Consider the following 56,644-nt stretch of genomic DNA (forward strand, 5'->3'; position numbering starts at 1 on the left):
CGCCGAGGTCGGCGCCAAGCTCGCCGTCATCGGCGCCCCGGGTGCCGCCCCGGCCGCCGCTCCGGCCCCGGCCGCCCCGGCCCCCGCCGCCGCTGCCCCGGCCGCTCCGGCCCCGGCTCCGGCCGCCCCCGCGGCTCCGGCGCCCGCCCCGGCGCCCGCGCCCGCCGCTCCGGCTCCGGCGCCCGCCCCGGTCGCCGCCGCCCCGGCCCCGGTGGCCCCGGCCGCCCCGGCCCCGGTCACCCCGGCCCCCGCCGCTCCCGCTCCGGCCGCCGCCCAGGCGACGGACGAGGGCGCGTACGTCACCCCGCTGGTGCGCAAGCTCGCCGCCGAGAACGGCGTCGACCTGGGTGCCGTCAAGGGCACCGGCGTCGGCGGCCGTATCCGCAAGCAGGACGTCATCGCCGCCGCCGAGGCCGCGAAGGCCGCCGCCGCTGCTCCGGCCCCCGTGGCCGCCGCTGTGACTGCCGGAGGCCATGCCGCCAGGAAGGCCCCGGCGCTGGAGGTCTCCCCCCTGCGCGGCCAGACCGTCAAGATGCCCCGCATCCGCAAGGTCATCGGCGACAACATGGTCAAGGCGCTGCACGAGCAGGCCCAGCTGTCCTCGGTCGTCGAGGTCGACGTGACCCGCCTGATGCGCCTGCGCGCCCAGGCCAAGGACTCGTTCGCGGCCCGTGAGGGCGTCAAGCTCTCCCCGATGCCGTTCTTCGTCAAGGCCGCCGCCCAGGCGCTGAAGGCCCACCCGGTCATCAACGCCCGGATCAACGAGGCCGAGGGCACCATCACCTACTTCGACACCGAGAACATCGGTATCGCGGTGGACTCCGAGAAGGGCCTGATGACCCCGGTCATCAAGGGCGCCGGTGACCTCAACATCGCCGGTATCTCCAAGGCCACGGCCGACCTGGCCGGCAAGGTGCGCGCCAACAAGATCACCCCGGACGAGCTGTCCGGCGCGACCTTCACCATCTCCAACACCGGCTCGCGCGGCGCGCTGTTCGACACGATCATCGTGCCGCCGAACCAGGTCGCGATCCTCGGCATCGGTGCCACGGTCAAGCGTCCGGCCGTCATCGAGACCGAGGAGGGCACGGTCATCGGCGTCCGCGACATGACCTACCTGACCCTCTCCTACGACCACCGTCTGGTCGACGGCGCCGACGCGGCCCGTTACCTGACGGCCGTCAAGGCGATCCTGGAGGCGGGCGAGTTCGAGGTCGAGCTGGGCCTCTGATCTCCCTGATCAGGCCGTACGACAGAGCCCCCGCCCGGAGTTCCTCTCCGGGCGGGGGCTCTGCTCGTGCCCGGAGGCCGCCGCTGTGAGGGGCCACCGCCACGAGAGGCGTGCCGCCACCAGCGCGGGGCGGGTGCGCCAGGTGTGCCGCGGAGACACGGCGCGGGACGCGCTCGGCTTCTCCTCGGTGTCGTCGGCGGGACGGCCGAGGCAGACGCGCAGGATCGGGTCCGGGGTCAGCGCCACGGTCGGAGCACTGTCTGCGCAGGTAGACGGACGGGGAAGCCGGCGTGCACGGGATCTCGTCGGCGAGCCCGTCCTCGGCCGCCAGCTCCTTCTTCCGGCCCGGCGCGTCTCCCCCCGGCTCCGTTCGGCCTCGGCCGACCGCCGCGTCCTTTCGGTCTCGGCCCGATCGAAGACCGATCCGAGAGGGGCAGCGTTCACCGATCGGCCACGCGCCCCAACTCCCCCGACACACAACGGCGTTGGCATTCCGCCCGGGAGCACCGCGCGGACGAGGCGGAATGCTTCCGTGCCGGTCGGGCATCACTCTGTAACAGGTATCACCTGTGGCGGAAGCGGCCGTGCCCCTTCTGTCCGGGGCCACGGTCGTATTGTCTAAGAGTCCCGCCGACCCGCCGGGTCCGCACCGCCGAGGAGCCTCCATGACCGCGCCCGTCGTCCACTCGCTGCGCGAACAGATCCGCGAGCACATCGTGGAGGGAATCGTGAGCGGGCGCTGGCAGCCGGGCGAGCGCATCGTGGAGCGCCGTATCGCCACCGAGCTGGAGGTCAGCCAGACCCCGGTCCGCGAGGCCCTGCGCGAGCTGGAATCGCTGCGACTGATCGAGTCGGCGCCGAACAAGGGCGTCCGGGTCCGCAATCTGACCGCGGCCGACCTGGAGGAGAGCTACCCGGTCCGGGCCGGGCTGGAGGCCATCGCGGCGGAGCTGGCGGCCGACCGCCTCGCCGAGGACTGCTCGGCCCTGGAGCCGCACGTCCTGGCCCTGTACGAGGCCGACCGCGACGCCGACGGCACCGCCCAGGTCCGCCACACGGTCGGCTTCCACCGCGAGCTGGTCCGCGCGGCGGACAACTCGGTGCTGCTGCACACCTGGGAGGGCCTCGGCATCGAGGTCTTCACGGCGCTGTCCATCCGCTGGCTGGGCACGGTCCAGCAGTCGTACGCCGAGGAGCACGAGGAGCTGGTGCAGGCCTTCAAGCGCCGGGATCCGCGGATCGCGGAGCTGGTGAAGGCCCACGTCCTCGGCTGCGCCCCGCGCCCCTGAGGGTGTCGTGACGACACTCCCGACCCACCATGGCACCGGCGAGCAGAGCCCCGCTCAAACGTAGCGCCACCTGCGAGAACATGGCTCAGAACCGACACTCGGTGCCCTGATCGAAGGCACCGCGTGCCGACTTTCTCGCAATCGAGAAGTTTTGCCCCTCAACCCTTTGATCGATCATCGATCAGGGAGTTACAGTCGCCGACGGACTTCCACCGAAGTCCTCGCCCTGTCCTGCCAAAGACCAAGGGCACCCCCGAACCCTTTACCGATGAGGGAACCCCCTTCGACTGAGGAAGGCGGCGACATGACCGACCCCAACGCCATCCAGCCGAGCGCGCTCGACCAGCTCCCCGACCGCGATCCGGAGGAGACCGCCGAATGGCAGGCCTCCCTGGACGCCGTCGCCCAGCAGGCCGGGCCGCACCGCGCCGCGTACCTGATGCGCCGGACGCTGGAGCGTGCCGAGGCGGGCGGCGTCGCGCTGCCGAAGCTCCTCGAGACGGACTACGTCAACACCATCCCCACCTCCGCGGAGCCGGGCCTGCCCGGTGACCCGGAGCTGGAGGCCCGCATCACCGCCTGGAACCGCTGGAACGCGGCCGCCATGGTGACCCGCGGCTCGAAGCACGGTGTGGGCGGCCACATCGCCACCTTCGCGTCGGCCGCGTGGCTGTACGAGACCGGCTTCAACCACTTCTTCAAGGGCAAGGAGGGCGACGGCTCCGGCGACCAGCTGTACATTCAGGGCCACGCCTCCCCCGGCATCTACGCCCGCGCCTTCCTCGACGGCCGCCTGACCGAGGCGCACCTCGACAATTTCCGCCAGGAGGCCGGCGGCAACGGCCTGCCGTCGTACCCGCACCCGCGCCGGCTGCCCTGGCTGTGGGAGTTCCCGACGGTGTCGATGGGCCTCGGCCCGCTCTCCGCGATCTACCAGGCGCGCTTCAACCGCTACCTGACCAACCGCGGCATCAAGGACGTCTCCGCCTCGCACGTGTGGGCGTTCCTCGGCGACGGCGAGATGGACGAGCCGGAGTCGACGGCCGCACTCGCGCTCGCCTCCCGCGAGGGCCTGGACAACCTGACCTTCGTCATCAACTGCAACCTGCAGCGCCTCGACGGCCCGGTCCGCGCCAACTTCAAGATCGTGCAGGAGCTTGAGGCCCAGTTCCGTGGCGCCGGCTGGAACGTCGTCAAGACGCTGTGGGGCTCCGCCTGGGACGAGCTGTTCGCCCTCGACACGACGGGCGCGCTGGTACGCCGCCTGCGTGAGGTGCCGGACGCGCAGGTCCAGACGTACCAGACCCGCGACGCCGCCTACATCCGCGCCGACTTCTTCGGCAAGGACCCGGCCCTCGCCGAGATGGCGAAGCTGCTGAGCGACGACAAGATCCTTGAGTGTTTCCACCTCTCCCGTGGTGGTCACGAGGCCCGCAAGGTCTACGCCGCGTACAAGGCCGCCGTCGAGCACAAGGGCGCGCCGACCGTGATCCTGGCCCAGACGGTCAAGGGCCACACCCTGGGCGACGGCTTCGCGTCGAAGAACGCCAACCACCAGATGAAGAAGCTGACGGTGGACGAGTTCAAGACGATGCGCGACCTTCTTGAACTGCCCATCTCGGACAGCCAGTTCGTCGACGGCGCGGTCCCCTACGGCCACCCGGGCGCCGACTCCCCCGAGGTCCGCTACCTCCAGGAGCGCCGCGCGGCCCTCGGCGGCCCGGCCCCGGCCCGCCGTACGCACGCCCTCGCCCCGCTGCCCGCCCCCGCCGAGAAGGCCTTCGCCTCCTTCGACAAGGGCTCCGGCTCGCAGAACGTGGCCACCACGATGGCCTTCGTCCGCCTGGTCAAGGACCTGGTCCGCGACAAGGAGACGGGCCGGCGCTGGGTGCCGATCGTCCCCGACGAGGCGCGCACCTTCGGCATGGAGTCGCTCTTCCCCTCCCTCGGGATCTACTCCCCCAAGGGCCAGACGTACGAGCCGGTCGACCGCGACCAGCTGATGTACTACAAGGAGGCCACGAACGGCCAGATCCTCAACGAGGGGATCACCGAGGCCGGTTCGATGGCCGACTTCATCGCCGCTTCGTCGTCGTACGCGACGCACGGCGAGGCGATGATCCCCTTCTACATCTTCTACTCGATGTTCGGCTGGCAGCGCACGGCCGACCAGATGTGGCAGCTCGGCGACCAGCTCGGCCGCGGCTTCCTCGTGGGCGCCACGGCGGGCCGTACGACCCTGACGGGCGAGGGCCTGCAGCACGCCGACGGCCACTCCCCGGTGATCGCGGCGACGAACCCCGCCGCCCTCTCCTACGACCCGGCGTTCGCCTACGAGATCGCGGTGATCGTCCGCGAGGGTCTGCGCCGGATGTACGGCGAGGCCAAGCCGGGCGAGGACCAGAACGTCTTCTACTACCTGACGGTCTACAACGAGCCGCTGCCGCAGCCCGCGAAGCCGCAGGGTCTCGGCATCGACGAGGGCATCGTCAAGGGTCTGTACCGCTTCAGCACGGCGGAGTCCGCGGGTCTGTCCCCGGCCGCCAACGCCGCGCGCATCCAGCTGCTGGGCTCGGGCACGGCGATCCACTGGGCCGTCGAGGCGCAGAAGCTGCTCGCCGAGGAGTGGGGTGTCGCGGCCGACGTCTGGTCGGCGACCTCCTGGACGGAGCTGCGCCGGGACGCCATGGAGGCCGACGCGGCCCTCCTGCGCGGCGAGGAGCGCGTGCCCTACGTCCGCCAGGCGCTGCAGGGCGCCGAGGGCCCGGTGCTGGCCGTCTCCGACTACATGCGCCAGGTCCCGGACCAGATCGCGCAGTGGGTGGAGCAGGACTACTCCTCGCTGGGCGCCGACGGCTTCGGCCTGTCGGACACCCGCGACGCGGCCCGCCGCCACTTCGGCGTCGACGCCCAGTCGATCGTCGTCGCGGCCCTGGCCCAGCTCGCCCGCCGCGGCGAGGTCAAGGCCACGGCGGTCAAGGAGGCCCGGGAGAAGTACGGCCTCTGAGCGGACCTGAGGTCCTGAGAAGGGGTACGGCGTCCTGCCGTACCCCTTCTCTTGTCAGTGCCTCCCGGCATGATGAGGAGATGCGCGCCGCCCGGCTCATCAAGATGGTGCTCCTCCTCCAGTCCCGGCCCGTCATGACCGCGGCCGAGCTGGCGCAGGAGCTGGAGGTGTCGGAGCGGACGGTCACGCGGGACGCGCAGGCCCTGTCGGAGGCGGGAGTGCCGGTGTACGCCGACCGGGGGCGGGCCGGCGGCTATCGGCTGGTCGGCGGGTACCGCACGCGGCTGACGGGGCTGGCCCGGAGCGAGGCCGAGGCGCTGTTCCTGAGCGGGGTACCGGGGGCGCTGCGGGAGATGGGCCTCGAGGACGCCGCCTCCGCCGCCCGGTTGAAGGTCTCGGCCGCCCTGCTGCCCTCGCTGCGGGACGCCCCGGACAGCGCGGCCCGGCGCTTCCACCTGGACGCGCCGGCCTGGTTCCGCGAGCCGGAGACACCCGCACTGCTGCCGGTGGTGGCCGAGGCGGTGTGGGCCGACCGCCGGGTCCACGCGCTCTACCGGCGCGGCGAGAACACGGTCGAGCGCCACCTGGACCCGTACGGCCTCGTGCTGAAGGCCGGGGTCTGGTACCTGTGCGCGCGGATCGCCGACGGCACGGGGGCCTTCCGGACGTACCGGCTCGACCGGTTCGACGCCGTGGAGGCCCTGGACGAGGGATTCGAGCGGGACTCCGGTTTCGATCTGCCCGGGTACTGGGCCGGGCAGGCCGAGCGGTTCGCGCGGTCGATCCTGCGTGCCGAGGTCGTCGTACGGCTGTCCCCGGAGGGGGTGCGGCGGCTGCGGTACGCCGTCGATCCGGCGGCCGCGCGTGAGGCGCTCGGCGGCGGGGGCGAGCCGGACGGCGAGGGCTGGGTGACGGTGACCGTCCCGGTGGAGTCCGAGGAGGTGGCGTACGCGCAGCTGACGGCGCTCGGCGCGGAGGCCGAGGTGGTGGCGCCGGCGCCCCTGCGGGAGCGGTTCGCGGCGGACGCGGCCCGGCTCGCCGCACGGTACGGCCGCGGCGGTGCCGGATAACGATCCGCGTACTCCGGCGCACTCCGCGTGCGTCGCACGGGCCGAGGCCCGATGCTGGTGCCGTGATGGACGAGACGGAGTTCTGGGAGCTGATCGACACCAGCCGCGAGGGCGCCGGGGGCGACGCCGAGGAGCAGGCCGACCTGCTCGTGGACCGGCTGCTCCAGCTGGAGCCGGACCTGGTGCTGGACTTCGCCCGTCACTTCGAGGCCCGCTACAACCGCGCCTACCGCTGGGACCTGTGGGGCGCCGCGTGGGTGCTGCTGGGCGGGGCCAGCGACGACGCTTTCGACTTCTTCCGGTGCTGGCTGATCGGCCAGGGCCGGGAGGTCTTCGAGGGCGGGCTGCACGACCCGGACGCGCTGGCCGACCTGCTGGGCGAGTTCGACGAGGAGATCGACGGCGACGGCGAGGAGCTGGGCTACGCCGCGGACGAGGCGTACGAGCAGCTGACCGGCACGGTCGCGCCCGAGCTGGGCATCGCCCCGGCGCCCGCCGAGCCCGAGGGCACGTCGATCGACTTCGAGAACGAAGCTGTCCTGGCGGAGCGCTACCCCAAACTCTGGGATCGTTTCAAGGGCTGATTCGTGCCCTGAATTCGACCGAAAACATTCCATCCTGGCCCGTAGAAGATCTCCACGGCCCCACGATCCCCCCTGACCTGGGGCTTCAGCCGTTCCTTCCTTATCTTGCGCCCCACAGGACACACCGTCAGAAAGCGCGCGCACGGGGCGTGTTCCGCGTTCGGTGTGCGCCGGAGGTAGGCTGAGCGCATTCCACAGGGCAGCCAGGTAGCAGGCCGCCCGGAAGCAGGTTGCCACCTGGCAGATCGCCACCTGGCAGACACTCTCCGGGCCTTCTGCCGGTGGCGGCTCGAAGTCACCCTCGACAAAGAATCGGGACCGCGAGGAGATGACATCGATAGATCCGGCTCTGGAGCGCCGCAGGGTGCGGTTCGCCCTGCGCGCCTTCCGCAATGACGCGCGCATGAGCCAGCCCGAGGTGGCCGAGCACCTCGACTGGTCGCCCTCCAAGGTCATCCGGATCGAGGGCGGCTCCGTCGGGGTGTCCGTGACCGACCTGCGCGCCCTCCTCGATCTCTACGGCGTCACGGACGCCACGATCCGCCGTGACCTGGAGCAGGCCACCCGGGAGAGCCGGCGCCCGCCGTGGTGGCACCGGTTCCGGGACGTGGTGAGCCCGCCGTTCGCGGTGTTCCTCGGACTGGAGGGCGCGGCGAGCGAACTGTCCGCCTTCGACCCGACGCTCGTCCCCGGCCTCCTCCAGACCGAGGCGTACACCCGCGCGCTGCTGAGCAAGCTGCCGCCCGAGCGGACCGACGCGATCGTACGGCTGCGGGCCGAGCGGCAGCGCCGGCTGCTGCGCGAGACGGCGGCCGAACCCCGGCTGCGGTTCCTGCTCGACGAGGCGGCACTGCGCCGCGCGGTCGGCGGGGCGGCCACGATGCGCGAGCAGCTGGGGCGCCTGAAGTCCGACGCCGCGCTGGCGCACGTGGAGCTGAGCGTCGTGCCCTTCGCCCGGGGCGCGTACCCGGTGCTGCGCGAGGGTTCGATCGCGCTGACCTTCCAGAGCGGCGACGACGTGCTGTTCGTGGAGGGCCCGAACGGCGCGCTGACCACGCGTGACGACCAGACCGCGGTCGACGAGTTCCTGACGAAGTTCGAGGCGTCCCGCAAGGAGGCGGTCTCCGGGGACGAGGCGATCGCGTTCATCGACGAGGTGCTGGGCCAGTACCCGTCCTAGCAGTTCCGACCGGACTGGAGACAGTCGGGCAGAGATCGGAGAGGGCCCGTGGCGGGTGTGCTCACCTGGATACGGCAGTGGCGGGCGGGCAACGGCGCCCCCCGCCCCGGCACCCGTGTGCCGGATCCCGCTTCGCCCCCGGCCGGGCAGCCGCAGCCGGGGACCACCGGGCAGCCGGCGCCCCGGGCCGACGAGGCCGGCGGCCGGGCACAGGCCTCGGATCCGGGCGCCGCGGAGCCCGAACCGCCCTCGGCGGACCCGGAGCCGACCGACCCGCCGGCGCCGATCGTGCCGACCGCGGTCATCACCGCGGGCGCGGCCGCCGGCGGTGCCCCGGCCGGCCCCCGGCGTGGCATCGACATCCCCACGCCCCGGGAGGTCCTGCCGGACCGGCCGCCCACGCCCGGCGACCTGGTGATGTTTCTGCAGACCGCGGTCCTCGGCTCCAACGCCGCGCTGCTGAGGTTCCTCTGCGCCCTGCTGGGCCTCGGCTTGGTGTTCCTGCTGGTGTACGGCGGCTCGCTGCTGGTCGCCGTCGTCATCCAGGCACTGGTGCACTCGTTCGCGCCGCACGCCACTCCGTCGCTGGGCACGCTGGAGCGCAGCGGGTGGATCCTCGGCGGGACCGGCACGGCCGTCTTCGGCGGTCTGCGAATACGCCGGTGGTTCAGGAACCGGCCGCAGGACCCCGTCAGCCGCCCGGCCGGAACCACTCCGTCAGCTGCGGAAAGCGACGAGTCGCGGCCGTAGTCCCGCGGTCGAGCAGCACCCCGGCGACGACCGCCGTCAACGCGCCGGACAGGGCCCACACCCAGGGGCGCAGCGTCCCTGTCACCGCGAGCGAGAGCAGGACGCCGATCAGCGTGGCCGCGCCGCCGGAGATCACGAAGACGACGGCGATCAGCGGGAGCAGCGGCAGGAGCGCTCTGCCACGGGGCCGGGTCGCGCGCACGACCGCGAGCGGCGTCTCAGCGGATTCCCCCATCTCGCCCCCACGTAACTGATCATGCGGCTGATCACGTAGCTGAAATGGACTCTGGCCGTGCTGCGGATGTCGTCTCAGCGCTGGGCCCAATCGAACCACAGCCACCCCCCGTCGCCGCTCTCCACCCCGCCCCATGGCCGGAAGTCGCTTGTCATCGAAGCTCCTTCGGCGCCGTCGGCACCGTCGACTCCGTCGGCGCCATCCGGGTTCTACCGCATAACGCGCCCAGGAATGCCCGCCAGGCCGGCCCCGCGAAGGCGACGCCGTGCGTGTCGGGGCGATGGGACTCACGTACGCGAACTCCCCCGCCCGTCACGGCGACCTCCACACACTCGTACGGGTCGCAGGCACTGCTCCGGTGCCAGTCGAGCCCGAGCAGATCCCCCTCGCCCACCGCTGACTACCCCTCACCATGCGGTCGGAAAAGACCGGTCGGTGCAAGGCCGCCCATGCCTGGAAACCCCCGTATTTCCCGCTTTCGCCGGTCCGCACGCACCGTATCGCACACGTGCGGACGCCCGCAGGAGGACGGCGGGAGTGGCCAGTGCACGGCACGAACCGAACCGCCGGTCACACACTCCTGCCCCACTTTTGCCCTGAAAGGGTAGGCTCCCCAGCCCTGTTGCGCCAAGTTGCAATCAAGCCCGATCCGGGCCCTACTTCCTTGTCGCGCAAGGGACTTGGGGATCTCGCGGGCCGGGCCGGGCCGTGCCGGGCGGCGCGGCGTCGGCCCCGTCCTGCTGTCGTGGCCGACCGCAGGACGCGGGGCTCGGAGGAAGCCTGCGCGGCGCCTAGGGGGTCCTTGTGGCCGGCGTCCGGGACGCGGCGGGTGCGTGAGCCGGGGCGGGCGTGCGGGACGCGGCGGGTGTGTGAGGTGCGGCCGGCCGGTGGGCCGCGGCGGGGACGTCCACCGGGATCGAGGTGCGGGGCGGGATCGGCGGGGCGACGGGGCGGCCCTGGAGGCGGGCGGCCTGCCGGCGGATCTCGGGGAGGCGGGCGCTGAGCTCGGCGCCGGGGCAGCTGGTCATGTAGCCGGCGTCGTGGCCGGCGAGGACGGGCAGGGTGGCGGTGGTGCCGGCCCGGTAGCGGCTGTGACTGCTGCTGGAGAGCAGCCGGATGGTGGCGCGCGGGTCGATCCCGGCGAGGCCGAGCTTCCAGGCGGCCAGGGCGGCGATGGCGTCGGTCATGGCGCGGGGCACCGGGGCGCCGGCGGTGAAGGTGCCGAGGGCGGCGATGCCGGCGGTGCGGTGGTTGAAGCCCAGGGTGTGCGCGCCGGTGACGGGCCGGTCGACGCCTCCGGCGCGGCCCTCGTAGATGGTGCCGCAGCGGTCGACGACGAAGTTGTAGCCGAGGTCGTCCCACTTGCGGTCGCCGCGCTGGCCGGCGTACAGGTGCCGGATGATGGCGGGCGCGTCCGCGCAGTCGTAGTTGCTCGGCGAGTCGGTGTGGTGCAGGAAGACGGCGACCACCTTGTCGTCGTAGCGCGGGGGCGGCTGCGGGCCGGCGTCGGGACCCAGCCAGGCGGACCGCGGCACGATGGCCGGCCGGGCGGCGCGGTAGGCGGTCATGGCCGGTCCCGCCCCGTGCCGCTCGGCGCGCACGGTGGCGGGCCCTTCCACGCCGCGGACGAACAGCACGAGCGCCAGCAGGGCGCAGACGCCGGGCAGACATCCGATCAGCACCAGCACCGGCCCGGAGACCCGCGCCCCAGGTCCCCGCCGCCGTACCCCGTCCGGCTCAACGGGCCCGGTCGGCCGGCCCGGCGGTTCCGGCGGCCCGTACCCCCCCTGCGCCTGCGGTGTTCCGGGTCGTGTCGGCGAGCTTCTGAACAATCTCGCCGGCGGCCTTGTCGGCAACCATCTCGACGATCTTCGCAGCGACCGGCTCAGCGGTCTTCGGACTACGCGCATGGTCCCACTCTCACGGGGACACGCCACGCCCGCGATGTGCGCTGTGCCACCCGGTGGAACCATCGTCCTGGTCCGGGACGTTTCTGGGGGTACACACATACGTGGCCGGTTCGCCGCGCGGCGGCCGTCCAGGTGTGGGTGACTGATCACCGGGCCCGTCCCGTCCGTACTGAGGGGTCCGAGAGAAAGGCGGCTCCGTGGACCTGCTCGACCTGGTGCTTGTGCTCGTGATCTTCGTCTACGCGGTGTCCGGCTACCGCCGCGGGCTGGTGGCCGGCTGCGTCTCGCTGGCGGGGTTCGTCGGCGGCGCCGTCCTCGGCGTGTGGGTGCTGCCATGGGTCGCGGGCCTGGTGGCGCGCGGTACGGCGGAGGCGACGGTCCTCGCGGTGATGACGGTGCTGGTGCCGGCGGTGGTGGGGCACGAGCTGGCGGGCCGGCTGGCGCTGCGGCTGCGCGGGGAGCTGGACCGCGGCCCGCTGCGGGTGGCGGACGGGATAGGCGGTGCGGCGGCCAACTCGGTCGCGGTGCTGATCGTGGCCTGGGTGGCGGCGAGCGTGCTGGGCGCGGCCCCGTCACAGGCGCTGACGACGGCGATACGGAACTCGACGCTGCTCGGCGCGGTGCAGCAGGCGATGCCGCAGACGACGCCCATGTGGTTCTCGCGGGCGACCTCGGCGCTGACCGAGGCGGGTTTCCCGCAGGTCTTCAACCCGTTCGAGAACGAGTCGACGGCCCAGGTGGCCCGGCCCTCCGGCGACAGCGTGACCCCGGCCGCGACCAGCGCGGCGAGGCTGAGCACCGTGAAGATCGAGGGCGTCTCGGGCAACGAGGGCCGGGAGGGCAGCGGCTTCGTCTTCGCCGCAGAGCATGTGATGACCAACGCGCACGTGGTGGCGGGCATCGACCACCCGAGCGTGCGGATCGGCGGGGTCGGGCGGTCGTACGACGCGAGAGTGGTGCTCTTCGACCCCGACCGGGACGTGGCCGTGCTGTACGTGCCGGGCCTGCGCGCGCCGGTACTGCGCTTCGACACGAACGCGGCGCGCGGGGACTCGGCGGTGGTCGCGGGCTATCCGCAGGACGGCAGCCTGAACCTCCAGGCGGCGACGGTGGCGAGCCGGGTGAACGCGACCGGGCAGAACATCTACAACGACCGCACGGTCACCCGGGACATCTACTCGATCCGCTCCACGGTCCGCCCGGGCAACTCCGGCGGCCCGCTGCTGACCACGGACGGCAGGGTGTTCGGCGTGGTCTTCGCCCGCTCCACCTCGGACGCCGAGACGGGGTACGCGCTGACGGCGGCCGAGGTGGCGGACGCCGCCCGGCGCGCGGCCACGGCGACGATCCCGGTGGGCACGGGCCAGCTGGTCAGCTCCTAGGGGTGTCCGTCACAGCGTGCGGCCCATGAGCACGTCGTCGACGTAGGCGCCGTCGAGGAGGAACTCCTGCGGCTGCACGCCCTCGACGGCGAACCCCTCGGACGCGTAGAGCGCGCGGGCCGGGGCGTTGTGCCCGAGCACGCGCAGGCTCAGCCGGCGCGCCCCGCGGCGGCGTGCCTCCGCGACGGCGGCCCGGACCAGCGCCCGCCCGAGGCCCTGCCCGCGCGCCTCGTCGGCGACGGCGAGGCCCTGGATCTGCAGGACGTGCGCGTTGGAGGCGAGCGGCGTCGGGCGGGCCAGGCGGATGTAGCCGACGATCCGCCCGTCGGCCTCGGCGACCAGGTAGTCCCGCGGGAGGTGGCGCTCGTCGAAGAACGGCGGCTGCGGCGGGGGCGAGACGGCGTGCAGGGTGGACCAGGTGGCGCGGTCGAGGAGGGCGAGGCCCTCCTCGTCACCGGCCACGGCGATGCGTATGTTCGGCTGCTTGTGCGGCTCCGGCATGGCGATCACCCTACGGCGGGCGCCCGGAAGCGCCCCAGGGGGTTTTCCCGCGGGCATGCTGGGGTCCATGGAGGCACAGGAACGTATGCGGATCGCGGTGGCGGGCGCGTCCGGGCTCATCGGCAGTGCGCTGGCCCGGTCCCTGACGGCGGACGGGCACGAGGTCGTCCGGCTGGTGCGCCGGGCGGCCGCGGGGCCGGACGAGGTCTGCTGGGACCCCGAGGGGCGGTCCGTCGAAACGACCGCCGCGGGACTGACGGGCTGTACGGCCGTGGTCAATCTGGCGGGGGCCGGGATCGGCGACCGGCGCTGGACGCCGCAGTACAAGCGGCTGCTGCGGGACAGCCGGGTGCTGGGCACGGCCACGCTGGCGGAGGCGGTGGCGGCGCTGCCCGAGCCGCCGCGGGTCTTCGTCAGCGGCAGCGCGATCGGCATCTACGGCGACACCGGCGACCGGGTGGTGGACGAGGAGGCGCCGCCGGGTGACGGGTTCCTGCCCGGACTGTGCGTGGAGTGGGAGGAGGCGGCGGCGCCCGCGCAGGAGGCGGGGGTGCGGACGGTGTTCGCGCGGACGGGCCTGGTGGTGGCGCGCGGCGGCGGGGCCTGGGGGCGGCTGTTCCCGCTGTTCCGGGCGGGGCTCGGCGGGCGGCTGGGCGACGGGCGGCAGTACTGGTCGTACATCGCGCTGCACGACGAGGTCGCGGCGATCCGGCATCTCATCGACCACGAGGGTCTGTCCGGGCCCTTCAACCTGACCGCGCCGCGGCCACTGACGAACCGTGAGATCACGGCCGCGATGTCCCGTGTGCTGCGCCGCCCCGCCCCGTTCGCGGTTCCGGCGCCGGTGCTGCGGGCGGTGCTGGGCGAGCTGGCCGGGGATGTGCTGGGCAGCCAACGGGTGGTGCCGAAGCGGTTGTTGGCGTCGGGGTTCACGTTCGCGTTCCCCGGGGTCGAGGAGGCGATCCGCGCGGCGGAGTGAACCGGCCATGGGAGACCGGCGAACGCATGTGACCGTATGCGACCTCCATGCGACCGTGCCCTGTTCATGCGCGACTGTTTACGACCGATCACGGCCCTAACCTCGACCCGAACTCGGGTATCCCCGGAGCCTGTTGGGGGCATGACGTCTCCACCGGCCGCGCAACCACAGGAGGGGCCTCGTGCTTGAGCCCGCGTACCAGGTGGACGTCGTCATCGTGGGAGCCGGTATCGCCGGTCTCTCGGCGGCTCATCGGCTCACCAGCGCAGGAGTAACGACCGCAGTCCTGGAGGCCGCCCCTTACGTGGGCGGCCGTATGTCGACCGAGAAGGTCGACGGCTTCCGGCTCGACCGCATCGGACAGCTGCTCTCCACGTCCTATCCCGAACTCCGCATGACCCCGGGCCTGGACTCCCTGGTCCTGCGCACCTTCGCGCCCGGCGTCCTGCTGCACCGCGACGGCCGCACCCAGCGCGCGGGCGCGCCAGCGGCCGGAGGGAGCGCAAGGGGCGCACTCCATGCCGTACGCGCCCTCGCAAGCGCCCCCAGGGGTGCGGCGGCCGCCCCGGGCCGGACCGGCGCGCCGGTGGGTGGCGCGGTGGACCAGGCCCGGCTGGGCGTCGCCCTCGGCCGGATCGCCACCACCCCCGTCGAGCGCATCCTGGCCCGCCCCGAGATGCCCGCCGCCCAGGCCCTCGCCCGGCGCGGGGTCCCGGCGCGCACCGTCGAGGGCTTCCTGCGGCCCCTGCTGGCGACGCTCCTGTGCGACCCCGGGCTGACCACCTCCAGCCGGTGCGCCGACCTCGCGCTGCGCGCCTTCGCGAGCGGGCGGCTGTGTGTGCCGGAGGGCGGCGCGGACGTGCTGCCGGAGCTGCTGGCACGCGCGCTGCCGCCGGGCACCGTGCACACCGGGGTGCGGGTGACCTCGGTGTGCACCACCTCGGTGACCACGGCCGAGCACGGGGAGATCCGCTGCCGTGCGGTGCTGCTGGCGACGGACGCGCGGGCCGCCGCGGAGTTGCTGCCGGGCCTGCGGGTGCCGGACTTCCATCCGGTCACCGTCGTCCACCACACCACCGACGACGCGGTGGCCGGCTTCGCCACCGGCACCTCGCTGCTGCTGGACGCCGACCGGGGCGGGCCGGTGGCGCACACGGCGGTGCTCAGCAACGTGGACCCGAGCCGGGCACCGGTCGGCCGCGCCCTGATCTCCTCGACGGTCCTCGGCCGCCCGCCGGAGAGCGTGGACACCGCCGTCCGCATCCACCTCTCCCGGCTCTACGGCACCTCGACGCGCCGCTGGGAGACGCTGGCCGTGCACCACACGCCGGAGGCCGTCCCGGCGATGCGCCCACCCCACGACCTGCGCCGCCCGGTACGCCTCCTGGCGGGCCTGTACGTCTGCGGCGACCACCGCGACACCAGCACGGTCCAGGGCGCGCTGCACTCGGCCCACCGGGCGGCGGGAGCGATCCTCGCGGACCTGGGCGCGGCGGGCTCGATCCACAGCGCGGACCCGGCGCCGACGTTGCCGAAGGCGGCGTAGCCGGGAAGCACTCAGCTCAGTGCGGCCACCTTCTCCCGGTACCCCCTCGCCGGCGCCGCGTCCCGGTACGGCTCCAGCCGCCGCTCGAAGTCCCGCACGTACTCGATCGCGCGAGCGGACCTCATCTCGGCGGCCGCGCCGGCCGCTTCGGCGGCCAGCGCGCACGCCTGGTCGAGTTCGCCGAGGCCCAGGCGGGCCGTGGCGAGCACGATGCGGCAGAACAGCCGGCTGCGGGCGAAGGAGGGCGCGCGCAGCTGGAGGGAGCGTTCGGCGTGCTGGGCGGCGGCCCGGAACTGCTGAAGGTCCCGGTGGCAGTGCCCGAACTCGTCCGCGAGCTGGGCCTCGTCGAAGAACGTGGCCCAGTACGGCACGTCGTCCCCGGGCCGGGCCGCCTCCAGGGCGCGTTCGGCCCGGACCAGCGCCGCGGTGCACGCCCGCACCTCGCCCAGCACGCCGTGCGCCCGCGCCTCGGAGGCGTGCAGCAGCGCCTGCACGACCGGCGGTGCGCCGGTGCCGACCCCCTGCTGGGCCACCCGGGCCAGCTGCACGGCCTCCCTGCCGTGCCCGAGGTAGACGGCCTGGCGGCTCATGGTGACCAGGACGTAGGAGCCGTACGACCGGTCGCCGGCCGCCTGCGCGAGCCGCAGCGCCTGCACGAAGTAGCGCTGGGCGAGGCCGTGCGCCGCGATGTCGTACGACGTCCAGCCCGCGAGGCGGGTCAGGTCGGCGGCGGCGCCGAACAGCCGGCGGCCGGTCTGCTCGTCGTAGGTGCCGCGGAGCATCGGCTCGCACTCGTGCTCCAGATAGCGCACGAGGGCCTGGCGGGCGTGGCCGCCGCCGAAGCGGTCGTCGAGGGTGCGGAACAGCTCGCCCACCGAGCGGAGCGCGGCGATGTCGCCGCTGCTGACCTTGTGCCCGGGGACGCGCTCGGCGTGCCCGCGGGAGCGGGGCGGGGCGAGCGGCTGGGGCTTGGCGAGGCCCGCCCGGGCCTGCGCGGGCACCCGGGGCGCGGGTTCCCGGGCCACCTTGTCGTCGGCCTTGCCGATCAGCCAGTCCCGGCTGGGCACGACGAGCCCGGCCGGGGTGAAGGCGATCTTGCGCAGCTCGGCATGGCTGCCGGAGTCCTTGCGCCACAGCCCGCTGACGATGTCGACGGCCTCCTCCGGGGTGGCCGCGAACTCCAGCCCGGCGTACACCGGGGCGCACGCGTCCAGGCCGAGGTCCTGGGCCGTGAGCCGGCGTCCGAGCCGACGGGTGAACACCTCGGCGATCAGAGCGGGGGTGGTACCCCTGGGCTGCTGTCCGCGCAGCCAGCGGGTGACCGAGGTCTTGTCGTATCTGAGGTCCAGCCCGTGCTCCAGGCCGAGCTGGTCGACGCGACGGGCCAGACCCGCGTTGGAGAACCCCGCTTCTGCGATGAGCGCGGCGAGTTGGCGGTTGGGGGTGCGCTGCGCGGGTCGGTCCGTCATCTGCGGTGCGGTCTCCTGCCTTCCGGGCTGACGCAGTGCCCGGATTGCCGTTGAGCAGCCCTTATGGCCTCGTGAACGGCGCGAATGTAGCGGAGAGTGAGGGTGCGATCACACCTTCCGCCATCCATTCATCCGATCGTGTGAGAAACGCCCGTAGGGCTGACGTACTCCGGTCGGACGTACAGTGGCGTGGGCGCGATACGCGCCTGACACCGGTTGCCCGGTCGATTGCCCGGTCGCTGAGGGAGGCGCTTGCCGTGAGTGAGTTGGGGTTCGTCCGCATGGGGTTCGGCGCGGACGCCGTCGAGTACCAGGAGGCCTGGGACGAGCAGCGCCGGGTGCACGCGGCCCGGTTCGCCGACGAGGTCCCGGACACCGTTCTGCTCCTCGAACATCCTCCCGTCTACACGGCGGGCCGCCGCACCGCGCCCGAGGAGCGCCCGCTGGACGGCACCCCCGTGGTCGACGTGGACCGCGGCGGCAAGATCACCTGGCACGGACCGGGCCAGCTCGTCGGCTACCCGATCCAGAAGCTGCCCCGCCCGGTGGACGTGGTCGCGCATCTGCGCCGCCTCGAGGACGCGATGATCGCGGTGTGCGCCGAGTTCGGCGTCGAGACCTCCCGGGTCGAGGGCCGCGCCGGTGTCTGGGTGCTCGGCGACCCGGTGGAGCGGCGCCCGGCGCTCGGCGGGCTCACGCTCGACTTCGACCCGCGCGCGAACGACCCCGAGTTCGACCCCCGGCTCAACGGCCCCGAGTACGCGCCCTCGAACGCGGGCCAGCGTCGTGAGGACCGCAAGATCTGCGCCATGGGCATCCGCGTCGCCAAGGGCGTCACGATGCACGGCTTCGCCCTGAACGTGAACCCGGACACCTCGAACTTCGACAAGATCATCCCGTGCGGCATCCGCGACGCGGGCGTGACCTCCCTCTCGTACGAGCTCGGCCGCGAGGTGACCATCGACGAGGTGCTGCCGGTCGCCGAGAGGCATCTGCAGGACGTCCTCGGGAACGCGGACCTGAGGCCCCGGGTGATCGAGAAGGCCTCCGCCTGACTCTGGGAATGCGCCCTGCGGCAGCGGGGTTGGCTCCAGCGGCAGGGCGCATTTTGTACGGGCGTACCCTGGTGTGCGCCGAGGAATCAAAGCTTAGGGAGCCGGTCGTGTCCGCAGTCGCACCCGACGGACGCAAGATGCTGCGCCTGGAGGTCCGCAACAGCCAGACCCCCATCGAGCGCAAGCCCGAGTGGATCAAGACCCGGGCGAAAATGGGTCCCGAGTACACGAAGATGCAGAACCTCGTGAAGAGCGAGGGCCTGCACACGGTCTGCCAGGAAGCCGGCTGCCCGAACATCTACGAGTGCTGGGAGGACCGCGAGGCGACCTTCCTCATCGGCGGCGACCAGTGCACCCGGCGCTGCGACTTCTGCCAGATCGACACCGGCAAGCCGGAGGCGCTCGACCGCGACGAGCCGCGCCGCGTCGGCGAGTCCGTGGTCACGATGGATCTGAACTACGCCACCATCACCGGCGTCGCCCGCGACGACCTGGAGGACGGCGGCGCCTGGCTGTACGCCGAGACCGTGCGCCAGATCCACCGGCAGACGGCGGACCGCGAGGCCGGCCGCACGAAGGTCGAGCTGCTGGCCCCCGACTTCAACGCGGTCCCGGAGCAGCTGGCCGAGGTCTTCGAGTCCCGCCCCGAGGTGTTCGCGCACAACGTCGAGACGGTGCCGCGGATCTTCAAGCGGATCCGCCCCGGCTTCCGCTACGAGCGCTCCCTGAAGGTCATCACCGACGCCCGCGACGTCGGCCTGGTCACCAAGTCGAACCTGATCCTCGGCATGGGCGAGACCCGCGAGGAGATCAGCGAGGCGCTGCGGCAGCTGCACGACGCCGGTTGCGAGCTGGTCACCATTACCCAGTACCTGCGCCCCTCCGTCCGGCACCACCCCGTCGAGCGCTGGGTCAAGCCGCAGGAGTTCGTGGAGCTGAAGGAGGAGGCCGAGCAGATCGGCTTCTCCGGTGTGATGTCGGGTCCGCTGGTGCGCTCCTCGTACCGGGCCGGGCGGCTGTACCAGATGGCCGTCGAGAAGCGTGGGAGTTACATCGCCTCCCAGGCTGTGTGAATTCACGCACAAGCAATTACCGGCCAGTAATGGCCGAGTCGACGCGGCCCTGACCGTCCTCGCTGATGAGGGCGTTCATCAGGGCCGCGTCAGCTTTTGGGGGTACCGCATCAAGGTTTCATTGGCGTTTGACCGGTCGGTCACGCCCTGGTAACACCAAACAGTGACTCTGGTATCACGCCCCGTACACCACCCGCCGCTCCGAGGGGGGACCTCGAACATGCAGGCCGCGCCCGTCCGCGCCACCGCCATCCCGTCCTTCACCGATGCTCTCCGCGCCGTCGAGCACCTGCTCATGAGCGGCGGTCAGCGCACCGCCCGCCGCAATGCCTGGACCTCCGTGCTGGAGGACCGCCGCCGCGCCAAGGACCGCGTCGAGGCGCAGCGCGTCCTGGAGCAGGCCGCCGGCCGCCCCTGACCGCCCCTCCCCCGGGCACTGCCGTCGTCGGCACTCCCCGGGCCACGTAGACTTCGTGCCATGGCGAGGAAGGAAACCGCGGCGGACGCCGCGAACGCAGGGCGACTGAAGCAGATCGCTCTCACATACAAGATGACCCGTAAGGCCGACAAGAAGATCGGTCTTGTGCTCGGGGCTGTCGGAATCGGCATTCTCGCCGTCTTCCTCGCGATCGGCTTCCTGCTCGGCCATCCCGTCTACCTGGGCATCTTCGGCCTGCTGATCGCTCTGCTGGCGACCGCGATCGTGTTCGGCCGCCGGGCCGAGCGTGCCGCCTTCGGCCAGATGGAGGGCCAGCCGGGCGCCGCGGCCGCCGTGCTGGACAACATCGGCCGGGGCTGGACGACGACCCCGGCGGTGGCGATGAACCGCAGCCAGGACGTGGTGCACCGCGCGGTCGGCAAGGCCGGCATCGTGCTGGTCGCCGAGGGCAACCCGAACCGGGTGAAGAGCCTGCTGGCCGCCGAGAAGAAGAAGATGAACCGCATCGTGGCGGACGTGCCGGTGCACGACGTCATCGTCGGCAACGGCGAGGGCCTGGTCGAGCTGAAGAAGCTGCGGACGACCATGCTGAAGTTCCCGCGCGTGCTGACCGGCCCCCAGGTGACGGCCACCACCGACCGGCTGCGCGCCATGGGCGACCTGATGAGCAACATGCCGGTGCCGAAGGGCCCCATGCCCAAGGGCATGCGCATGCCGAAGGGCCGCTGAGCCTCGTAGCAGCTAGTTCAGCGAGCGGAACTCCCGCTCGCAGTACACCATCGGCGACCCCTCGCCCAGCCGCACTCCCGTTACCCGGCCGATCAGGATCGTGTGATCCCCGGCCGGGTAACGCGCGTATGCGGCACAGTCCAGCTGTACGGGCGCCTGGTACACCGTCGGCAGCCCGGTGGGACTCGGCTTGAGCACCGGGTCGGCGAACTTGTCCGCCCCCTTGGTGGCGAAGCGCAGCGCCAGATGCTGGTGTTCCGGGGCCAGCACGCTCACCGCGAAGTGCTCGCAGCGCGCGAAGACCAGCGCCGAGTCGGCCGTGTCCGACAGGCACACCAGCACCAGCGGGGGTTCCAGGGAGACCGAGCAGAAGGAACTGGCCGTGAAACCGCGGGGGGTGCCGTCCTCGCAGTGGGCGGTCACCACCACCACGCCCGACGGAAAGCGTGCCATGGCGTCCCGGAAGTCCTCGGGGGTCACCTCGGCCGCCATCACATCCTGGCTATCGGTCATTGCGTGCACCACCTGTCCCGCGACGTCGGTCCGACGACCGTCCGTGTCCGGGCGGTCACGACCACGGTCACGACTATGCCGCCGGGCAGGGGGTGGGGCAACCGGACCACGGCCGGGCGCGGGCGGTGCGCCCGGCGCCGCTCAGACGCGTACTTCGACCGTCTTCGCCAGCCGGTCGTGCAGACCGCGGCCGTCGCGGTCCCAGACCAGGGCCGGGATCGCGAGGCACAGCAGGATCGTGCGGAGCAGGGCGCGGGCCGGGCTGACCGTGCCGGTCTCCAGGGCCACGACGCGGAGGCCGAACAGGCGCTTGCCCGGGGTGAAGCCGATCGTGCCGACGGTCAGGGCGCTCAGGACGAAGAAGACACCGAGGGCCCAGTTGCTGGTCGCCTGGCTGTAGCCGTTGGTGATCAGGCCGTATGCGATCAGGACGCTCATCGCCCAGTCCACGGCGAGGGCGCCGAGGCGCCGCCCGGGCCGGGCGATCGAGTTCGGCCCGTCCTGCGGGAGACCGAGCTGTTCACCCCGGTAGCCGAAGTCCGCGCCGGCTTCTTCCATGGCCTCGCGGGGCCCGGAGAGCCATGATCCGATTGCCTGCCTGTTGTCCACCCGTCAACGGTACTGCGCCCGGCTGCGAGCCCTGTGCCGAGGGGTGTGTCGGGGCTACGGTGGACAGGTGGCCGGTTAACTTCTGCGAAACAAACGGGTCACGCCCGAGAAATCACCCGTCCCTAGGGTCGAGACCAGCGTGTGCCACCGCACTGGCCGCACGAACGATCTACCACCCCGGCGAGGACGGTCGGGAGTAGGAGGAGCTGGATGTTCCAGAACGCCGACGAGGCCAAGAAGTTCATCGCGGACGAGGACGTCAAGTTCGTCGACGTCCGCTTCTGCGACCTGCCGGGCGTCATGCAGCACTTCACGGTGCCCGTCGAGGCGTTCGACCCCGACGAGGAGCTGGCCTTCGACGGATCGTCGATCCGTGGCTTCCAGGCCATCCACGAGTCCGACATGGCGCTGCGCGCCGACCTGTCCACGGCCCGGATCGACCCGTTCCGCCGGGACAAGACCCTCAACGTCAACTTCTTCATCCACGACCCGATCACGGGCGAGCAGTACTCCCGTGACCCGCGCAACGTGGCGAAGAAGGCCGAGGCGTACCTCGCGTCGACCGGCATCGCGGACACCGCGTACTTCGGCCCCGAGGCCGAGTTCTACGTCTTCGACAGCGTGCGCTTCGCCACCTCGGCGAACGAGTCGTTCTACCACATCGACTCCGAGGCGGGCGCCTGGAACACCGGCGCCGTCGAGAACAACCGTGGCTACAAGGTCCGCTACAAGGGCGGCTACTTCCCGGTCCCGCCGGTCGACCACTTCGCCGACCTGCGCGCCGAGATCTCCCTGGAGCTGGACCGGCAGGGTCTGAAGGTCGAGCGCCAGCACCACGAGGTGGGCACCGCCGGCCAGGCCGAGATCAACTACAAGTTCAACACGCTGCTCGCCGCCGCCGACGACCTCCAGCTCTTCAAGTACATCGTGAAGAACGTCGCCTGGCGCAACGGCAAGACCGCGACCTTCATGCCGAAGCCGATCTTCGGCGACAACGGCTCGGGCATGCACGTGCACCAGTCGCTGTGGAGCAACGGCGACCCGCTGTTCTACGACGAGGCCGGTTACGCGGGCCTGTCGGACACCGCCCGCTACTACATCGGCGGCATCCTCAAGCACGCCCCGTCGCTGCTGGCCTTCACCAACCCGACGGTGAACTCGTACCACCGTCTGGTGCCGGGCTTCGAGGCGCCGATCAACCTGGTGTACTCGCAGCGCAACCGCTCCGCGGCCATGCGCATCCCGATCACGGGTTCCAACCCGAAGGCCAAGCGCGTCGAGTTCCGCGCGCCCGACTCCTCCGGCAACCCGTACCTGGCCTTCTCCGCCCTGCTCCTCGCGGGCCTGGACGGCATCAAGAACAAGATCGAGCCGGCCGAGCCGATCGACAAGGACCTGTACGAGCTGGCTCCCGAGGAGCACGCGAACGTCGCCCAGGTCCCGACCTCCCTCCCGGCCGTCCTCGACTCGCTGGAGGCCGACCACGAGTTCCTCCTCCAGGGCGACGTGTTCACGCCGGACCTGATCGAGACGTGGATCGACCTCAAGCGCACCAACGAGATCGCGCCGCTCCAGCTGCGTCCGCACCCGCACGAGTTCGAGCTGTACTTCGACGTGTGACAGACGGATCCCCCGGGATCAGCAGGCCCCTCGGCTCGTGCCGGGGGGCCTCGCTCATGTCCGGCCCGGGGTCGTACCGCCGGCCGCGTCGCTGACCTGAGCGCAACCTTTTCCGCTTCCCAGGCTTCCTGCTTTCGGGGGATCATCCCTCCTGACCCTTGACGGACGAGAGAGGTTGAACGGGGATGTCGCAACAGGACGACGACTGGGAGCGGGAGTTCGATCACCGGTGGGCGGAGTCCGCCGAGCACAAGGAGCCCTCGGCCCGGGCGCGGATGCTCGCCGCCCGCTGGAAGGAGAACCCGCCGGACCCGGCGCCCTTCCGCGCCGACCCGGACCCGGTGCCGCGCCGGGCGTCATGGGCGTCGACGGCCGTGGTGGTCGGCTGTGTGGTCGCGGTGATGGCGCTGATCGCGCTCGTGCAGTTCAGCTCCTCCTCCTAGGGGACGGGCTCACTCCGCGTACCGGGAGGGGTGCTCACAGGCAGCTTTTTGCTGCGTCTGGGGTCGTTCGGAACCACTTCATGGCATGCGACAGGTGCACACTGGACAGCGGGACGAGTGCGTGACTGCGGGGTGATGCAAGATGCAGAGCCGGTTCCGGAGCGACCGACGGCTGGCCGTGCGCATGGGACTCACGATGTTCCTGCTCGGGCTGCTGTACGTGGGCTTCGTCGCGGCATTGATCGTGCTGCTGAGGTCCTGGGTGCTGGTCGTCGTCGTGGTCGGGGCGATGTTCGTGGCCCAGTTCTGGTTCTCCGACAAGATCGCCATGTTCGCGATGCACGGTCGGGTCGTGGAGCGCGAGGAGTATCCCGAGTTGCACGCGGTCGTGGACCGGCTGTGTGCGATCGCGGACATGCCCAAGCCGGTCGTCGCCGTGTCCGAGATGGACATGCCGAACGCGTTCGCGACCGGGCGGAACCCCGATCACGCGGTGGTCTGCGTGACGACGGGCCTGCTGCGGCGGCTGGAGCCCGCCGAGCTGGAGGGCGTGCTGGCGCACGAGCTGTCGCACGTCGCGCACAAGGACGTCGCCGTGATCACGATCGCGTCCTTCCTCGGGGTGCTGGCCGGCCTGATCGTCCGGTTCGCCCTCTATTCGGGCCTCTTCGGGGGCCGCCGGGACCAGAACACGGCGGCCGTCATGGCCGGCGTGCTGGCCGTGTCGGCGGCGGTGTACGCGATCAGCTTCCTGTTGATCCGGGCGCTGTCGCGGTACCGGGAGCTGGCGGCGGACCGTGCCGCCGCGCATCTCACCGGCCGCCCCTCGGCCCTCGCCTCGGCGCTCACCAAGGTCTCGGGGGACATCGCCCGGATCCCGACCAAGGATCTGCGCACGGCGCAGGCGTTCAACGCGTTCTACTTCACCCCGGCGAAGGGCAAGGAGCCGGGCCTGGAGCGGCTCTTCTCCACCCACCCGACCCTGGAGCAGCGCCTGGACCAGCTGGGCCGGATCTCGGCGGAGCTGGGCGAGGCCGCCACTCCCGGGAAGGCGGGCTGAGCATTGGGGCTGCTGGACATCCTGCTGGGCCGTACGAAACCGGTCGCGCCCGATCTGGATCAGCTCTTCGCGCTGCCGTCGGCGGCCGTGACCCTTGAGGCCGCGGCCGGTTTCACACCCACCGGGGGCGGGGCGGTGTGCTTCGCCACGGTGGAGGGGGCGGCCTTCGAGCAGACCCACCGGGAGGTGCAGGCGCTGCTGGACGCGGATACCGACCGCACGGGGCCGCCGGTGAAGCTGGAACGGGACACCTACGGCTACTCGTGGCTGGTGTCCGAGCGGACCCCGGAGCAGCTGGTACAGCTGGTCAACGATCTGCACGCGGTGAACAGCGCGATGGAGGTCAACGGCTTCGGCCCACAGCTGCTGTGCTCGCTGGCCGCGTTCCGGGACGGCGCCGGCCGCAGGCTGGCGCTGGTCTACCTCTACAAACGGGGCACGTTCTACCCCTTCGCTCCCGTCTCCGGCGGCGGGGAGCGGCGGGACAGCGCGCTGGAACTCCAGGTGAAGGCGGCCCTCGCGAACGACCTGCGCATCGAGCAGGATCTGAGCCGCTGGTTCCCGGTGTGGGGCGCCCCCGGTCTGTGACCGGGGACGCCGTCGCTCACCTGCTCTTCTGCTGCTCCTGCCGGCGGGTCTCGAACGGCCGCTCCCGGCGGTAGCGCCGCTCCCACCTGGCCTGCCGGTCCCGGCGGTCGCGGTAGGCGCGGTAGCTGTCGGGCGGGGGCGGGGTGCCCGCCCCGGCGGGCGGTGGCGGGCCGGGCGCTCCGCGTCCGTGTCTCGCGAGCGTCGCGTACAGGTAGAGCAGCGCGACGGCGGCCAGCCACCAGAGATGGTCTCCGAATCCGAGGATCACCAGGACGAGGGTCCCGGTCGCGATGATGCCACGCATGACGGACCTCCGTGGGGTGAGTGTGGCGGGGGTGGGGTGTGTCGGCTTCGCGCCGTTTGTTCAGGGTAGGGAGCCGACGAGCATGCCCGCACCCCGTTTTCGGTCCGTCGCTCCTCGCGCCTCGAACTCCCGGGTGTGAAGCACCGGTTGAGCCTGCGGCTCCCGGGGCATCCCGCGCACCGGCGGACGAGCGGGAGCGGGTTGGCGGCGGCGGCCGCGGCGTGAGCACGCACCGGGTGCCCGCCGATGTGCGGGACACCCGGTGCGCGGTCGTGTACGGCGGTCTCAGCGGTTGTAGCGCATGAACGCCCGGACCATGTGGCAGGTCGTGTCGGACGGTGGGCGCATGCCGATGTCCTGCGCCGTGGCGCGGATCGTGGCGTCGGAGGCCTGGGAAGGGAGGTAGACGCCGGAGTCGAGCAGGGCTATGGCGAGGCGCATGGCCTTCAGCCGGCGGTTGTGCGTGACGTACCACGCACGCGGCCGTCCGGCCGGCAGCGGGCGCTTCGTCACGGGCTGGACGGGCGAGTCGAACAGCACGGGGTGCTGGGCGGTGGACTGGGTCCGGGACGGCTTCGGCCTCAGGGCGGCAGCGGGCACAGGCATCCTCCTGTCGCGGTCAGGGCGCCTGCCGGACAGTCCGGCGACACCCTCGAACACTGCCTCCAGTTTACTGCCGGGCACTGACATCGAGGGAGTCCGCGGAGACGGGCAAACATCCAGGTGAACAAGGGAATTGCCGTCGTGTCACCTACGGTCTCCACGATGCGCGTGAGGCGGAAGAAATTCGAACAGAGGGGACCGGGACACCGCGGCGGGGCCGCACCGGCCGGTGCTGGACCGGCTCCTGCCCCTGGGCCGCGTACCGTGTCCCGCATGGAAATCTGGATCAACCCGGCCTGCTCCAAGTGCCGCAGCGCCATCAGCCTGCTCGACGCCGAGGGGGCCGAGTACACCGTCCGGCGTTACCTGGACGACGTACCCGGCGCCGACGAGATCAGGGCCGTGCTCGACCGGCTGAACCTCGAACCGTGGGACATCACCCGTACCCAGGAGGCCGACGCCAAGGAACTGGGGCTCAAGGACTGGGCGAAGGACGCGAGCACGCGCGAGCGGTGGATCACCGCCCTCGCCGAGCACCCCCGGCTCATCCAGCGCCCGATCATCACCGCCGACGACGGAACGGCCCTGGTGGCCCGCACCGAGGACGCCGTACGCGAGGCCCTCTCCCGCAACAAGGGCTGAGCCGGCACCACATCCCGTGTGGCGCAGGTCACTTCAGTGACTCCCGTGGTCGCTGAGTCACCTCGTTCGGTATCTCGTACCTAGCGACGTACGCTCCCCTACCTCTTCAGGAGGCGCGCATGTCGCGCAGGCGAACTCTCGGTCCGAAGAAGACGATCGCACTGCTCGTCGGTGCCGCGGCGGTGGCGGGTGGCGGGGCCTTCGCGCTCGCCACCACGTCCAACGCCGCCCAGCCCGCGCAGAACGCGAAGACCCTGTCCGCCGGGAACTCGACCGTCTGCCAGGGGCTCGCCACGGCCCTCGGCAACAACGAACGGTTCATCGCCGGGCAGCAGGCCGGCCCGGACGCCCAGTCGGCGGCCCGGATCGCCAACCGGCAGGCGGTCATCGCACAGATCAAGGTCCAGCAGAAGGCGGCCGGTTGCACCGTTGGGGAGTCGGCTCAGGGCTCCCAGTCGGCGCAGCAGGGTGCGGGTCAGCAGGGTGCGGGTCAGCAGGGTGCGGGTCAGCAGGGTGCCGGGCAGCAGTCCGGCAGTGCCCAGCCGGGCGCACAGCCCTCGCAGTCCGCCGCCGGGAGCGGCGGCGCCGGTAGTGCCGGTGGTGCCGGTGGTGCCGGTGGTGCCGGTGGTGCCGGTGGTGCCGGTGGTGCCGGTGGTGCCGGTGGTGCCGGTGGTGCCGGTGGTGCCGGTGGTGCCGCCGCCTCCGGTCAGCAGGTCTGCAACGGCTCCACCGTCACGCTCTCCGGCGAGGGCGGCGCCCCGGCCGCCTCCAGCAACCAGTTCCCGGCGGGGACGACGCTGAAGGTCACCAACCTGGACAACAACAAGTCCACGACGGTGAAGGTCACCTCTGTCTCCGGCAGTTGTGTCCTGCTGAACAACGCGGCCTTCGAACAGGTCCGGGAATCGGGCAAGTTCCTCATCCGTCACGCGCTGATCGAGAAGGTGGGGTGAGGCCGGGGAACATCAGTCGGCGGACAGGAACGCGGTGATACGGCCCGCCAGGCCGCCCGGCGCCGACTGGGGCAGCGCGTGATGAGAGACGCCCGGCAGGACCGCCGTCTCCACGCGCGGCAACAGCTCGGCGGCTCGGGCCGCCACCTCGCGCGGGTCATGGGTCCTGCTGTTCGCGGCCACGAGCAGCAGGACCGGCGTCCTGAGCGCCCGCAGCGCGTCCGGCGCCGGGCGCGGCCCGGTGACCGGCCTGCGGGCCGGGAAGCCCGCGCCCGCCTCCTGGAGGGCGAGCCAGTCCGGGTCGAGCGGCGCCCCCGCCCCGGTCTCCCACTCCAGGAAGGCCCGGACCCGGCGGGGTGAGGGCCGCAGCAGCATCGGCAGGGCGTGCAGCAGGTACGCCGCCTTGAACCCGGCGAAACACTGGGTCGGGTCCAGGAGGAACAGGCGGCGTACCCGGCCTGGCGCCCGCAGGGTGTGGTGCAGGGCGATCCAGCCGCCGTACGAGTGCGCGCCCAGGTCGGCCTCGTCGGCGCCCAGGCCGTCGAGCAGGGCGTCCAGCCAGGCGGACAGGTCGGCGACCGTACGGGGGTGACGGTCGGCGGCCGGGACGCTCAGGCCGGGGGCGCCGATCAGGTCGGCGGCGTACACCCGGCGGACGCGGGCGAGGGCGGCGGCCTGGCCGTACCAGGAGACGGAGGTGGCCGCCCCGCCGCCCGGGAGCAGCAGCAACGGGGGTGCGTCGCGCGGGCCGCAGGCGTTGACGCGGGTGTCCCCGAAGGGAGTGCGGACGGTCAGCGCCTCGCGGTCGGCAGGCCACTTGGCCAGCACCTTCTCGTACGCGTCGCGGAAGCGGCCGCCGGGCGGGGGTGTGAGGTCCACCGCCGCACGGTAACGCCACGACGGCCCTCGTCGACAGGTTCCGGGGCTTCCTGGACGCGAGCCGGGAGGCCACGGTGGCCGAAAAGGATTCCTCACCGCGTGAGACGCACCACAGAAACACCAGGTAACACGGGGTTCACACAAGGGCAACGGACGGGAAATCGCCTGTTGGGAGGCTGCCCGGCAGATCGACGCGGCGCCCCGGTGCCGTAGCGCCGCAGCAACCCGCAGCACGGCAGCACCCGCGACACGTGCGCCGACCCACCCGAAGGAAGTGGCCCCGTGACCTTCAAGGCCGAGTACATCTGGATCGACGGCACCGCCCCGACGGCGAAGCTCCGGTCCAAGACGAAGATCATCGCGGGCTCGCCGGCCGGTCTCGACGCGCTGCCGATCTGGGGCTTCGACGGCTCCTCCACCAACCAGGCCGAGGGCCACGCCTCGGACCGCGTGCTCAAGCCGGTCTTCACCTGCCCGGACCCGATCCGCGGCGGCGAGGACGTCCTGGTGCTGTGCGAGGTCCTCGACACCGACATGACGCCGCACGCGTCCAACACCCGTGCCGCGCTGGCCGAGGTCGCCGAGCGGTTCGCCGCGCAGGAGCCGGTCTTCGGCATCGAGCAGGAGTACACCTTCTTCGACGGCACCCGCCCGCTCGGCTTCCCCGAGAACGGCTTCCCGGCCCCGCAGGGCGGCTACTACTGCGGCGTCGGCGCCGACGAGATCTTCGGCCGTGACATCGTCGAGGCCCACCTGGAGCACTGCCTGAAGGCCGGTCTCGGCATCTCCGGCATCAACGCCGAGGTCATGCCGGGCCAGTGGGAGTTCCAGGTCGGCCCGCTCGCCCCGCTGGAGGTCTCCGACCAGCTGTGGGTGGCCCGCTGGCTGCTGTACCGCACCGCCGAGGACTTCGGCGTCTCCGCGACCCTCGACCCGAAGCCGGTCAAGGGCGACTGGAACGGCGCGGGCGCGCACACCAACTTCTCCACGAAGGCCATGCGCGAGGGGTACGACGCGATCATCACCGCGTGCGAGTCGCTCGGTGAGGGCTCCAAGCCCCTGGACCACGTCAAGAACTACGGCGCCGGCATCGACGAGCGCCTGACCGGCCTGCACGAGACCGCCCCGTGGGACGAGTACTCCTACGGCGTCTCCGACCGCGGCGCCTCGGTCCGTATCCCGTGGCAGGTCGAGAAGGACGGCAAGGGCTACATCGAGGACCGCCGCCCCAACGCGAACGTCGACCCGTACGTGGTGACCCGCCTGCTGGTGGACACCTGCTGCGCCGCCCTGGAGAAGGCCGGCCAGGTCTGATCCCTCCTCCCTCACGCACCCAGGGGCGCCCGCCATCCCGGCGGGCGCCCCTGTCGCGTGTCGCGGTGTCCCGCCCGCCCGGCACACCGTGCACGGACCCGGCCACCGGCGGGAGTTGCTCCGGCCGGCCGACGCCGGGGATCTGCCGCACGCCGTCGGAGCGCTGTCCGTATGCCGAGACGTCGTTTCGGACGACCCACCGGGCCGTACGTCGCTGATCAGGCCCGAATTCACGGCGGCGGAGGACAGTCGGCGTCAACTTCCCGCCAAGGAAACGTCCAAGCAGTGAGAGGAGGGTCCTCGTCGGCGGTCGCGTCTGCTTCAATGGGCGCATGGCCAGTTTCCAGAAGTGCACCGCGACGGGTCGCCATGACCTCGAGCCCTTCTGGCCTTCCCGTCAGCACCACGACTTCGACCGGGTGTGTTGTCGCGCGACCGACGCGCGGGCCCTGTAGAGCCGTAACCCCCGGCCTCCCGGCCCGCGCGAAACGACGTACGTCCCGCTGACGCGCCCGACCACGAATCGCGGCCGTCGCCCTTCCCGACGAACCTCTCGCGCGAAAGAGCTGACCTCTCATGGCGACCACTCGTTCCCTCTCGTCCGCCACCTCCCTCACCGCTCCCGCCCGGCACCGGCTGCGTGCCGTCGACCGGGACGAGGTGCTCGAGCTCCCGGACTTCCTGCCGCCCGGCGCCACCTGGCTGCCCGCGCCGGAGCACACCCTGCCCACCCTGCCCGGCCGGCCGCCGATGGTCGGCTACCTGGTGCTGGTCCCGGCCGACCAGCGGCCGCCGTTCCTGCCGGTCGCGCTGCCGGAGCAGCCGGCCGAGACCGGGCAGACCGAGACCGGGCAAGCCGGGGCCGGGGCCGAGCAGCCGGTGCGGATCGACCCCGTGCAGCGCACCGCCGACGTCGACGGCCGTGAACTCGACCTGACCTACCTGGAGTTCGAGCTGCTGGCCCACCTGGTGGCCCACCCGCACCGGGTGCACACCCGCGACCAGCTGGTCACCACGGTGTGGGGCTACGGCCACGTCGGCGACGGCCGCACCGTCGACGTGCACATCGCCCGGCTGCGCCGCAAGCTGGGCGCGCAGTACCGGCAGACGATCCAGACGGTGCGCCGGGTCGGTTACAAGTACACCCCGCCGACCGGCCGCTGACCCTCCCCCGGCTCTGCTCTCGGCAGAGCCCCGTACCGCCGCCCGCCCGGACCGGGCACGATCGGCGGCATGAGACTTCTGGTGCTGGGCGGTACGGAGTTCGTGGGACGGGCGGTGGCCGAGGCCGCCGTGGCGCGCGGCTGGGAGGTGACCGTCTTCCACCGGGGACGGCACGAACCGCCGTCCGGAGTGCGGTCGTTGCACGGCGACCGCACCGCTCCCGACGGCCTCGCGGCCCTCGCCGCCGAACCGGGCGGCTGGGACGCGGTCGTCGACACCTGGTCGGCCGAGCCGCGCGCCGTGCTCGCCGCGGCACGGCTGCTGCGGGACCGTGCCGCTCGGTACGCGTACGTCTCCAGCCGGTCGGTGTACGCCTGGCCCTGGCCCACCACGGGCGGGCCCGGCGCGGCGGTGGTCGAGGGCGCCGCCGCCGACGCGGGACCGACGGACTACGCCCGGGACAAGCGGGGCGGGGAGCTGGCCGCCGCCGAGACCTTCGGCGCGGACGCCTCGCTGCTGGTGCGGGCCGGGCTGATCCTCGGCCCGTACGAGAACGTCGGCCGGCTGCCCTGGTGGCTGAACCGGATCGCGCGCGGCGGCCCCGTCCTGGCCCCCGGCCCGCGCGAGCTGCCGGTGCAGTTCATCGACGCCCGCGACCTGGCCGGCTGGCTCCTCGGCGCGCTCGGCCGCCGGCTGAGCGGGCCGTACGACCTGATCGGGCCGCCGGGGCACACCACCATGGGCGAGCTGCTCGACACGTGTGTCCGGGTCACGGGCGCGGACGCCGAGCTGCGCTGGACGGACCCGGAGACGGTCCTGGCCGCCGGGATCGAGCCCTGGACCCAGCTGCCGGTGTGGGTGGCGCCGGAGAGCGAACTGTACGCGGCCGTCCACCGCACGGACGTCTCCCGGGCGCTGGCCACCGGGCTGACCTGCCGGCCGGCCGCCGAGACCGTCGCCGACACCTGGCGGTGGCTGACGTCGATCGGCGGCGTGGCGCCGGTCCGGCCGGACCGGACGTTCCAGGGCCTCGATCCGGAGACGGAGGCGAAGGTGCTGGCCGCGGCCGGGGGTGTACCTGGCACCACCCCCGAGGAGGGGGCTTCGGGCGACTGACTCCCGGCAGGGGTCTCGGCAACACTGGTGGCATGAACACCGACATCGGTCACGGCACTTTCCGGGAGCGGACACGCGGGGTCCTGACGGCCGCTGTTCAGGGCCTGACGCTGGCCGTGGCCGTGCTGCCCCTCGGTGTGGCGTTCCTCGTCCTGACGCTCCTGTCCGTCGCCTTCGTCCCGCTCGGCATCGGGCTGTTCACGACTCCCGTCGTCCTGACCGGGGTGCGCGCCCTGGCGGGCGTGCACCGCAGGCTCGCGGAGCAGTGGTGCGGGATACGGATCCCGGCGGCCTACCGGCCCCTCCCGGCCGGGACCCGGCCATGGACCCGTGCCTTCCGGCTGCTGGGCGACCCGCAGGTCCGGCGCGACGTGCTGTGGCTGCCGGTGCTCTTCACGGCGGGCTTCGTCACCGCGCTGCTGCCCGCCCTGCTGGTGCTCTACCCGGTCGAGGGGCTCCTGCTGCCTGCCGGGCTGTGGCGGGCGTACGTGCCGGCCGACGGGACGCCCTACTGGTACGCCTTCGTGCCGGTCACCGGCCTGGCGAGCGCGTTCGGCGCGGCCGGGCTCGCCGTCGTGCTCCTCGTCGTCGCGTACCGGTACACCCCGCGCGCGCTGGCGGCCCACTTCCGGCTGGCCCGGAAGGTGCTCGGCGGCGACGCGGAACTCACCGAGCGGGTACGGGTGTTGACCGAGACGCGGCGGGACGCCGTGGACACCTCCGCCGCCGAGCTGCGCCGCATCGAGCGCGACCTGCACGACGGCGCCCAGGCCCGGCTCGTCGCCATGGGCATGGACCTCGGCACCATCGAGATGCTGGTGGAGCACGACCCGGCGCAGGCCAAGGAACTGCTCGCGCAGGCCCGCAGGAACTCCGCCGAGGCCCTGGAGGAGCTGCGCGACCTGGTGCGCGGCATCCATCCGCCGGTCCTCGCCGAGCGCGGACTCGGCGACGCCGTGCGGGCATTGGCGCTGCGGCTGCCGCTGCCGACCGAGGTGGCGGTGGAGCTGCCGGGCCGCGCGGACGCCCCGGTGGAGTCGGCGGCCTACTTCGCGGTGAGCGAGGTGCTCACCAACGCCGTCAAGCACTCCGGCGCCGACCGGATCTGGGCGGACCTGCACCACACCGACGGCCGGCTGCGGATCACGGTCACCGACAACGGCCAGGGCGGGGCGGCGATCGGCGCCGGGTCGGGGCTCGCCGGGGTCGAGCGCAGGCTCGGTACATTCGACGGCGTCCTGGCCGTCAACAGTCCCGTCGGCGGCCCCACCATGGTGACCATGGAGATTCCGTGCGTGTTGTCCTAGCCGAAGACCTCTTCCTGCTGCGCGACGGGCTCGTCCGGATGCTGACGGCCTTCGGCTTCGAGATCTCGGCCGCCGTCGAGACCGGCCCCGAACTCACCCGCGCGCTGGCCGAGTCGGAGCCGGACATCGCCGTGGTCGACGTCCGGCTGCCGCCCACGCACACCGACGAGGGCCTGCAGTGCGCGCTCGCCGCCCGCAGGGCACGGCCCGGGCTGCCGGTACTGGTGCTCTCCCAGCACGTGGAGCAGCTGTACGCGCGCGAACTGCTCGCGGACGGCACCGGCGGGATCGGCTATCTGCTGAAGGACCGGGTGTTCGACGCCGAGCAGTTCATCGACGCGGTACGGCGGGTCGCGGCCGGCGGTACGGCGATGGACCCGCAGGTGATCCAGCAGCTGCTGGCCCGGCGCTCCGCCGAGGACCGGCCGCTTCGCCGGCTCACCCCGCGCGAGCGGGAGGTGCTGGAGCTGATGGCGCAGGGCCGGTCGAACGCGGGCATCGCCGCCCAGCTCGTGGTGACGGAGCGGGCCGTCGCCAAACACACGTCCAACATCTTCGCCAAACTGGGGCTGGAGGTGTCGGACGACGACAACCGGCGCGTGCTGGCGGTGCTCGCCCACCTCGACCAGGACCGCTGACGCGACCGGCGCCGACCTCTGTGACCTGCCAACTCCCCTGTTGCTACGAGGAATTTGTGAAACCGGTGAACACCTCTGGGGCGGCGTCCGTACACAAGGGCGCCGCTTCACTCCTGTCGGGCGCCTCGATGCTGCCCCGCAAGGAAGTCAGAGGAGTTCCATGGGACGCAACATACGAAAACGCCGTACGCCGCTGGCCACCAAGGCCCTTGCCGGGGCGGCGGCCCTAGCGCTCGGTGGGGGCGGGCTGATCTGGGCGAACTTCTATGCCTCCGCGCACGAGTCGAACAACCAGGCCTGGGGAGGCAACCAGACGAAGGCCGCGACGGCGCAGGTCGCGACCATCTCCTGCCCGGACGTCGGCCAGAAACTGACGAACGTGCCCTCGCGGGCCCGTCAGGGCGTGGCGACCGAGCTGGCCAACCTCGACAAGCAGATCACCGAGGCCTACAACCGGCTCGCCTCCACCCGGCAGGCGCAGACGAACGACCCGAGCTTCGTGCAGAACGCGATCGTCGGTCCGCTCAAGGACAAGCGCGCGGCGACGATCGACCGGATCCGCATCGACGTCCAGCGGGTCGGCGGGCAGTTCAACACCGCGCTGTCCCAGCTCGCCGCCTGCACGACGCAGTCCGCCAACCAGACCACCGCCGGCGGCCAGAACAACGGCCAGGCCGGTGGTCAGCAGAACAACGGCGGGCAGCAGGGCAACAACGGCGGCCAGCAACAGGGTGGCCAGCAGCAGGGCGGTCAGCAGCAGGGCAACAACGGCGGGCAGGGCGGTGACGGCCCGACCGCGGCGGACTTCGTGGACATCACGAAGGTGGCGCCCAACGTCCAGGGCAAGCCGGCCAAGCAGCAGAACGCCTCGACGGGCACGTTCATCACGCGCTGCGGCGTGAACGCGAACCAGAACCACAACAGCGACAACGTGATCGTCGCCCCCGGTGTGACCAACGGCGCCCACCACGTGCACGACTACGTGGGCAACCAGAAGGTCAACGCGTTCTCCAGCAACCAGACCTTCCTGCAGGGCGGCACCAGCTGCCAGAACCGCAACGACCTGTCGGCGTACTACTGGCCGGTCATCCGTGAGCAGGACGGCACGCAGGAGAAGGACGCGAACGCCGACGGCGGTGGCAAGGACCTCAACGTCGGCAAGATCCTGGTCGCCCAGCAGGCGCAGATCAAGTACGTCGGCTCGCCGGCGAGCAAGGTCGTCGCGATGCCGCAGTTCCTGCGGATCATCACCGGTGACGCCAAGGCCTTCGTCAACGGCCCGGCCAACGCCAACGCGCACTGGAGCTGCACCGGCTTCGAGAACAAGGTGCAGCTGACGGACAAGTACCCGATCTGTCCGCAGGGCAGCCAGGTGGTGCGCTCGTTCGCCTTCCAGAGCTGCTGGGACGGCCAGAACATCGACAGCGCCAACCACCGCACGCACGTGGCCTTCGCCGATCCCGCGAGCGGGGTCTGCCCGAACGGCTTCAAGGCGATCCCGCAGCTGACGATGCGCCTGGTCTACAACGTGCCGCAGCCCGTCATCCAGGCGAACGGCACGGTGAAGAACGCCTACGCGGTCGACGGCTTCCCGGAGGAGCTGCACAAGGCGATCACCGACCACGACGACTTCATCAGCGTCACGACCGGCGGTCTGGCCAACAGGATCGCCAACTGCCTCAACAGCGGCCGGAACTGCGCGTGATGCCGCACGTGAAGCCCTGACACGGGCCACACGACGAGGCCGGTGACGGAGCCCCCTCCCGTCACCGGCCTTCCCGTGTGCCCAGCCGCGTTCAGCCGCCGTGCCCGGAGTGGGCGGAGTGCGCGGAGTGGTTCGCGCCGATCTCCACGTCCCCGCCGAGCGTGCCGCGCAGCGCCGTGACGGTGCCGTTGTCACCGACGGCGACCCACTTGCGGCCGACGAGGTAGAAACCGCCGTAGTCCTCGGCGGTGTTGATCCACTCGCGCTGGCCGCGGTCGGTGGAGAAGGTGGCGAGGATGAACTTCCCGTCGGTGTTCGTGCAGATGGCCTGCCGGATCGTGTCGGCGTCGGTCTGCATGTCCGGCTTGCACCTCACCTCGGCGGCCAGGCTCTCCAGGCTGCCGGTCGCCGTGGGCGGGACCGCCCTGGTCTCCGCGCCCGCGCCGCAGCCCGCCAGCGCCAGTACGGCGCTCGCACCCAGCAGCAGTCGTGTCACCCTCATCAGTTCCTCCGGTCCTCGCATGCCTCGGCTCCTTCGGATACGGACCCCGGCCGCCGTACGCTCAAATGCGATAATCACCCATCCGGCGGTGACCAACCGCCGCCTCGCTCGTTCTCCACGGCGTGCAGTCACAGGATGTAGCCCAGCGTCACGCAGCCTCCGCCGGGGAAACCGGCCCGGTCGACGTCGAGCAGGCCGAGGCCGCGCTCGTCGAGCACTATCCGCGGCTGGTCCGGATCGCCTATCTGGTGCTGCCGCCGGGCCTCGGCCGCAGCCGCCGGGTGCTGACCGCACATGCTCTCGTCCAGCGCGCCCTGCCCCGGGGGCGCAAACAGCGGTCGGCCACGATCCCGGCCCAGGTCTCGGCCCGGCCGGGCGACCCCGGCTACGCGTTCCTGCGCGAGCGCGTCCTGCGTACGGCCCTGGAGGCGGCCGCTCCCCGCAAGGGCCTGCCCCGGCTCTCCCAGCTGCCGCCGCCTCTGCCCCAGGTCTGGGGCCTGAGGCTGTTCCCGCGCTCGGGCGGCGCCGACGAACTCGCCCTGGACCAGCGGCTGTCCGCGCTGACCGGCCCGGCCCGCGCCGCCTATGTGCTGCGCGGCCTGGAGCAGCTCTCCGACACCGACATCCACGAGCTGCTCTCCGCCGCCGGTGCCGAGGACCCGGGCGGCGCGCTGGCCGCGGCGAACGGCGTGCCCCTGCAGCCCGCGCTGCTCACCTCCGCCGAGTTCGACGCGTGCTCGCTCCAGGCCCGGCCCACGGATCTGATGCGCCGCCGCCAGCACACCAAGGCCGCCCTCGCCGCGGCCGCCGCGCTCGCGGTGTGCGGGGCACTGGTCGCCCTGCCGGGCGACGGCTGGGGCCCGGACGGCGCCGCCGCACCCGCCTACGCCGAGAACCCGGCCGCCCAGGCCGCCCTCGACCCGGCCCGGCTGACCCATGTCTCCCCCACCGCCTGGCAGACCTCCGCACGCGCCGACTTCTCCGTGTGGCCCGCGCGCGGCCCGCTCACCGGCGACCAGGACCTGCTGCGCCGCGCCCTCGCCGTCTGGGCCCGCCCCGGCGGCACGGTCCGCGTCTCGGCGACCCCCGGCACCCAGACCGGCGGCCCGGCCGGCCCGCCCCAGCTGCTGTACGCGGGCCAGGTCGACAGCGCCCGGGTGGTGATCCTCTACGACGGCCTGCGCATCGTCCGCTACGCCGAGCCGGTGAGCGGCACCCAGGGCGCGGCCCTCGACTTCGCGCGCGTCGACGGCGCGACCGGCGCCGAGGCGGGCGCGCTGGTGCTCGGCCGCGCCGACGGCAACGTGCGGTACCTGACCGCGCCCTGGGTGCGGAAGGCGGCGTCGCGGAACCTGATGAAGCCGGCCGCGGCCGCGACCCCGCTGGCCCTCACCGGCGGCGTCACCGCACCGCTGACCAGCCCGGCGCTCCAGCCCGGCGGCTGCACCTCGTGGACCGTGCTCCAGCTGGCCGGCTCCTCGGGCACCGAACTGACCACCGACCTCGGCGAGTTGGTCCCGGCCCATCTGACCGCGGGCAGGCCGGGCGTGCCCGAGGAGGCGTCCGGTACCGCGGGGCTGCGCGCCTGGGCGCCGTTCGCCTGCTCGCTCGCGGCCGAGCGCTCGGCGGGTGTCCGGAGCGTGAACGCCTGGCAGTTCGCCGAGCAGCCGCTGCCCGACGGCACCGGGGCCGCGGACTGGGTGTGCACCCGGGCCGAGACCTGGCGCGGCGACGGCACGGCGGCGCTGGCCCAGTTCCGTACGCCGAGCGGGCCGGTCGGCGCGGTGGTCGCCAGGGGCACGGACGTACGGGGCTGCGGGCCGCTCGATCCCCATGTGCTGGCCGGGGTGCTGTGGAAGTCCGCGGCCGGGCACTGGTTCCTGCTGGCGGCGGGCGACCGGGACACCGCGTCGATCAGCGCCGTGGGCGGGATCACCGCGAGCGGCCAGGGTCCGCTGCTCATGACCCGGGCCAGGCAGGGGGCGAAGGCCACGCTGAAGGGCACGCTGACGGACGGGCGGGCAATCAGCGGACTGCACTGACCCCGGTTGCTGACACCAGCGTAAACAAGATGCGTCACAGGGGTTCTCAGCGAGCTTACCCATCAGTACATTGACGCCATGTCTAACACGCAGGCCCGGGTGCCGCTCAAGGCACGCAAAGTGTCCTTCTCCTGGGACGGCACGCCGTTGCACTGGGTGCCGGGTGATCCCTTCACCACCCACACCATCAACGTGCTGCACCTGCTGCTGCCCGCAGGTGAGCGGTGGTTCGTGCACGTGTACAAGCAGGTGCTGCCGTACATCCGGGACGAGCGGCTCCGCGAGGACGTGATCGGGTTCATCGGCCAGGAGGCGATGCACTCCCAGGCCCATGACGAGGTGCTGCCGCACCTGCGCGAGCAGGGCCTCGACCCGACGCCGTACACCGCACAGGTCGACTGGTTCTTCGAGAAGCTGCTCGGCGACCGTACGCTGCCGCCGGGCAGGCCGCGCAGGTGGTGGCTGATGGAACGGGTCGCGCTCATCGCGGCCATCGAGCACTACACCGCGTTCCTCGGCAACTGGGTGCTCAACGCCGGTGAACTGGACCGGCGGGGCGCCGATCCGACCATGCTGGACCTGCTGCGCTGGCACGGCGCGGAGGAGGTGGAGCACCGTTCCGTGGCCTTCGAGCTCTTCCTGCACGTCGACGGGAGCTACCGCCGGCGCGCGCGGACCTGGGCCACGGCCTTCACGGCACTGGTGTTCCTGTGGCAGCGCGGGACGCGGTTCTTCATGGAGAACGACCCGACCCTCGTCGACGGCAAGGCGTCCTTCAAGGAGTTCTACGTCCGTGGCAGGCGGGGCCTGCTCCCCTCGACCGGAGACATGATCAGGTCCATCCCCCGCTATCTGAGCCGTGACTACCACCCCTCGCAGGAGGGCGACACCGAGCAGGCCGTCGCCTATCTGATGTCCTCCCCGGCGGCCACGGCGGCGGAAAAGAGGGCCGCGTGATGCCGAAGCTGCGCACCGTCGCGCTCCTCGCGGGCGCGGTGCTGGTGACCCGGGGTGCCCTGCGCCGCCGGATCCGGGTCTCGCCGCTGTGGCCGCTGCCCGCCCTGGAGGAGCCCACCTCGGGCCGGCCGCGCTCACGGGCGCTGCGGCTGCTGGTCACCGCGCACGAGACGGTGGCCGACGGCGTCGTACAGCTCCGCCTGGAGGGGCCGGACCTGCCGCGCTGGGAGCCCGGCGCGCATCTGGACCTCGTGCTGCCGTCGGGGCTGGTCCGGCAGTACTCGCTGTGCGGCGACCCCGAGGACACCTCGTCGTACACCGTCGCGACCCGGCTGGTCGAGAACGGGCGCGGCGGCTCGCGCGAGGTGCACGAGCAGGTGACCGAGGGCATGGAGCTGGAGGTGCGGGGGCCGCGGAACCGGTTCCCGCTGGTCGAGGCGGAGTCGTACGTCTTCGTGGCCGGCGGGATCGGGATCACCCCGCTGCTGCCGATGCTGCGCTCGCTCCCCGACGGCACCCCGTGGCGACTGCTGTACGCGGGGCGCGACCGTGCCTCGATGCCGTTCCTGGAGGAGGTCGAGAAGCTGGGCCGGGACCAGGTGACCGTCGTCGAGGGCGTGCCCGATCTCGACGCACTGGAGGTGGGCGAGGGGGCCGTCGTCTACGCGTGCGGTCCCGAGGGGCTCATGGCGGCCGTCGCGGAGCGCTTTGCGGACGTCCGTCTCGAACGGTTCGCGCCGCGCACGTCGTCCGACGGGAACACGGAGTTCGAGGTCGAACTCCGGCGCAGCGGGCGCACGTTGACCGTCCCGGCCGACTCCACCGCGCTGGCCGCGATCCGCCGGGAGCTGCCGGACACCGCGTACTCCTGCGAGCAGGGATTCTGCGGGACCTGCCAACAGCGGGTGCTGGAGGGGGAGATCGACCACCGGGACGAGCTGCTGACGGACACGGAGCGTGCCGACTCGATGCTGATCTGTGTGTCGCGGGCCCGAAGCGGTCGGTTGGTGATCGACATGTGAACACCTGCGGCCGGATTCGATCGGTAAGGTGTTCGCATGAGTACCGGGGTTCGCCGCAGGATGGGCGTCGAGGAGCGGCGGCAGCAGCTGATCGGCGTCGCGCTCGACCTGTTCAGCCGACGCTCGCCCGACGAGGTCTCCATCGACGAGATAGCGACGGCCGCGGGCATCTCACGGCCGCTCGTGTACCACTACTTCCCCGGCAAACTCAGCCTGTACGAGGCCGCGTTGAAGCGTGCCTCGGAGGATCTCGCGGCCCGCTTCGCCGAACCGCACGAGGGTCCGCTCGGCGCCCGGCTGCTGCGCGTCATGTGCCGCTACTTCGACTTCGTGGACGAACACGGACCGGGCTTCGCGGCGTTGATGCGCGGCGGCCCGGCCGTCTCCGCCGACGGGATCGGCACGAAGGCCCACGTCTCCACGACCAACGCGCTCATCGACTCCGTGCGCCAGGCCGCCTACGAGCAGATCCTCGCGCACCTCGGCGTCCTGGACGCCTCCCCGCGCCTGGAGCTGGTCGTCCGGTCCTGGATCTCGCTCGCCGAGTCGACGGCGCTGCTCTGGCTGGACGGCCGCCGCGTCCCGCGCGCCGAGCTGGAACTCCAGCTCGTGCACGACTTCGCCGCGCTGGTCGCGGTCAGCGCGGCCTACGACGCGGACATGGCGACCCTGCTGAAGCAGATGGTGAAGGACGAGCCGGCCGACGGCACCTTCGCGGAGCTGGTCGGCCGGCTCATCGCCCTCGCGCCCTGAGCGGCGGCGCTACCGGTCGAACTTCCGGTAGGACGCGTCCAGTTCACGGACCTCGACGGAGGCGTGCAGGGCGACACCCGTGTCCGCCACGTGCCCACGGAGCAGCTCCAGGGCCGTCTGGGTGAGCTTCGCCTTCGTCTCGTCGCTGCGTCCGGCGAGGAGCCCGATCGTCACGTGCACGATCGCGTGCCCGTGCGCCCCGGGGTCCTCGTACCCGAACACCGTGTACGCGCTCGGCCGGAACTGCGTCTTGCAGGCCTCCGGCTTCGCCGCCGCGATCGCCACGGTCGCCTCGTGCAGCTCCCGGGCGAAGCCCTCGCGGTCGAAGGCGTCGGCCACGAGGTCCGAGTAGTCGATGGTGATCTGCGGCATGGGCACTCCTGTTCTACGTCTGTTCCGGGACGAGAGCCGACCCTACTTCCCCGCGCTGGTGAACACCGCCACCGTCCGCGCGGGGACGGAGAACGTGCCTGTGCCCGCCGCGTAGGAGGAGGTCCTCACCACCGCGTCCGCCCCGGCGGCCTGCACCGGATGCAGCCGGTACGGCGTGCCGGCCAGGGCCGCGACGGTCTGCTCCTGCCGCTGCGGGGTGGCGTTGAAGACGACGACCAGCTCGCCGAGGCGCATGGTGATCACCCCGGGCGTCTCGTCCGCGCCGGAGAGCGGGAAGGAGAGCGCGTCCTGCACCTGGGCGGCCGTACCGAGGGAGAACGCCGGCTCGGTCGTACGGATCCTCAGCAGATCCTGGTAGGCGGCCGAGGCGCCGGTGATCTGCGGGCAGCCGACCCGGACCGTGCCGAGCAGCGGCTTGGCGTACGGCCACTTGGCCTCGTTGTCGGCCGCCATCGGCAGCCCGCGCCCGAAGCCGTTGCCGTCGGCGCAGTTCCAGTGGATGGCGTTGAACCAGTCGCCGCTGTCGAAGGAGTTGCGGTCCAGGGACTTCGAGCGCAGCAGGTCGGTGCCCGCCTGGGAGAGGGACGGGCCCTGCGAGAGGGCGGCCGTGGCCATCGCCAGGACCTGCATCCGGGCCCGGTCGGCGGCGCTCGTCCGCGCGGGCAGCTTGTAGGTCAGCGCGTCGAACAGCGACTCGTTGTCGTGCGCGTCGACGTAGGCGAGGGCGTCGCCGGGCGCGTCCGCGTAACCGGCGGGCGAGCCGTTGTAGTCGATCTCCGCTCCGGTGACCGCCCTGCCGCCGGTGTCCGTGAAGCGGTACGTCGCGAGGTTGCCGCTGAGCCCGACCTTGATCAGGTCCTGGTAGTGCAGCAGCCGGGCCTTCTGCTCGGCCGAGGTGCCGTTGGCGGACGAGGGGTTGGGGTCGGTGTAGAGGCCGGAGGCGAAGCCCTGGACGCCCGGGTCGGAGTCGAAGGGGCTGCCGCCGCGTACGGCGTCCCGGGCTCGGTCGGAGAAGGTGGCGATGCCGGTGCCGGCCATGTTCGCCTGCGTGGCCTGCACGAACCGGGCGTCGTTCGCGACCTCGCCGAAGTTCCAGCCCTCGCCGTACAGGATGATCTTCTTGCCGTCGACGCCGTCCTTGGCGAGGGTCAGCGCGTCGAGGGCCTTGCGGACGGCGAGGATGTTGGCCTTCGGGTGGTGGCCCATGAGGTCGAAGCGGAAGCCGTCGACCTTGTACTCCTTGGCCCAGGTGACGATCGAGTCCACGACCAGCTTGCCCATCATCGCGTTCTCGGGCGCGGTGTTGGAGCAGCAGGTGCTGTTCGCCACCGAGCCGTCGGCCAGCAGCCGCTGGTAGTAGCCGGGCACGACCTTGTCGAGCACGGAGGTGTCCGCCTGGCCGCTCGCCGCGGTGTGGTTGTAGACGACGTCCATGACGACCCTGAGGCCGTCCTGGTTGAGGGACTGGACCATCTGCCGGAACTGGACCGTGCGGGCGGTGCCGTCCGGGTCGGTGGCGTACGAGCCCTCGGGGACGGTGAAGTGGTACGGGTCGTAGCCCCAGTTGTACGCGTCCTTCGCGGCGGTCTTCGCCACGCAGGCCTGCTGCTGGTCGGAGTCGGCCGGGTAGGAGGCGAGGTCGCACGGCGGGCTCTGCTGCCCGGACGTGCGCTCCGGTACGGAGGTGAAGTCGAAGGCGGGCAGCAGATGCACGTACGACGTCCCGGCCTTCGCCAGCTCACGCAGATGCCTGGACCCGTCGCTGTTCTTGTCGGTGAAGGCCAGATAGGTGCCCCGGTCCTTCGCCGGGACGGTGGTGTCGGCGACCGAGAAGTCCCGGACGTGCAGCTCCTGGATCTGCGCGTCCTTCATCGGTACGGTCCTGGGCTTGCGCAGGCCCGCCCAGCCGCCCGGGGCGAGGGACCTGTCGTTCAGGTCGACGACGAGACTGCGCTCGGAGTTCGCGGTGAGCGCGACCGAGTAGGGGTCGGTGACCTTGTTGACGACCAGCTTGCGGACGCTGGGCGCCCAGACCTTCACGACGTACCGGTAGGGCTTCCCCTTCCAGGACGCGGGCCCGGTGACGGACCAGACGCCGGTCGTGTCGTCGCCGTGCATGGCCCTGACCGAGCCGTCCAGCTCCAGTGCGACGCTCTGGGCGGTCGGCGCCCAGACGGAGAGGGTGGGCCTGCCGTCGTGGAAGACCGGCCCGAGCGCGGCCCTGGTGGCACCCGGATAGAGGTCGTCGAGCACGCCCGCGATCTGCACGCCGGTCGCGGCCAGCACGGCGCCGTTCGCGGCGCGCTGCGAGGCGACCAGCTGGCCGGTGAGCGCCGTACGCACCCGGCCGCGGTCACGCGGGTCGACGGACCAGGCGGTGCCGTCCTTCAGGTAGGGGAACCTCGCCTTCTGGGCGTCGGTGAGCGTGGTCTTCTCCAGCCGGATCCAGCGCTCGTCGTCGCTGGTCAGCGCCCCGCCCTTGACGGTGATCGAGCCGTCGTGGGAGGAGAGGAGCTGAGTGGAGGCGGCCCCGTCGGCGCCGTCCCAGACGACGGTGTCCCGGTCGATCCAGACCGCCTTGGACGTGGTCAGGTCGAGCGCGGCCGCGCTGCCCGCCGGCTGCGGGAGCAGGTACTTCTCCCGGCCGTTCAACAGCCACACCTCGTAGCCGTTCGCCTTGAGGTCGAGTGACTGGTCGGCGGCGAGGTCCTTCTCGTCGCCCTTGTGGATGATGTAGCTGAGGCTGCCGGCACCCGCACTGAGCGGCACCTCGAAGACCGCGCCATAGGCATCAGTCTTGACCGGCTGGAGCGGTTTCGACCAGTCGGTGGGGTTCGCGGCACCCGTCCAGACATGCAGGCCCCAGCCGTCGTAGTTCCCGTCGGCGCGGTGGTAGTGGAGGACGGCCCTGGTGGTGTCCTGGGCCGGGTACGCGGGCTTCTGCGTGAGGACGTCGGCCTTGCCCTGCTCGACCCAGACCTCACCGGCCTTGGTGACGTCGATGCTCCGGTCGGTGGAGACGTCCTTGTTCCCGTTCTTGTCGACGACCAGGAAGCCGACGTTCGAGGCGCCCGGCCTGACCTTGACGTAGGCGAAGGCGCCCCAGGCGTCCCGGCCGGTGAAGGGGTGCCCGGCCGGCCAGGTGGTGGACTCGCCGTCGGCGAGGTCGCCCCAGGCGTACAGGCCCCAGTCGGCGTAGTCGCCGTCGGTGCGCTTGTAGTGGACGACCACGTAGTCCCGCGAGGAGGCCGTGGGGACGGGCGTCGTGGGCGGGGTGCCGCTGACGCTGCTCGCCGTGGCGCTCGCGGTGTGCCCCGCCGAGTCGACCACGACGGCCTTGTAGCGCAGGGCGGTTCCGGCGGGTACGGCCTTGCCGAGGGGCTGGGTGACCTTGTACGGGGCGTGGTCGGCGGAGCCGAGCACCTGCCACGGGGCGTCGCCGACCTGGGCGGCGAAGACGACCCGGTCGAGCTGTCCCCCGTCGACGTCGGCCGCGAGGTCCACGGTCCCGGTGGCTCCGGCGGCCGGGGCGGTCAGGGTGATCGCCGGCTTGGCCGCGGGCTCGGCGAGGTGACCGGCGGCCCGGTAGACGACGGCGGACTCGGCCGGGACGGTGACGGTGAGTTCACGGTCCCGGCCGGTCTTCACCGAGTCGGTGGCGCCGTAGATCCCCCGGTACGCCATGTCCGCCGACCCCGTCGCGAAGGTGGCCGTCCGCGCGGTGTCCGCGTTGTTGAGGGCGACGACGTACTCGGCGCCCGTCCCGGCGTCCGTCCGGGTGAAGGCGTAGATCCCGGCGCCGTCGGCCGCGTACCGCTCGGTCTGGACGCCGTCGGTCAGGGCCGGGTTGGCCTTGCGGAGCCGGGAGAGGGCGGCGATGTCGCGGTAGAGCGGGGCGCCGGTGTCGTAGGAGTCGCTCGCGTGGGTGCGGGTGGTGCCGATCTCGGGGTCTTCGAGGTAGTCGGCGACGCGGGAGGCGAACATGGTCTGGCGGGCGTCCTTGTCGCCGCCGGAGCCGGTGAAGCCCTGCTCGTCGCCGTAGTAGACGACCGGGTTGCCGCGGCTGAGGAACATCACCTCGTTGGCGAGCCTGTCCTTCTTCAGGATCTCGGCGTCCGTCGCCTTCGGGTTGTCCTGCTTCAGGAAGTAGCCGATGCGGCCCATGTCGTGGTTGCCGAGGAAGGTGACCTGCTCGTAGGCGTTGGCCTTGTCGGTCGTGTACTTCCAGTCGTCGCCGAAGACGTTTCCCAGCTTCCGGGCGCTGCCGCCCTGGGAGGCGTAGGCGCGGGCGGCGTCCTGGAAGGGGAAGTCGAGGGTGGCGTCGAGGCGGCCCTGGGTGACGTACGGGGAGGTCACCGAGGTGTCGCTGTCGTACGTCTCGCCGAACATGAAGAAGTTCTTCCGCCCGTGCGCGGCCGCGTACGTGTCCAGCGCGGTGGCCCACTGGGTCCAGAACTCCATGTTCACGTTCTTGACCGTGTCGATCCGGAAGCCGTCGACGGCGAAGTCCTTCACCCAGCGCTCGTAGATCTGCTCCATGCCCTGGACGACCTCGGGGCGCTCGGTCCACAGGTCGTCGAGGCCGGAGAAGTCGCCGTAGGTCGCGGACTCGCCGGCGAAGGTCGAGTCGCCCCGGTTGTGGTACATCGTCGGGTCGTTGAGCCAGGCCGGAACCTTGCTCTGGCTCGTGACCCGCGGGGTGTACGGGAACGAGGCGCTGGAGACGGCCGGAAACCTCCTGGTCCCGGCGGCGTAGTCGGCGTCGTCGAAGGGCTTCCCGTCCTTGGTCAGGTACGGGAAGGCGCCCTTGGAGAGGTAGTCCGAGGACTTCTCCTCGTAGTCGATGACGTCGGCGGTGTGGTTGGTGATGACGTCGAAGAAGACCTTCATGCCCTTGGCGTGGGCCTTGGCGATGAGGGTCCTCAGGTCCTGGTTGGTACCGAAGTGCGGGTCGACCTGGGTGAAGTCGGTGATCCAGTAACCGTGGTATCCGGCGGAGGCGTTGGCCCCCGTGCCCTGCACGGGCTTGTTCTTGAAGATCGGCGCCATCCAGATGGCGGTGGTGCCGAGCCCCTTGATGTAGTCCAGCTTGCCGGTCAGGCCCTTGAGGTCGCCGCCCTGGTAGAAGCCCTTGTCGGTGGGGTCGTAGCCGGTGGCGAGGCGCGAGCCGGTGAGGCCGCCCCGGTCGTTGGCCTTGTCGCCGTTGGCGAAGCGGTCCGGCATGACGAAATAGAACTGCTCGCGGGTGTCGTCGTGCCGGGCGGGCTGGGCGGCGAGCGCCGCGTCCGACGGGGGTGCGGGCGGGGTGGCTGCGTGGGCCGCCAGTGGCTGGATCAGGGCGGCGGCGAGGGCTGCGGCGGTGACGGCCGCGGCCCGTCTCGCTCTGGGTATCACGCGTAACTCCTAGCGAATGCGGCTCTCTTGGGTCCGACCCGGCGCGACCGTATCGCTAACGAAAGGTTTACAGCAAGAGACTTGAAACTCACAGCAAGAACTTTCAACAGGTGTCTTGACGTGCCCTTCTCAACGGGCCCACTCTCACCCATGGTTGAAACACGTACCCCCACATTCGGAGCCGCACATGACCGGATACCGACCCCCACCCGGTGCCTTCCGCCGCACCGCCACCGCCGTGGCCGCGGGCGCCCTGGCACTGGCGGGCGCGATAGCCCTGCCGGCGACGCCCGCCCAGGCGAAGACGACCGCCAAGGGCGACGTGATCGCCAACCTGTGGGAGTGGAACTGGGACTCGATCGCCTCGGAGTGCACCAACGTGCTGGGCCCGGCGGGCTACGGCGCGGTCCAGGTGGCACCGCCGGAGGAGTCCCTGAAGCAGTCGAACTACTACTGGTGGGACGTCTACCAGCCCTACTCTTACTCCCTGAACAGCCGCTTCGGCTCGCAGACGAAGTTCGCCGCCATGATCACGGCCTGCCACAAGGCGGGCGTGAAGGTCTACACGGACGCGGTGATCAACCACACGGCCGCGCAGACCGGCACGGGCTACAACGGCACGACCATCACGAACAAGTACTCCACGCCCAACTGGTCCCGCACCGACTACCACGACTCCAGCGAGTGCCCGACCTCGGACCTGACCATCCAGGACTACTCGAACCTGACCCAGGTCCAGAACTGCGAACTGCTGGGCCTGCCCGACCTGAAGACCGAGTCGGACACGGTCCGCGCGGGCATCGCCGACTACCTCAACTCCCAGCTCGCGCTGGGCGTGGACGGCTTCCGGGTCGACGCGGCCAAGCACATCCCCGAGACCGACCTGGCGGCGATCGAGGGCAAGCTGACGAACACGACGTCCGGGACGGCGCCGTACGTCTTCCAAGAGGTGTATCCGGGCGCGACCCCACAACCGTCGGACTACTACGGCACCGGTGACGTCCTGGACTTCACGTACGCGAGCAAGATGAAGTCGGCGTTCCAGGGCAACGTGAGCGACCTGGCCTCGCTGTCGTCGTCCGGCATCCTGCCCGCCGCCGACTCGGTGTCCTTCGTGACCAACCACGACACCGAGCGCAACGGCCTGCACATGTCGTACAAGGACGGCGACACCTACAAGCTCGCCAACCTCTTCCAGCTCGCCTACAAGTGGTCCACGCCGACGGTGTACGCCAGCTGGGAGTGGACCCAGAGCGACCAGGCCCCGCCGAACTCGTCGGGCATGGTGACGGACACCGACTGCTCCAGCGGCGCCTGGTACTGCCTCGACCGTGACACCGCGGTGGTCGGCATGGTGGCCTGGCACAACGCGACCGACACGGCCGCGGTCTCCAACTGGCAGACCATGTCGTCCAACGTGATCGGCTTCGGCCGCAGCGGCAAGGGCTTCTTCGCCCTCAACAACGGGACGTCGGCGGCGACCTACACGTTCACGACGGGCATGGCCGACGGCACGTACAGCAACGTCGTCGACGGCGGAAAGACGACGGTGACCGTGTCGGGCGGCAGCGCCTCGATCACGATCCCCGCGAAGGGCGCGGTCGCCTTCTTCAACTCCTCCTACACCTGCACGGTGGGCTGCGGGAACGCCGGCGGCGGCTCCGGCGACACGGTCAGCGCGACCTTCGACGAGTACGCCTCCACCACGTCCGGCACCAACGTCTACGTGGTCGGCTCCATCGCCGCCCTGGGCGGCTGGGACACCTCGAAGGCGGTGGAGTTGTCGTCCACCGGCTACCCGGTCTGGTCGGGCGAGGTGAGCGTGCCGGTGAACACGTCCTTCACCTACAAGTACATAAAGAAGGACAGCTCCGGCAATGTCACCTGGGAGTCGAACGCCAACAGGTCGTCGGCGACGACGACCTCGGCCCTCTCCCTGAACAACTCCTGGAACGTGGCCGACGCGGACGCCACCGACGTCACCTTCCACGAGAACGCGACGACCGACCTCGGCACCAACGTCTACGTCACCGGCTCCATCCCCTCGCTCGGCTCCCGGAGCACGGCCGACGCCATCCCGCTGTCCTCGGCGTCGTACCCGGACTGGAGCAAACTGGCCATCGTCCCCAAGAGCACGTCCTTCACGTACAAGTTCTTCAAGAAGGACGGCTCCGGGAACGTGACCTGGGAGTCCGGGACGAACCGCTCGTACACGACGGGCAGTTCGTCCGGCTACACGACGAGCGACACCTGGAAGTAGACCTTCCGGCGCAGCAGCTCGACTTGCCGGCGTAGATCGCGAGCGCCGTGTTCGAGCCCAAGGTGGCGGTGAACTGCCCACTGGGGTTCACCGCCACCGTCGTGTTGTTCTGCACACCGCAGTACGTCCCGGCGGGGAGGGACGTCTGGTAGGTGCGGGTCAGGGCGGAGGGCTCGTGGTTGATGGCCACGTAGCCCTTGGTGCCCCGGCCGAAGGCGATGGCGTTGTTGCCGTCGTCCCACCAGTTCGAGACGGCCTCGCCGTGGGTCGTGTTGTGGAAGGCGACGGTGTCGACCACGACCTTCACCCCGGCCGCGTGACAGGTGTCGATCATGTTCTTGAAGGTGGTCCGGTCACCGAGCCGGCCCGCGATCCTGTACGACACCGGCTGTACGACGTCCACCACTGCGGGCCCTGTATGTGCTCGGCGGGCGGGGAGACCTGCACGTAGCCGTAGCCGGCGGGGCCGAGGGTGGTGGTGCACTCGTGGGCGACCGAGGCGTAATTCCACTCGAAGAGGACGGCGGTGACGTCCTTGGTGCCGGGCGGGGAGGCCTCGGCGGTAGTCGGGTTGATGCCAACCGTGAGGCCGAACGCGGCCATGGAGAGCGCGAGTGCCGCCTTCACCGTTGAAGGCTCTTGGTCAACTACCCGGGATGGGAAGTCCCGGGCTTGCACAACGGGCATCACTGGCGGTGATGCCGCGTTTGCGTCCTGTCCCACGCTCCGGTTCGGAAGGTGGGTCTGGGGCGGTTGACTGCGCCCCGCGTCGCCACAACTCCCATGCCCTGGCACGGATGTTGCGGGAGCCGTTGCGGTCTGCGTGATCAACGAATCCGCAGGACCGGCACGCGAACCAGGCCTGGGAGACCCGGTTCGCCTTGTCGATGTGGCCGCACTCGGCGCAGGTGCGGGAGGTGTACGCCGGATCGACGTGCACCACCGGCACCCCGGCCTTGCGGGCCTTGTACGCGATGAAGCTGCCGAGCTGGGCGAACGACCAGCTGGAGTGGATGGCCCGTTGGGGCTTGCGAAGCCGTACCCGATCACGGATGCCCGTCAGATCCTCCAGGGCGATTCCGCGACCGGTGCGTTCCGCCTCGGCCACCACATGTTTCGCGATCTTGTGGTTGATGTCCTTGGCCCGCCGCGCCTCCTTGCGCCGCCGTTTCTTCAGCCGGCGTTTGGCGGACGGGGTGTTCTTCTTCTGCAGCTTGGTGCGCAGTTTCCGCTCCCGCACCCGGATGCGGTTGAGCTCGCGTCCGGCCATGATCTCGCCGTCGGACGTGGTGGCGATGTTGACGATGCCCAGGTCGATGCCGAGGAAGTCCACCGGGTCGGTGTTCGGCACCGCTTCGGGGACCTCACAGGTGGCGTTCAGGAACCACATGCCGTCCCGATACAGCAGGTCGGATTCCCCCTTGCGGTACAGGGCCAGGGTGGCCATCTGCTCCGGGGAGGCGGTGAACGCCAGGTCCTTCACCCGTCCGTCAGTCGTCCAGATCGAGACCCGCCGCCGGTCGATCTGCCAGGACAACATCCGGTCGTCGAAGGGCTGCGCCCCCTGCGGGCGGAAGGTGACCGGCTTCTCCACAGCCCTGCGGTAGCGCTTCGAGCCCGGTCTGCCCAGATTCCCGGCCCTCAGGTTGGCCTTCAGCGTGGCGTACGCGTCGCAGGTCTTCTTCACGACGTGCTGGGCGGCCTGCGCACCCAGCCCCCAGCGAGCCTTGATCTCTCCGTAGGTGTGCTCGCGCAGCGCGAAGTTCCGCTTCACGTCCTTCTCGAACGCCACACCGCTGGCCCACGTGGCAGCCTCGTTGCAGGCGTGCAGGGTCGCCTCAAGTGCCGCCGCCTGCACGGGCGTCGGCAGCAATTTGACCTGCACCACCAGCTTCACGATCACCCAACGTACACACACGTACGACTGCCCACCATACGTTCACCACCCATCACCCGACCGAGTGAACCCGCCACCGTGCAGCAGCGTCCCCCGGCTCCGCCGGACATGGCGCCCGGCCGCTCCGCAGCCACGAGGATGCGATTCCTCCCAGGGCTGAAGTTATCCACGGGGTTCCTCGCAAGATCAGGCTGAAAAATTTCAGCCAACTTGCGGTGACGGAGATGTTAAAGGCCCGCCGCCTGAAAAGGCAGCGGGCCGTGTGAAGTTGGTGCGAGAGATTTCAGTGACGGGTGGTGAACCACACCGTCGTGTCGGCCGGCACGGTCGCCTCGCCGTCGGCCGCGACCGGCTCACCGCTGGCGAGCAGGACCCGCCCGTACGCCGGAACGGTCACCGCCTCCCCCCTGGTGTTGGCGACGCACACGAACGCGCCCCGGCCGAAGGCCAGGACGCCGTCCGGCGCGGGCAGCCACTCCACCGCGTCGCCCGCGCCGAGCGCGGGGTGTTCCCGGCGCACGGCGAGCGCGGCCCGGTACAGCTCCAGGGTGGAGCCGGCCGCTCCGGTCTGCGCCTCCACACTCAGTTCGGCCCACTCGGCCGGCTGCGGCAGCCAGCTGCCCCCGGCGCCGAAGCCGTACGACGGACCCGTGCGGGTCCACGGGATCGGCACCCGGCAGCCGTCGCGGAAGCCGTCCTGGCCGGCGCCCCGGAAGTACGCCGGGTCCTGGCGGACCTCGTCGGGCAGGTCCACGACGTCGGGCAGGCCCAGCTCCTCGCCCTGGTAGACGTACGCCGAGCCGGGCAGCGCGAGCATGAGGAGGGTGGCGGCGCGGGCGCGGCGCAGGCCCAGCTCCCGGTCGCCGGCCGTGCGGATCTGGGTGCCGAGGCCGGGCGGGTTGGCGAAGCGGGTGGCGTGGCGCGTCACGTCGTGGTTGGACAGGACCCAGGTGGCGGGGGCGCCGACGGGGCGCATCGCCTCCAGGGTGCGGTCGATGACCGTACGGAGTTCCTTCGCGTCCCATTCCGTCGACAGGTACTGGAAGTTGAAGGCCTGGTGGAGCTCGTCAGGGCGGACGTAGTTGGCGGTGCGCTCGACGGTCGGCGTCCACGCCTCCGCCACGAAAATACGCCCGCCCGTCTCCCGCCACCGCCCTTCTGACGAAGGCCCTTCGGGCCCCTTGTCTTTGGAGTACTCGTCCAGGATCGTCCGCCACTGGCGGTAGATCGCGTGCACGCCGTCCTGGTCGAAGAACGGCATGACATCGTTGCCCAGCAGCTTGAGCTGGTCGTGCGAGCCCAGGTCCGGCAGACCGGCGGCCTTGACCAGGCCGTGGGCGACGTCGATACGGAAGCCGTCGACGCCCATGTCCAGCCAGAAACGCAGGATCGAGCGGAACTCGTCGCCGACCGCCGGGTGTTCCCAGTTGAAGTCGGGCTGTTCGGGCGCGAAGAGGTGCAGGTACCACGCGCCGGCCGACCCGTCGGGTTCGGTGACCCGCGTCCAGGCCGGGCCGCCGAAGATGGACTCCCAGTCGTTGGGCGGGAGTTCGCCGTTCTTCCCCTTGCCGGGGCGGAAGTGGTAGCGGTCACGCAGCGGCGAGCCCGGGCCCTCGGCGAGGGCACGCTTGAACCACTCGTGCTGGTCGGAGGAATGGTTCGGGACGAGGTCGACGATGATGCGCAGGCCCAGCTCGTGCGCGTCGCGGATCAGCGCGTCGGCGTCGAGCAGGTTGCCGAACATCGGGTCGACGGCACGGTAGTCGGCGACGTCGTAGCCGGCGTCGGCCTGCGGGGAGGCGTAGAAGGGGCTGAGCCACACGGCGTCGACGCCGAGGTCGCGCAGGTACGGCAGGCGGGCGCGGATGCCTGCCAGGTCGCCCATGCCGTCGCCGTCGCTGTCGGCGAAGCTGCGGGGATAGACCTGGTAGATGACCGCGTCCCGCCACCAGTCACGGCGGTCGGCGACGGTGGCTGCGGCGGAGTGGGGGGCCGGTGCGGCAGGGTGCTGCTGGCTCATGGCGTCCTTGATGGGTAAGCGAGTTCTGGTCATGGGCGCGTAGGTACGGCGACGGTTGCCGGGGACCGGGGGGTCGTGCGCGAGGCGGCCGCGGTCACAGCGGGGTCGGATAGGGACCGCGGCCGCCTACCCGCGCATCGCTGCGCGGGAGCCTCTCTTCGGGGGCCGTCAGCCCTTCGTGCCGCCCGCGGTCAGGCCGGTGACGAGGTTCTTCTGCACGAGGTAGAAGAACGCCGACACGGGTATCGCGATCAGCACCGCGGTGGCGGCCATGTAGTTCCACTGGGCGTCGTGCTCGCTGACGAAGGTCTGCAGGCCCACGGCGAAGGTGTACTTCGAGTCGTCCAGCATGAAGGTCGTCGCGAAGGCGACCTCGCCGACGGCGGTGATGAAGTTGTAGAAGGCCGCGACCGCCAGGCCCGGGCGGGCCAGCGGCAGGATCAGCCGGAAGAAGGTGCCGAACGGGCTGAGCCCGTCGACGCGTCCGGCCTCGTCTATCTCGAAGGGGATGGTGTCGAAGTACCCCTTGAGCAGCCAGGCGCTGTACGGCACGGCGGTGGTGCAGTTGATGACGATCAGCGCCCAGTAGGTGTCGATGAGGCCGAGATCGCTGAAGATCTGGTACATCGGCACGATCAGGATGGCGATCGGGAAGGCCTGCGTGAGCAGCAGGACCCACATCAGCTGCTTGTAGCCGGGAAAGCGCATCCGGGAGACCGCGTAGCCGGTGGTCGCGGCGACGAGGACACCGATCAGGGTGGTGCCGACGGCCACGATCATCGTCGACTTGAACCAGTCGAAGAACCCGGTGTGCTGCAGCACGAAGCTGTAGTTGGAGAAGGACAGCTTGCCCGCGATCCTGCCCGGGTGGAGGTAGTCGTCCTTGTCCGGGCCGAGGGAGAGGTAGCACAGCCAGGCCACCGGGGCGAGCGCGACGAGGCTCGCCACGGCGAGGCCGCCGTGCAGCAGGGCGGCGCCGAGCGGGCCGCGTTCGCCGCGCCGGCGCACCCGGCGCGGCGGCTCGGCGGCGGGGGCCGGTGCGGCCACTGTCTCTTCGAGGGTCGTGGTGCTCATGGCGGCGGCTCCTGCGGCGTCAGACGGCGAGCTGGTCATTGCGCTTCAGCCAGCGGAAGTAGAAGGAGGTGAAGACGACGAGGATCGACAGCAGCAGCACGCCGTACGCGGCGGACTGGGCGAAGTCCCGCGGCTGCTGTCCGAAGCCCAGCTGGTAGGCCCATGTCACGAGGATCTGGGTGTCGGGCGCGCTGGTGGGGCCGAACAGCAGGAAGATGATGATGAACTGGTTGAAGGTCCAGATGATGCCGAGCAGGACGACGGTGGAGCTGACGGACCGCAGCCCCGGCAGGGTGACGTGCCTGAAGCGCTGCCAGGCGCTCGCGCCGTCCATCTCGGCCGCCTCGTAGAGCGTGGAGTCGATGGACTGCAGGCCGCCGAGCAGCGAGAGCATCATGAACGGCACGCCGCACCAGGTGTTGACCATGATCGCCGCGAACCGCTGCCAGAAGGTGTCCTCCAGCCACTGCGGCTGGGGCAGGTGCAGGGAGTGCAGGACCTGGTTGAGCACGCCGGAGTCGGCGAGCATGATCCGCCAGGAGAAGACGGTGACGAACGTCGGCACGGCCCAGGGCAGGACGAGGACCAGCCGGTAGAAGGTGCGGCCGCGCAGCTTCTGGTTGAGCATGAGCGCGAGGCCGAGGCCGATCGTGTAGTGCAGGAACACACAGGCGGCCGTCCAGAAGACGGTCCACAGGAAGTGCGACCAGAAGCGGTCGTACGCCGTCGGGCCGAACAGGATGTCCTTGTAGTTGTCCAGGCCGACGAACTTGTAGGTGGCCGCGATGTGGTTGACGCCGATCGTGCGCGCCGAGTTGAGGCTGTTGGCGTCGGTGAGGGTGAGGTAGACGCCGCGGATCAGCGGATAGCCGACGATCCCGGCGAGCACGACGACCACCGGGGCGATCATCGCGTACGCGTACCAGTACTTCTGGAAGCCGTTTCTGATGCGCTGCGCCGGCCCGGGCCGAGGCGCGCGGTCACCGCGGCGCTTGCCGGTCGCGCGGTCGATGGCGACTGTCATGGTTCGACACCTTCAAAACGTTCAGGAGTTGGGCCGGGCACAGGGCGGTGACCGCCGGATCCTTCCCCCCGCTGTCCGTAACGGAGGATCCGGCGGCCACCCGGGCTCACTTGCTGAAGTCGGGCACCAGCTTGGCGATGGCCAGCTGGGCGTTGCTCAGACCCTGGTCCAGCGACTCCTTGCCGTCGGCGATCTTCGGCAGTTCCTGGTCGAGCGGGGTCCACAGGCTGCTGTACTCGGGCAGCGCCGGGCGCGGCTGGGAGGCGGACAGGACGCCCTGGTAGCCGGCGATGCCGGGGTCGGCCTTGACCTGGGCGGTGTAGGCGTCGGTGCGGGTGGGCAGCGTGGAGTTCTTCAGGGCGATGGTCTCCTGGGACTTCGCCGAGGTCATGAACTTCACGAACTGCAGGGCCGCGTCCTGGTGGGCCTTGTCGGAGCCGGCGTAGACGGCGAGGTTGTGGCCGCCGGTCGGGGCGCCCGCCTTGCCGGTGGAGCCGGCCGGGACGGCGGCGATGCCGAGGTTGGACTTGTCCTTGAAGGCGCTGCCCTTGTAGAAGTTCGTGATCTCCCACGGACCCTGGAGGATCGCGGCGACCTTGCCGTTGACGAACGCGTCCGAGATGTGGGCGTAGGCGTCGGCGGTGCTGTCGGCCTTGTGCAGGCCCTTGCCGGAGAACAGGCTCAGCCAGGTGCCGTAGGCCTTCTTGGCGGCCGGCGAGTCGACGGTGATCTTCTTGGCGGCCGCGTCGACGGTGTCGGTGCCCTCGCCGTAGAGGAACGGCTGCGCGTAGTAGGACTGGGTGGAGCCCCAGTAGCCGTCGGCGCCGGTCTTGTCCTTGACCTTGGCGGCGTCCGACTTCAGCTCGTCCCAGGTCTTGGGGGCCTCGGTGATGCCGGCCTTCTTGAACAGCGCCTTGTTGTAGACGAACGCGAGGGTGTCGGTGACCAGCGGGACGCCGTAGGTCTTGCCCTCGTACTGGGCCTGCTTGATCAGGTTCGGCTCGAAGCTGCTCTGCTCGGAGAGGGCCTCGGTGCCGTCCAGCGGCAGGAAGTAGCCCTTCTTCGCGAAGGCGGGGGTCCAGCCGACCTCGGAGCGCAGGATGTCCGGGGCGCCCTTGGAGCCGGCGGCGGTGTCGAACTTGTTCTGCGCCTGGTCGAAGGGCACGTTGACGTACTTGACCTTGATGTTCTTGTTCTGGGCCTCGAACTGCTGGACCAGGGCCTTGTACGTCGGCGCCTCGTTCGTGGCGTTGGAGGTGTCCCACCAGGTGATGGTGACCGGCCCACTGGACTTGCCGCTGTCGCTGCTCCCGCCGCCGCAGGCCGTCGCCGCGAGGGCGAAGGACGCCACCAGCGCGGAGGCCGCTATGCCACGCCGCATGAGTTCTCCTTGAGGGTTGGGCCCGTGTGGTGCCGACT

At 71.3% G+C, this 56,644-nt stretch carries 50 protein-coding genes and 1 pseudogene; 31 read left to right on the top strand and 20 right to left on the bottom strand.

Annotated features, from left to right (window positions below):
* On the top strand, positions 1–1,231 hold a 1,231-nt coding region (gene sucB, locus BIV23_RS21185), incomplete at its 5' end, for a 2-oxoglutarate dehydrogenase, E2 component, dihydrolipoamide succinyltransferase (RefSeq protein WP_071382490.1).
* Between the two features lie 9 nt (positions 1,232–1,240).
* On the opposite strand, the gene BIV23_RS49675 is transcribed toward sucB, so the two are convergent.
* Positions 1,241–1,477: a hypothetical protein gene (locus tag BIV23_RS49675; protein ID WP_143079096.1), complete on the bottom strand. Its 237-nt coding sequence runs from the start codon at positions 1,475–1,477 to the stop codon at positions 1,241–1,243.
* 419 nt (positions 1,478–1,896) lie between these two features.
* On the opposite strand from BIV23_RS49675, the gene BIV23_RS21190 reads away from it, so the two are divergent.
* The 6 genes from BIV23_RS21190 (at position 1,897) to BIV23_RS21215 (ending at position 9,111) form a co-directional block, all read left to right on the top strand.
* Positions 1,897–2,520 (top strand): GntR family transcriptional regulator, encoded by a 624-nt coding sequence (locus BIV23_RS21190; RefSeq protein WP_071382491.1) that lies wholly within the window; start codon positions 1,897–1,899, stop codon positions 2,518–2,520.
* 304 nt (positions 2,521–2,824) lie between these two features.
* Positions 2,825–5,527, top strand: coding sequence for a pyruvate dehydrogenase (acetyl-transferring), homodimeric type (gene aceE / locus BIV23_RS21195; protein WP_071382492.1), 2,703 nt, complete (start codon positions 2,825–2,827; stop codon positions 5,525–5,527).
* 80 nt (positions 5,528–5,607) lie between these two features.
* Positions 5,608–6,597 (top strand): helix-turn-helix transcriptional regulator, encoded by a 990-nt coding sequence (locus BIV23_RS21200; protein WP_071382493.1) that lies wholly within the window; start codon positions 5,608–5,610, stop codon positions 6,595–6,597.
* A 65-nt stretch (positions 6,598–6,662) separates the two neighbouring features.
* Positions 6,663–7,181 (top strand): DUF4240 domain-containing protein, encoded by a 519-nt coding sequence (locus tag BIV23_RS21205; RefSeq protein ID WP_071382494.1) that lies wholly within the window; start codon positions 6,663–6,665, stop codon positions 7,179–7,181.
* 328 nt (positions 7,182–7,509) lie between these two features.
* Entirely contained in the window at positions 7,510–8,361 is an 852-nt protein-coding gene (locus tag BIV23_RS21210; protein ID WP_071382495.1) for a helix-turn-helix domain-containing protein, read from the top strand.
* Between the two features lie 48 nt (positions 8,362–8,409).
* The gene (locus BIV23_RS21215) at positions 8,410–9,111 is read left to right on the top strand and encodes a hypothetical protein (RefSeq protein WP_071382496.1); all 702 of its coding nucleotides are present in this window, start codon (positions 8,410–8,412) and stop codon (positions 9,109–9,111) included.
* Here the strand turns inward: BIV23_RS21215 and BIV23_RS21220 are convergent.
* The 3 genes from BIV23_RS21220 to BIV23_RS46505 form a co-directional block, all read right to left on the bottom strand.
* On the bottom strand, positions 9,053–9,346 hold the full coding sequence (locus BIV23_RS21220; protein WP_071382497.1) for a hypothetical protein: 294 nt from the start codon (positions 9,344–9,346) through the stop codon (positions 9,053–9,055). The genes BIV23_RS21215 and BIV23_RS21220 overlap by 59 nt on opposite strands.
* 151 nt (positions 9,347–9,497) lie before the next feature.
* Positions 9,498–9,740, bottom strand: coding sequence for a DUF397 domain-containing protein (locus BIV23_RS53965; RefSeq protein ID WP_079173276.1), 243 nt, complete (start codon positions 9,738–9,740; stop codon positions 9,498–9,500).
* Between the two features lie 397 nt (positions 9,741–10,137).
* Positions 10,138–11,034 (bottom strand): peptidoglycan recognition protein family protein, encoded by an 897-nt coding sequence (locus BIV23_RS46505; protein ID WP_342746373.1) that lies wholly within the window; start codon positions 11,032–11,034, stop codon positions 10,138–10,140.
* Between the two features lie 419 nt (positions 11,035–11,453).
* Here BIV23_RS46505 and BIV23_RS21230 point away from each other — a divergent pair, with 419 nt between their 5' ends.
* The gene (locus BIV23_RS21230; RefSeq protein ID WP_071382498.1) at positions 11,454–12,638 is read left to right on the top strand and encodes a MarP family serine protease; all 1,185 of its coding nucleotides are present in this window, start codon (positions 11,454–11,456) and stop codon (positions 12,636–12,638) included.
* A gap of 9 nt (positions 12,639–12,647) precedes the next feature.
* Here the strand turns inward: BIV23_RS21230 and BIV23_RS21235 are convergent, their stop codons facing one another.
* Positions 12,648–13,139, bottom strand: a complete 492-nt coding sequence (locus BIV23_RS21235; RefSeq protein WP_177239982.1) for a GNAT family N-acetyltransferase — start codon at positions 13,137–13,139, stop codon at positions 12,648–12,650.
* Between the two features lie 67 nt (positions 13,140–13,206).
* Between BIV23_RS21235 and BIV23_RS21240 the strand changes: the two genes are divergently transcribed.
* Positions 13,207–14,118, top strand: a complete 912-nt coding sequence (locus BIV23_RS21240) for a TIGR01777 family oxidoreductase (protein ID WP_071382669.1) — start codon at positions 13,207–13,209, stop codon at positions 14,116–14,118.
* Between the two features lie 181 nt (positions 14,119–14,299).
* Positions 14,300–15,664, top strand: a complete 1,365-nt coding sequence (locus BIV23_RS21245) for an NAD(P)/FAD-dependent oxidoreductase (RefSeq protein WP_071382500.1) — start codon at positions 14,300–14,302, stop codon at positions 15,662–15,664.
* A gap of 11 nt (positions 15,665–15,675) precedes the next feature.
* On the opposite strand, the gene BIV23_RS21250 is transcribed toward BIV23_RS21245, so the two are convergent.
* Positions 15,676–17,133, bottom strand: coding sequence for an NsdA family TPR-like regulatory protein (locus tag BIV23_RS21250; protein ID WP_071382501.1), 1,458 nt, complete (start codon positions 17,131–17,133; stop codon positions 15,676–15,678).
* 239 nt (positions 17,134–17,372) lie between these two features.
* Here BIV23_RS21250 and lipB point away from each other — a divergent pair, with 239 nt between their 5' ends.
* From lipB to BIV23_RS21270, 4 genes are all read left to right on the top strand, one after another.
* Positions 17,373–18,188 carry a lipoyl(octanoyl) transferase LipB gene (gene lipB, locus BIV23_RS21255; protein WP_079173289.1) on the top strand — a complete coding sequence of 272 codons (816 nt, stop codon included), beginning with the start codon at positions 17,373–17,375 and terminating at the stop codon, positions 18,186–18,188.
* A 107-nt stretch (positions 18,189–18,295) separates the two neighbouring features.
* Positions 18,296–19,261, top strand: a complete 966-nt coding sequence (lipA, locus tag BIV23_RS21260) for a lipoyl synthase (RefSeq protein ID WP_071382503.1) — start codon at positions 18,296–18,298, stop codon at positions 19,259–19,261.
* Positions 19,262–19,481: 220 nt separating this feature from the next.
* Entirely contained in the window at positions 19,482–19,679 is a 198-nt protein-coding gene (locus BIV23_RS21265) for an SCO2195 family GlnR-regulated protein (RefSeq protein WP_071370207.1), read from the top strand.
* Positions 19,680–19,739: 60 nt separating this feature from the next.
* Positions 19,740–20,429, top strand: a complete 690-nt coding sequence (locus BIV23_RS21270; RefSeq protein WP_071382504.1) for a DUF4191 domain-containing protein — start codon at positions 19,740–19,742, stop codon at positions 20,427–20,429.
* Between the two features lie 12 nt (positions 20,430–20,441).
* Here BIV23_RS21270 and BIV23_RS21275 read toward each other — a convergent pair whose 3' ends face one another.
* Positions 20,442–20,942 (bottom strand): flavin reductase family protein, encoded by a 501-nt coding sequence (locus tag BIV23_RS21275; RefSeq protein ID WP_071370209.1) that lies wholly within the window; start codon positions 20,940–20,942, stop codon positions 20,442–20,444.
* Between the two features lie 141 nt (positions 20,943–21,083).
* Positions 21,084–21,551, bottom strand: coding sequence for an RDD family protein (locus BIV23_RS21280; protein WP_071382505.1), 468 nt, complete (start codon positions 21,549–21,551; stop codon positions 21,084–21,086).
* A gap of 210 nt (positions 21,552–21,761) precedes the next feature.
* On the opposite strand from BIV23_RS21280, the gene glnA reads away from it, so the two are divergent.
* From glnA to pspAB, 4 genes are all read left to right on the top strand, one after another.
* On the top strand, positions 21,762–23,171 hold the full coding sequence (gene glnA, locus BIV23_RS21285) for a type I glutamate--ammonia ligase (RefSeq protein WP_071382506.1): 1,410 nt from the start codon (positions 21,762–21,764) through the stop codon (positions 23,169–23,171).
* A 185-nt stretch (positions 23,172–23,356) separates the two neighbouring features.
* Entirely contained in the window at positions 23,357–23,614 is a 258-nt protein-coding gene (locus BIV23_RS21290) for an SCO2583/SCO2584 N-terminal domain-containing protein (RefSeq protein WP_071382507.1), read from the top strand.
* Positions 23,615–23,756: 142 nt separating this feature from the next.
* Positions 23,757–24,674 carry a zinc metalloprotease HtpX gene (gene htpX, locus BIV23_RS21295; protein WP_071382508.1) on the top strand — a complete coding sequence of 306 codons (918 nt, stop codon included), beginning with the start codon at positions 23,757–23,759 and terminating at the stop codon, positions 24,672–24,674.
* A gap of 3 nt (positions 24,675–24,677) precedes the next feature.
* Positions 24,678–25,262 carry a PspA-associated protein PspAB gene (gene pspAB / locus BIV23_RS21300; RefSeq protein ID WP_071382509.1) on the top strand — a complete coding sequence of 195 codons (585 nt, stop codon included), beginning with the start codon at positions 24,678–24,680 and terminating at the stop codon, positions 25,260–25,262.
* Positions 25,263–25,278: 16 nt separating this feature from the next.
* Here pspAB and BIV23_RS21305 read toward each other — a convergent pair whose 3' ends face one another.
* Together BIV23_RS21305 and BIV23_RS21310 are read right to left on the bottom strand one after the other, a co-directional pair.
* Complete coding sequence (locus tag BIV23_RS21305) at positions 25,279–25,566, bottom strand: hypothetical protein (RefSeq protein WP_071382510.1); 288 nt, start codon at positions 25,564–25,566, stop codon at positions 25,279–25,281.
* A 285-nt stretch (positions 25,567–25,851) separates the two neighbouring features.
* Entirely contained in the window at positions 25,852–26,166 is a 315-nt protein-coding gene (locus BIV23_RS21310; protein ID WP_071382511.1) for a hypothetical protein, read from the bottom strand.
* A 276-nt stretch (positions 26,167–26,442) separates the two neighbouring features.
* Here BIV23_RS21310 and BIV23_RS21315 point away from each other — a divergent pair, with 276 nt between their 5' ends.
* Entirely contained in the window at positions 26,443–26,811 is a 369-nt protein-coding gene (locus tag BIV23_RS21315) for an arsenate reductase family protein (protein WP_071382512.1), read from the top strand.
* A gap of 119 nt (positions 26,812–26,930) precedes the next feature.
* Complete coding sequence (locus BIV23_RS21320) at positions 26,931–27,764, top strand: RlpA-like double-psi beta-barrel domain-containing protein (protein WP_071382513.1); 834 nt, start codon at positions 26,931–26,933, stop codon at positions 27,762–27,764.
* 12 nt (positions 27,765–27,776) lie between these two features.
* Here the strand turns inward: BIV23_RS21320 and BIV23_RS21325 are convergent, their stop codons facing one another.
* Positions 27,777–28,643, bottom strand: coding sequence for an alpha/beta fold hydrolase (locus BIV23_RS21325; RefSeq protein ID WP_071382514.1), 867 nt, complete (start codon positions 28,641–28,643; stop codon positions 27,777–27,779).
* 282 nt (positions 28,644–28,925) lie between these two features.
* Here BIV23_RS21325 and glnII point away from each other — a divergent pair, with 282 nt between their 5' ends.
* From glnII to BIV23_RS21355, 6 genes are all read left to right on the top strand, one after another.
* Positions 28,926–29,957, top strand: a complete 1,032-nt coding sequence (gene glnII / locus BIV23_RS21330) for a glutamine synthetase (protein ID WP_071382515.1) — start codon at positions 28,926–28,928, stop codon at positions 29,955–29,957.
* 576 nt (positions 29,958–30,533) lie between these two features.
* Positions 30,534–31,121: a winged helix-turn-helix domain-containing protein gene (locus tag BIV23_RS21335; protein WP_071382516.1), complete on the top strand. Its 588-nt coding sequence runs from the start codon at positions 30,534–30,536 to the stop codon at positions 31,119–31,121.
* Between the two features lie 69 nt (positions 31,122–31,190).
* Positions 31,191–32,237, top strand: coding sequence for an NAD-dependent epimerase/dehydratase family protein (locus BIV23_RS21340; protein ID WP_177239983.1), 1,047 nt, complete (start codon positions 31,191–31,193; stop codon positions 32,235–32,237).
* Positions 32,238–32,269: 32 nt separating this feature from the next.
* The gene (locus BIV23_RS21345) at positions 32,270–33,544 is read left to right on the top strand and encodes a sensor histidine kinase (RefSeq protein ID WP_071382518.1); all 1,275 of its coding nucleotides are present in this window, start codon (positions 32,270–32,272) and stop codon (positions 33,542–33,544) included.
* Complete coding sequence (locus tag BIV23_RS21350; protein WP_071382519.1) at positions 33,529–34,182, top strand: LuxR C-terminal-related transcriptional regulator; 654 nt, start codon at positions 33,529–33,531, stop codon at positions 34,180–34,182. Before BIV23_RS21345 ends, BIV23_RS21350 begins: the two co-directional genes overlap by 16 nt.
* A gap of 160 nt (positions 34,183–34,342) precedes the next feature.
* Positions 34,343–35,887, top strand: coding sequence for a DUF1996 domain-containing protein (locus tag BIV23_RS21355; RefSeq protein ID WP_071382520.1), 1,545 nt, complete (start codon positions 34,343–34,345; stop codon positions 35,885–35,887).
* A gap of 91 nt (positions 35,888–35,978) precedes the next feature.
* On the opposite strand, the gene BIV23_RS21360 is transcribed toward BIV23_RS21355, so the two are convergent.
* Positions 35,979–36,389, bottom strand: coding sequence for a hypothetical protein (locus tag BIV23_RS21360; RefSeq protein WP_177239992.1), 411 nt, complete (start codon positions 36,387–36,389; stop codon positions 35,979–35,981).
* A 122-nt stretch (positions 36,390–36,511) separates the two neighbouring features.
* Between BIV23_RS21360 and BIV23_RS21365 the strand changes: the two genes are divergently transcribed.
* From BIV23_RS21365 to BIV23_RS21380, 4 genes are all read left to right on the top strand, one after another.
* Complete coding sequence (locus BIV23_RS21365; RefSeq protein ID WP_071382521.1) at positions 36,512–38,431, top strand: hypothetical protein; 1,920 nt, start codon at positions 36,512–36,514, stop codon at positions 38,429–38,431.
* A 78-nt stretch (positions 38,432–38,509) separates the two neighbouring features.
* Positions 38,510–39,388, top strand: a complete 879-nt coding sequence (locus BIV23_RS21370; RefSeq protein WP_071382522.1) for a metal-dependent hydrolase — start codon at positions 38,510–38,512, stop codon at positions 39,386–39,388.
* Positions 39,388–40,410, top strand: coding sequence for a PDR/VanB family oxidoreductase (locus BIV23_RS21375; RefSeq protein WP_071382523.1), 1,023 nt, complete (start codon positions 39,388–39,390; stop codon positions 40,408–40,410). The genes BIV23_RS21370 and BIV23_RS21375 overlap by 1 nt, the downstream gene beginning before the upstream one ends.
* A 36-nt stretch (positions 40,411–40,446) precedes the next feature.
* Complete coding sequence (locus BIV23_RS21380) at positions 40,447–41,163, top strand: TetR/AcrR family transcriptional regulator (RefSeq protein ID WP_079173278.1); 717 nt, start codon at positions 40,447–40,449, stop codon at positions 41,161–41,163.
* Between the two features lie 9 nt (positions 41,164–41,172).
* Here BIV23_RS21380 and BIV23_RS21385 read toward each other — a convergent pair whose 3' ends face one another.
* Both BIV23_RS21385 and pulA read right to left on the bottom strand, forming a co-directional pair.
* The gene (locus tag BIV23_RS21385) at positions 41,173–41,535 is read right to left on the bottom strand and encodes a 5-carboxymethyl-2-hydroxymuconate Delta-isomerase (protein WP_071382525.1); all 363 of its coding nucleotides are present in this window, start codon (positions 41,533–41,535) and stop codon (positions 41,173–41,175) included.
* 42 nt (positions 41,536–41,577) lie between these two features.
* The gene (gene pulA, locus BIV23_RS21390; protein WP_071382526.1) at positions 41,578–46,950 is read right to left on the bottom strand and encodes a pullulanase-type alpha-1,6-glucosidase; all 5,373 of its coding nucleotides are present in this window, start codon (positions 46,948–46,950) and stop codon (positions 41,578–41,580) included.
* A 187-nt stretch (positions 46,951–47,137) separates the two neighbouring features.
* Here pulA and BIV23_RS21395 point away from each other — a divergent pair, with 187 nt between their 5' ends.
* On the top strand, positions 47,138–49,210 hold the full coding sequence (locus BIV23_RS21395; RefSeq protein WP_071382527.1) for a carbohydrate-binding module family 20 domain-containing protein: 2,073 nt from the start codon (positions 47,138–47,140) through the stop codon (positions 49,208–49,210).
* Between the two features lie 13 nt (positions 49,211–49,223).
* On the opposite strand, the pseudogene BIV23_RS46510 reads toward BIV23_RS21395, so the two are convergent.
* The 6 genes and pseudogenes from BIV23_RS46510 to BIV23_RS21425 all read right to left on the bottom strand — a co-directional run.
* Positions 49,224–49,813: pseudogene (locus BIV23_RS46510) on the bottom strand (alpha amylase C-terminal domain-containing protein); the annotation flags it as partial.
* A 40-nt stretch (positions 49,814–49,853) separates the two neighbouring features.
* Positions 49,854–51,107 carry an RNA-guided endonuclease InsQ/TnpB family protein gene (locus BIV23_RS21405; protein WP_071382671.1) on the bottom strand — a complete coding sequence of 418 codons (1,254 nt, stop codon included), beginning with the start codon at positions 51,105–51,107 and terminating at the stop codon, positions 49,854–49,856.
* Between the two features lie 283 nt (positions 51,108–51,390).
* The gene (locus BIV23_RS21410) at positions 51,391–53,127 is read right to left on the bottom strand and encodes a glycoside hydrolase family 13 protein (protein ID WP_071382529.1); all 1,737 of its coding nucleotides are present in this window, start codon (positions 53,125–53,127) and stop codon (positions 51,391–51,393) included.
* A gap of 168 nt (positions 53,128–53,295) precedes the next feature.
* The gene (locus tag BIV23_RS21415; protein ID WP_071382530.1) at positions 53,296–54,201 is read right to left on the bottom strand and encodes a sugar ABC transporter permease; all 906 of its coding nucleotides are present in this window, start codon (positions 54,199–54,201) and stop codon (positions 53,296–53,298) included.
* Positions 54,202–54,220: 19 nt separating this feature from the next.
* Complete coding sequence (locus tag BIV23_RS21420) at positions 54,221–55,225, bottom strand: carbohydrate ABC transporter permease (protein ID WP_071382531.1); 1,005 nt, start codon at positions 55,223–55,225, stop codon at positions 54,221–54,223.
* 106 nt (positions 55,226–55,331) lie between these two features.
* Entirely contained in the window at positions 55,332–56,606 is a 1,275-nt protein-coding gene (locus BIV23_RS21425; protein WP_071382532.1) for an extracellular solute-binding protein, read from the bottom strand.
* Positions 56,607–56,644: the final 38 nt, after the last annotated feature.

Source organism: Streptomyces monashensis (assembly GCF_001866665.1).
Classification (GTDB): domain Bacteria; phylum Actinomycetota; class Actinomycetes; order Streptomycetales; family Streptomycetaceae; genus Streptomyces; species Streptomyces monashensis.

Bases quoted from the DNA above. Each gene is read 5' to 3' on its own strand.
- BIV23_RS21190 (WP_071382491.1), top strand. From the start codon at position 1,897: ATGACCGCGCCCGTCGTCCACTCGCTGCGCGAACAGATCCGCGAGCAC.
- aceE (WP_071382492.1), top strand. From the start codon at position 2,825: ATGACCGACCCCAACGCCATCCAGCCGAGCGCGCTCGACCAGCTCCCC.
- BIV23_RS21200 (WP_071382493.1), top strand. From the start codon at position 5,608: ATGCGCGCCGCCCGGCTCATCAAGATGGTGCTCCTCCTCCAGTCCCGG.
- BIV23_RS21205 (WP_071382494.1), top strand. From the start codon at position 6,663: ATGGACGAGACGGAGTTCTGGGAGCTGATCGACACCAGCCGCGAGGGC.
- BIV23_RS21210 (WP_071382495.1), top strand. From the start codon at position 7,510: ATGACATCGATAGATCCGGCTCTGGAGCGCCGCAGGGTGCGGTTCGCC.
- BIV23_RS21220 (WP_071382497.1), bottom strand. From the start codon at position 9,346: ATGGGGGAATCCGCTGAGACGCCGCTCGCGGTCGTGCGCGCGACCCGG.
- BIV23_RS21235 (WP_177239982.1), bottom strand. From the start codon at position 13,139: ATGCCGGAGCCGCACAAGCAGCCGAACATACGCATCGCCGTGGCCGGT.
- BIV23_RS21240 (WP_071382669.1), top strand. From the start codon at position 13,207: ATGGAGGCACAGGAACGTATGCGGATCGCGGTGGCGGGCGCGTCCGGG.
- BIV23_RS21250 (WP_071382501.1), bottom strand. From the start codon at position 17,133: ATGACGGACCGACCCGCGCAGCGCACCCCCAACCGCCAACTCGCCGCG.
- BIV23_RS21265 (WP_071370207.1), top strand. From the start codon at position 19,482: ATGCAGGCCGCGCCCGTCCGCGCCACCGCCATCCCGTCCTTCACCGAT.
- BIV23_RS21270 (WP_071382504.1), top strand. From the start codon at position 19,740: ATGGCGAGGAAGGAAACCGCGGCGGACGCCGCGAACGCAGGGCGACTG.
- BIV23_RS21275 (WP_071370209.1), bottom strand. From the start codon at position 20,942: ATGACCGATAGCCAGGATGTGATGGCGGCCGAGGTGACCCCCGAGGAC.
- glnA (WP_071382506.1), top strand. From the start codon at position 21,762: ATGTTCCAGAACGCCGACGAGGCCAAGAAGTTCATCGCGGACGAGGAC.
- BIV23_RS21290 (WP_071382507.1), top strand. From the start codon at position 23,357: ATGTCGCAACAGGACGACGACTGGGAGCGGGAGTTCGATCACCGGTGG.
- htpX (WP_071382508.1), top strand. From the start codon at position 23,757: ATGCAGAGCCGGTTCCGGAGCGACCGACGGCTGGCCGTGCGCATGGGA.
- BIV23_RS21305 (WP_071382510.1), bottom strand. From the start codon at position 25,566: ATGCGTGGCATCATCGCGACCGGGACCCTCGTCCTGGTGATCCTCGGA.
- BIV23_RS21315 (WP_071382512.1), top strand. From the start codon at position 26,443: ATGGAAATCTGGATCAACCCGGCCTGCTCCAAGTGCCGCAGCGCCATC.
- BIV23_RS21320 (WP_071382513.1), top strand. From the start codon at position 26,931: ATGTCGCGCAGGCGAACTCTCGGTCCGAAGAAGACGATCGCACTGCTC.
- BIV23_RS21335 (WP_071382516.1), top strand. From the start codon at position 30,534: ATGGCGACCACTCGTTCCCTCTCGTCCGCCACCTCCCTCACCGCTCCC.
- BIV23_RS21340 (WP_177239983.1), top strand. From the start codon at position 31,191: ATGAGACTTCTGGTGCTGGGCGGTACGGAGTTCGTGGGACGGGCGGTG.
- BIV23_RS21345 (WP_071382518.1), top strand. From the start codon at position 32,270: ATGAACACCGACATCGGTCACGGCACTTTCCGGGAGCGGACACGCGGG.
- BIV23_RS21355 (WP_071382520.1), top strand. From the start codon at position 34,343: ATGGGACGCAACATACGAAAACGCCGTACGCCGCTGGCCACCAAGGCC.
- BIV23_RS21360 (WP_177239992.1), bottom strand. From the start codon at position 36,389: ATGAGGGTGACACGACTGCTGCTGGGTGCGAGCGCCGTACTGGCGCTG.
- BIV23_RS21370 (WP_071382522.1), top strand. From the start codon at position 38,510: ATGTCTAACACGCAGGCCCGGGTGCCGCTCAAGGCACGCAAAGTGTCC.
- BIV23_RS21375 (WP_071382523.1), top strand. From the start codon at position 39,388: ATGCCGAAGCTGCGCACCGTCGCGCTCCTCGCGGGCGCGGTGCTGGTG.
- BIV23_RS21380 (WP_079173278.1), top strand. From the start codon at position 40,447: ATGAGTACCGGGGTTCGCCGCAGGATGGGCGTCGAGGAGCGGCGGCAG.
- BIV23_RS21385 (WP_071382525.1), bottom strand. From the start codon at position 41,535: ATGCCGCAGATCACCATCGACTACTCGGACCTCGTGGCCGACGCCTTC.
- BIV23_RS21395 (WP_071382527.1), top strand. From the start codon at position 47,138: ATGACCGGATACCGACCCCCACCCGGTGCCTTCCGCCGCACCGCCACC.
- BIV23_RS21410 (WP_071382529.1), bottom strand. From the start codon at position 53,127: ATGAGCCAGCAGCACCCTGCCGCACCGGCCCCCCACTCCGCCGCAGCC.
- BIV23_RS21415 (WP_071382530.1), bottom strand. From the start codon at position 54,201: ATGAGCACCACGACCCTCGAAGAGACAGTGGCCGCACCGGCCCCCGCC.
- BIV23_RS21420 (WP_071382531.1), bottom strand. From the start codon at position 55,225: ATGACAGTCGCCATCGACCGCGCGACCGGCAAGCGCCGCGGTGACCGC.
- BIV23_RS21425 (WP_071382532.1), bottom strand. From the start codon at position 56,606: ATGCGGCGTGGCATAGCGGCCTCCGCGCTGGTGGCGTCCTTCGCCCTC.